The sequence below is a fragment of the Ruegeria sp. AK4 genome (assembly GCF_056541025.1).
Window position 1 is genome coordinate 54946 of sequence record NZ_JBQFXS010000005.1, and the last position, 54245, is coordinate 109190.

Annotated in this window: 57 protein-coding genes and 3 tRNA genes (2 of these 60 only partly in view); 35 read left to right on the forward strand and 25 right to left on the reverse strand. The window is 61.4% G+C overall.

Translation table 11 applies throughout. The features are described from left to right. From ACR0EZ_RS10800 to ACR0EZ_RS10825, 6 genes are all read left to right on the forward strand, one after another. On the forward strand, nucleotides 1–463 hold the 3' portion of the coding sequence (locus ACR0EZ_RS10800; RefSeq protein ID WP_480612880.1) for a DMT family transporter. 446 nt of this gene lie to the left of the window's left edge; the window shows 463 of its 909 coding nt (coding positions 447–909); its start codon lies off the left edge, out of view; it ends in the stop codon at nucleotides 461–463. An 88-nt stretch (nucleotides 464–551) separates the two neighbouring features. After that, entirely contained in the window at nucleotides 552–1124 is a 573-nt protein-coding gene (betI, locus tag ACR0EZ_RS10805; protein WP_480612882.1) for a choline-binding transcriptional repressor BetI, read from the forward strand. After that, nucleotides 1121–2629: a choline-sulfatase gene (gene betC, locus ACR0EZ_RS10810; protein WP_480612884.1), complete on the forward strand. Its 1509-nt coding sequence runs from the start codon at nucleotides 1121–1123 to the stop codon at nucleotides 2627–2629. Before betI ends, betC begins: the two co-directional genes overlap by 4 nt. An 89-nt stretch (nucleotides 2630–2718) precedes the next feature. Next, entirely contained in the window at nucleotides 2719–4377 is a 1659-nt protein-coding gene (gene betA / locus ACR0EZ_RS10815; RefSeq protein ID WP_480612886.1) for a choline dehydrogenase, read from the forward strand. A gap of 54 nt (nucleotides 4378–4431) precedes the next feature. Next, entirely contained in the window at nucleotides 4432–5076 is a 645-nt protein-coding gene (locus ACR0EZ_RS10820; RefSeq protein WP_480612888.1) for a thermonuclease family protein, read from the forward strand. A gap of 99 nt (nucleotides 5077–5175) precedes the next feature. Then, a complete protein-coding gene (locus tag ACR0EZ_RS10825; protein WP_480612890.1) occupies nucleotides 5176–5415 on the forward strand; it encodes an HP1242/YdcH family protein in 240 nt (79 codons plus the stop codon). Nucleotides 5416–5487: 72 nt separating this feature from the next. On the opposite strand, the gene ACR0EZ_RS10830 is transcribed toward ACR0EZ_RS10825, so the two are convergent. Both ACR0EZ_RS10830 and ACR0EZ_RS10835 read right to left on the reverse strand, forming a co-directional pair. Then, entirely contained in the window at nucleotides 5488–6888 is a 1401-nt protein-coding gene (locus ACR0EZ_RS10830; RefSeq protein ID WP_480612892.1) for a helix-turn-helix domain-containing protein, read from the reverse strand. A 65-nt stretch (nucleotides 6889–6953) separates the two neighbouring features. Further along, nucleotides 6954–8159 carry a multidrug effflux MFS transporter gene (locus ACR0EZ_RS10835; RefSeq protein ID WP_480612894.1) on the reverse strand — a complete coding sequence of 402 codons (1206 nt, stop codon included), beginning with the start codon at nucleotides 8157–8159 and terminating at the stop codon, nucleotides 6954–6956. Nucleotides 8160–8343: 184 nt separating this feature from the next. On the opposite strand from ACR0EZ_RS10835, the gene ACR0EZ_RS10840 reads away from it, so the two are divergent. The 3 genes from ACR0EZ_RS10840 (at nucleotide 8344) to ACR0EZ_RS10850 (ending at nucleotide 10958) form a co-directional block, all read left to right on the forward strand. Then, the gene (locus ACR0EZ_RS10840; protein ID WP_480612896.1) at nucleotides 8344–9876 is read left to right on the forward strand and encodes an acyl-CoA carboxylase subunit beta; all 1533 of its coding nucleotides are present in this window, start codon (nucleotides 8344–8346) and stop codon (nucleotides 9874–9876) included. Between the two features lie 112 nt (nucleotides 9877–9988). Then, nucleotides 9989–10468 carry a DUF6497 family protein gene (locus ACR0EZ_RS10845; RefSeq protein WP_480612898.1) on the forward strand — a complete coding sequence of 160 codons (480 nt, stop codon included), beginning with the start codon at nucleotides 9989–9991 and terminating at the stop codon, nucleotides 10466–10468. Nucleotides 10469–10604: 136 nt separating this feature from the next. Beyond that, nucleotides 10605–10958 carry a hypothetical protein gene (locus ACR0EZ_RS10850; RefSeq protein ID WP_480612899.1) on the forward strand — a complete coding sequence of 118 codons (354 nt, stop codon included), beginning with the start codon at nucleotides 10605–10607 and terminating at the stop codon, nucleotides 10956–10958. Between the two features lie 86 nt (nucleotides 10959–11044). On the opposite strand, the gene ACR0EZ_RS10855 is transcribed toward ACR0EZ_RS10850, so the two are convergent. After that, nucleotides 11045–12196, reverse strand: coding sequence for a DcaP family trimeric outer membrane transporter (locus ACR0EZ_RS10855; protein ID WP_480612901.1), 1152 nt, complete (start codon nucleotides 12194–12196; stop codon nucleotides 11045–11047). A 650-nt stretch (nucleotides 12197–12846) separates the two neighbouring features. Here ACR0EZ_RS10855 and ACR0EZ_RS10860 point away from each other — a divergent pair. Further along, nucleotides 12847–13050: a hypothetical protein gene (locus ACR0EZ_RS10860; protein WP_480612903.1), complete on the forward strand. Its 204-nt coding sequence runs from the start codon at nucleotides 12847–12849 to the stop codon at nucleotides 13048–13050. A 116-nt stretch (nucleotides 13051–13166) separates the two neighbouring features. Then, a complete protein-coding gene (locus tag ACR0EZ_RS10865; RefSeq protein WP_480612905.1) occupies nucleotides 13167–15212 on the forward strand; it encodes an acetyl-CoA carboxylase biotin carboxylase subunit in 2046 nt (681 codons plus the stop codon). A gap of 76 nt (nucleotides 15213–15288) precedes the next feature. On the opposite strand, the gene ACR0EZ_RS10870 is transcribed toward ACR0EZ_RS10865, so the two are convergent. Continuing rightward, nucleotides 15289–15735, reverse strand: a complete 447-nt coding sequence (locus ACR0EZ_RS10870) for a DUF4174 domain-containing protein (protein WP_480612907.1) — start codon at nucleotides 15733–15735, stop codon at nucleotides 15289–15291. A 165-nt stretch (nucleotides 15736–15900) separates the two neighbouring features. Here ACR0EZ_RS10870 and scpA point away from each other — a divergent pair, with 165 nt between their 5' ends. The 6 genes from scpA (at nucleotide 15901) to ACR0EZ_RS10900 (ending at nucleotide 21392) form a co-directional block, all read left to right on the forward strand. Continuing rightward, entirely contained in the window at nucleotides 15901–18027 is a 2127-nt protein-coding gene (gene scpA, locus ACR0EZ_RS10875) for a methylmalonyl-CoA mutase (protein ID WP_480612909.1), read from the forward strand. 139 nt (nucleotides 18028–18166) lie between these two features. Beyond that, on the forward strand, nucleotides 18167–18769 hold the full coding sequence (locus tag ACR0EZ_RS10880; RefSeq protein WP_480612911.1) for a VOC family protein: 603 nt from the start codon (nucleotides 18167–18169) through the stop codon (nucleotides 18767–18769). Further along, a complete protein-coding gene (locus tag ACR0EZ_RS10885; protein ID WP_480612913.1) occupies nucleotides 18766–19254 on the forward strand; it encodes an N-acetyltransferase family protein in 489 nt (162 codons plus the stop codon). The genes ACR0EZ_RS10880 and ACR0EZ_RS10885 overlap by 4 nt, the downstream gene beginning before the upstream one ends. 45 nt (nucleotides 19255–19299) lie before the next feature. Next, nucleotides 19300–19980, forward strand: a complete 681-nt coding sequence (locus ACR0EZ_RS10890; protein WP_480612915.1) for a TerB family tellurite resistance protein — start codon at nucleotides 19300–19302, stop codon at nucleotides 19978–19980. 4 nt (nucleotides 19981–19984) lie between these two features. After that, nucleotides 19985–20977, forward strand: a complete 993-nt coding sequence (locus tag ACR0EZ_RS10895; protein ID WP_480612917.1) for an endonuclease/exonuclease/phosphatase family protein — start codon at nucleotides 19985–19987, stop codon at nucleotides 20975–20977. A 37-nt stretch (nucleotides 20978–21014) separates the two neighbouring features. Next, complete coding sequence (locus ACR0EZ_RS10900) at nucleotides 21015–21392, forward strand: hypothetical protein (RefSeq protein ID WP_480612919.1); 378 nt, start codon at nucleotides 21015–21017, stop codon at nucleotides 21390–21392. Between the two features lie 6 nt (nucleotides 21393–21398). Here the strand turns inward: ACR0EZ_RS10900 and ACR0EZ_RS10905 are convergent, their stop codons facing one another. Genes ACR0EZ_RS10905 through ACR0EZ_RS10915 form a run of 3 tightly spaced genes read right to left on the reverse strand, consistent with a single transcriptional unit; the run spans nucleotide 21399 to nucleotide 24756 of the window. Continuing rightward, on the reverse strand, nucleotides 21399–22943 hold the full coding sequence (locus tag ACR0EZ_RS10905) for a Ppx/GppA family phosphatase (RefSeq protein ID WP_480613324.1): 1545 nt from the start codon (nucleotides 22941–22943) through the stop codon (nucleotides 21399–21401). Nucleotides 22944–22992: 49 nt separating this feature from the next. Next, complete coding sequence (locus ACR0EZ_RS10910; protein WP_480612921.1) at nucleotides 22993–23682, reverse strand: P-loop NTPase family protein; 690 nt, start codon at nucleotides 23680–23682, stop codon at nucleotides 22993–22995. Continuing rightward, nucleotides 23683–24756 (reverse strand): AI-2E family transporter, encoded by a 1074-nt coding sequence (locus tag ACR0EZ_RS10915; protein ID WP_480612923.1) that lies wholly within the window; start codon nucleotides 24754–24756, stop codon nucleotides 23683–23685. Nucleotides 24757–25014: 258 nt separating this feature from the next. On the opposite strand from ACR0EZ_RS10915, the gene proS reads away from it, so the two are divergent. Together proS and ACR0EZ_RS10925 are read left to right on the forward strand one after the other, a co-directional pair. Next, nucleotides 25015–26355, forward strand: a complete 1341-nt coding sequence (proS, locus tag ACR0EZ_RS10920) for a proline--tRNA ligase (RefSeq protein ID WP_480613326.1) — start codon at nucleotides 25015–25017, stop codon at nucleotides 26353–26355. After that, on the forward strand, nucleotides 26339–27232 hold the full coding sequence (locus ACR0EZ_RS10925) for a glycosyltransferase family 2 protein (RefSeq protein WP_480612925.1): 894 nt from the start codon (nucleotides 26339–26341) through the stop codon (nucleotides 27230–27232). Before proS ends, ACR0EZ_RS10925 begins: the two co-directional genes overlap by 17 nt. Here the strand turns inward: ACR0EZ_RS10925 and ACR0EZ_RS10930 are convergent. Beyond that, nucleotides 27229–27588, reverse strand: a complete 360-nt coding sequence (locus tag ACR0EZ_RS10930) for a hypothetical protein (protein WP_480612927.1) — start codon at nucleotides 27586–27588, stop codon at nucleotides 27229–27231. The genes ACR0EZ_RS10925 and ACR0EZ_RS10930 overlap by 4 nt on opposite strands. A 379-nt stretch (nucleotides 27589–27967) precedes the next feature. Here ACR0EZ_RS10930 and ACR0EZ_RS10935 point away from each other — a divergent pair, with 379 nt between their 5' ends. Both ACR0EZ_RS10935 and ACR0EZ_RS10940 read left to right on the forward strand, forming a co-directional pair. After that, nucleotides 27968–29263, forward strand: coding sequence for a lipoprotein-releasing ABC transporter permease subunit (locus ACR0EZ_RS10935; RefSeq protein WP_480612929.1), 1296 nt, complete (start codon nucleotides 27968–27970; stop codon nucleotides 29261–29263). Next, nucleotides 29256–29942 carry an ABC transporter ATP-binding protein gene (locus tag ACR0EZ_RS10940; RefSeq protein ID WP_480612931.1) on the forward strand — a complete coding sequence of 229 codons (687 nt, stop codon included), beginning with the start codon at nucleotides 29256–29258 and terminating at the stop codon, nucleotides 29940–29942. The genes ACR0EZ_RS10935 and ACR0EZ_RS10940 overlap by 8 nt, the downstream gene beginning before the upstream one ends. Here ACR0EZ_RS10940 and ACR0EZ_RS10945 read toward each other — a convergent pair. Beyond that, nucleotides 29926–30363 (reverse strand): DMT family transporter, encoded by a 438-nt coding sequence (locus ACR0EZ_RS10945; RefSeq protein WP_480612933.1) that lies wholly within the window; start codon nucleotides 30361–30363, stop codon nucleotides 29926–29928. The genes ACR0EZ_RS10940 and ACR0EZ_RS10945 overlap by 17 nt on opposite strands. Before the next feature lie 98 nt (nucleotides 30364–30461). Here ACR0EZ_RS10945 and ACR0EZ_RS10950 point away from each other — a divergent pair, with 98 nt between their 5' ends. After that, nucleotides 30462–30857: a c-type cytochrome gene (locus ACR0EZ_RS10950; RefSeq protein WP_480612935.1), complete on the forward strand. Its 396-nt coding sequence runs from the start codon at nucleotides 30462–30464 to the stop codon at nucleotides 30855–30857. Between the two features lie 4 nt (nucleotides 30858–30861). Here the strand turns inward: ACR0EZ_RS10950 and ACR0EZ_RS10955 are convergent, their stop codons facing one another. Both ACR0EZ_RS10955 and ACR0EZ_RS10960 read right to left on the reverse strand, forming a co-directional pair. Then, nucleotides 30862–31548 (reverse strand): hypothetical protein, encoded by a 687-nt coding sequence (locus ACR0EZ_RS10955; protein WP_480612937.1) that lies wholly within the window; start codon nucleotides 31546–31548, stop codon nucleotides 30862–30864. A 42-nt stretch (nucleotides 31549–31590) separates the two neighbouring features. After that, nucleotides 31591–32253 carry a DNA-3-methyladenine glycosylase I gene (locus ACR0EZ_RS10960; RefSeq protein ID WP_480612939.1) on the reverse strand — a complete coding sequence of 221 codons (663 nt, stop codon included), beginning with the start codon at nucleotides 32251–32253 and terminating at the stop codon, nucleotides 31591–31593. Between the two features lie 401 nt (nucleotides 32254–32654). Here ACR0EZ_RS10960 and ACR0EZ_RS10965 point away from each other — a divergent pair, with 401 nt between their 5' ends. The 5 genes from ACR0EZ_RS10965 (at nucleotide 32655) to ACR0EZ_RS10985 (ending at nucleotide 38086) form a co-directional block, all read left to right on the forward strand. Further along, the gene (locus tag ACR0EZ_RS10965; protein ID WP_480612941.1) at nucleotides 32655–33605 is read left to right on the forward strand and encodes an ABC transporter substrate-binding protein; all 951 of its coding nucleotides are present in this window, start codon (nucleotides 32655–32657) and stop codon (nucleotides 33603–33605) included. A 10-nt stretch (nucleotides 33606–33615) separates the two neighbouring features. Next, on the forward strand, nucleotides 33616–34665 hold the full coding sequence (locus ACR0EZ_RS10970) for a quaternary amine ABC transporter ATP-binding protein (RefSeq protein ID WP_480612943.1): 1050 nt from the start codon (nucleotides 33616–33618) through the stop codon (nucleotides 34663–34665). Further along, nucleotides 34662–36725: an ABC transporter permease gene (locus tag ACR0EZ_RS10975; RefSeq protein WP_480612944.1), complete on the forward strand. Its 2064-nt coding sequence runs from the start codon at nucleotides 34662–34664 to the stop codon at nucleotides 36723–36725. Before ACR0EZ_RS10970 ends, ACR0EZ_RS10975 begins: the two co-directional genes overlap by 4 nt. 105 nt (nucleotides 36726–36830) lie before the next feature. Then, nucleotides 36831–37496, forward strand: coding sequence for an NnrU family protein (locus ACR0EZ_RS10980; protein ID WP_480612945.1), 666 nt, complete (start codon nucleotides 36831–36833; stop codon nucleotides 37494–37496). 68 nt (nucleotides 37497–37564) lie between these two features. After that, complete coding sequence (locus ACR0EZ_RS10985; RefSeq protein ID WP_480612947.1) at nucleotides 37565–38086, forward strand: DUF2478 domain-containing protein; 522 nt, start codon at nucleotides 37565–37567, stop codon at nucleotides 38084–38086. A 127-nt stretch (nucleotides 38087–38213) separates the two neighbouring features. On the opposite strand, the gene ACR0EZ_RS10990 is transcribed toward ACR0EZ_RS10985, so the two are convergent. Continuing rightward, nucleotides 38214–38297, reverse strand: a tRNA-Tyr gene (locus tag ACR0EZ_RS10990). 115 nt (nucleotides 38298–38412) lie between these two features. On the opposite strand from ACR0EZ_RS10990, the gene rlmB reads away from it, so the two are divergent. The 4 genes from rlmB (at nucleotide 38413) to ACR0EZ_RS11010 (ending at nucleotide 40713) form a co-directional block, all read left to right on the forward strand. Beyond that, entirely contained in the window at nucleotides 38413–39186 is a 774-nt protein-coding gene (gene rlmB, locus ACR0EZ_RS10995) for a 23S rRNA (guanosine(2251)-2'-O)-methyltransferase RlmB (RefSeq protein WP_480612949.1), read from the forward strand. Continuing rightward, nucleotides 39167–39481, forward strand: coding sequence for a hypothetical protein (locus tag ACR0EZ_RS11000; RefSeq protein WP_480612951.1), 315 nt, complete (start codon nucleotides 39167–39169; stop codon nucleotides 39479–39481). The genes rlmB and ACR0EZ_RS11000 overlap by 20 nt, the downstream gene beginning before the upstream one ends. 106 nt (nucleotides 39482–39587) lie before the next feature. After that, on the forward strand, nucleotides 39588–40040 hold the full coding sequence (locus tag ACR0EZ_RS11005) for a YHS domain-containing (seleno)protein (protein WP_480612953.1): 453 nt from the start codon (nucleotides 39588–39590) through the stop codon (nucleotides 40038–40040). A 196-nt stretch (nucleotides 40041–40236) separates the two neighbouring features. Next, nucleotides 40237–40713 (forward strand): CoA-binding protein, encoded by a 477-nt coding sequence (locus tag ACR0EZ_RS11010; RefSeq protein WP_480612955.1) that lies wholly within the window; start codon nucleotides 40237–40239, stop codon nucleotides 40711–40713. On the opposite strand, the gene ACR0EZ_RS11015 is transcribed toward ACR0EZ_RS11010, so the two are convergent. The 3 genes from ACR0EZ_RS11015 to hisF all read right to left on the reverse strand — a co-directional run bounded on the left by ACR0EZ_RS11015 (nucleotide 40710) and on the right by hisF (nucleotide 42422). Then, entirely contained in the window at nucleotides 40710–41273 is a 564-nt protein-coding gene (locus tag ACR0EZ_RS11015) for a hypothetical protein (RefSeq protein ID WP_480612957.1), read from the reverse strand. The two genes, ACR0EZ_RS11010 and ACR0EZ_RS11015, sit on opposite strands and share 4 nt — an antisense overlap. Before the next feature lie 73 nt (nucleotides 41274–41346). After that, nucleotides 41347–41664 carry a phosphoribosyl-ATP diphosphatase gene (locus tag ACR0EZ_RS11020; protein WP_480612959.1) on the reverse strand — a complete coding sequence of 106 codons (318 nt, stop codon included), beginning with the start codon at nucleotides 41662–41664 and terminating at the stop codon, nucleotides 41347–41349. After that, the gene (gene hisF / locus ACR0EZ_RS11025) at nucleotides 41661–42422 is read right to left on the reverse strand and encodes an imidazole glycerol phosphate synthase subunit HisF (RefSeq protein WP_480530064.1); all 762 of its coding nucleotides are present in this window, start codon (nucleotides 42420–42422) and stop codon (nucleotides 41661–41663) included. The genes ACR0EZ_RS11020 and hisF overlap by 4 nt, the downstream gene beginning before the upstream one ends. Before the next feature lie 120 nt (nucleotides 42423–42542). On the opposite strand from hisF, the gene ACR0EZ_RS11030 reads away from it, so the two are divergent. Next, on the forward strand, nucleotides 42543–42989 hold the full coding sequence (locus ACR0EZ_RS11030; RefSeq protein WP_480612961.1) for a DUF302 domain-containing protein: 447 nt from the start codon (nucleotides 42543–42545) through the stop codon (nucleotides 42987–42989). Nucleotide 42990: 1 nt separating this feature from the next. Here the strand turns inward: ACR0EZ_RS11030 and hisA are convergent, their stop codons facing one another. Further along, nucleotides 42991–43710, reverse strand: coding sequence for a 1-(5-phosphoribosyl)-5-[(5-phosphoribosylamino)methylideneamino]imidazole-4-carboxamide isomerase (gene hisA, locus ACR0EZ_RS11035; RefSeq protein ID WP_480612963.1), 720 nt, complete (start codon nucleotides 43708–43710; stop codon nucleotides 42991–42993). A gap of 133 nt (nucleotides 43711–43843) precedes the next feature. On the opposite strand from hisA, the gene ACR0EZ_RS11040 reads away from it, so the two are divergent. Beyond that, nucleotides 43844–44242, forward strand: a complete 399-nt coding sequence (locus tag ACR0EZ_RS11040; protein ID WP_480612965.1) for a DUF2147 domain-containing protein — start codon at nucleotides 43844–43846, stop codon at nucleotides 44240–44242. 3 nt (nucleotides 44243–44245) lie between these two features. On the opposite strand, the gene hisH is transcribed toward ACR0EZ_RS11040, so the two are convergent. Together hisH and hisB are read right to left on the reverse strand one after the other, a co-directional pair. After that, nucleotides 44246–44884 carry an imidazole glycerol phosphate synthase subunit HisH gene (gene hisH, locus ACR0EZ_RS11045; RefSeq protein WP_480612967.1) on the reverse strand — a complete coding sequence of 213 codons (639 nt, stop codon included), beginning with the start codon at nucleotides 44882–44884 and terminating at the stop codon, nucleotides 44246–44248. Further along, nucleotides 44885–45472: an imidazoleglycerol-phosphate dehydratase HisB gene (gene hisB / locus ACR0EZ_RS11050; RefSeq protein WP_480612969.1), complete on the reverse strand. Its 588-nt coding sequence runs from the start codon at nucleotides 45470–45472 to the stop codon at nucleotides 44885–44887. 154 nt (nucleotides 45473–45626) lie between these two features. On the opposite strand from hisB, the gene ACR0EZ_RS11055 reads away from it, so the two are divergent. Then, entirely contained in the window at nucleotides 45627–45866 is a 240-nt protein-coding gene (locus tag ACR0EZ_RS11055) for an Lrp/AsnC family transcriptional regulator (RefSeq protein ID WP_155147317.1), read from the forward strand. A gap of 3 nt (nucleotides 45867–45869) precedes the next feature. Here the strand turns inward: ACR0EZ_RS11055 and ACR0EZ_RS11060 are convergent, their stop codons facing one another. From ACR0EZ_RS11060 to ACR0EZ_RS11070, 3 genes are all read right to left on the reverse strand, one after another. Then, a complete protein-coding gene (locus tag ACR0EZ_RS11060) occupies nucleotides 45870–46736 on the reverse strand; it encodes a GNAT family N-acetyltransferase (RefSeq protein ID WP_480612971.1) in 867 nt (288 codons plus the stop codon). An 85-nt stretch (nucleotides 46737–46821) separates the two neighbouring features. Next, nucleotides 46822–46896 (reverse strand) — tRNA-Gly (locus ACR0EZ_RS11065). Nucleotides 46897–46929: 33 nt separating this feature from the next. Then, nucleotides 46930–47004: transfer RNA gene (locus tag ACR0EZ_RS11070), tRNA-Gly, on the reverse strand. Between the two features lie 146 nt (nucleotides 47005–47150). Between ACR0EZ_RS11070 and ACR0EZ_RS11075 the strand changes: the two genes are divergently transcribed. After that, on the forward strand, nucleotides 47151–47300 hold the full coding sequence (locus ACR0EZ_RS11075; RefSeq protein WP_480612973.1) for a hypothetical protein: 150 nt from the start codon (nucleotides 47151–47153) through the stop codon (nucleotides 47298–47300). Nucleotides 47301–47327: 27 nt separating this feature from the next. Here ACR0EZ_RS11075 and ACR0EZ_RS11080 read toward each other — a convergent pair whose 3' ends face one another. From ACR0EZ_RS11080 to ACR0EZ_RS11095, 4 genes are all read right to left on the reverse strand, one after another. After that, the gene (locus tag ACR0EZ_RS11080) at nucleotides 47328–47711 is read right to left on the reverse strand and encodes an MAPEG family protein (RefSeq protein ID WP_480612975.1); all 384 of its coding nucleotides are present in this window, start codon (nucleotides 47709–47711) and stop codon (nucleotides 47328–47330) included. 75 nt (nucleotides 47712–47786) lie between these two features. Continuing rightward, nucleotides 47787–51224, reverse strand: coding sequence for a pyruvate carboxylase (locus ACR0EZ_RS11085; protein WP_480612977.1), 3438 nt, complete (start codon nucleotides 51222–51224; stop codon nucleotides 47787–47789). 121 nt (nucleotides 51225–51345) lie between these two features. Beyond that, on the reverse strand, nucleotides 51346–52506 hold the full coding sequence (locus tag ACR0EZ_RS11090) for an alpha-hydroxy acid oxidase (protein WP_480612979.1): 1161 nt from the start codon (nucleotides 52504–52506) through the stop codon (nucleotides 51346–51348). A 38-nt stretch (nucleotides 52507–52544) separates the two neighbouring features. After that, nucleotides 52545–54245: the 3' portion of a sensor domain-containing diguanylate cyclase gene (locus ACR0EZ_RS11095; RefSeq protein ID WP_480613328.1), read on the reverse strand. It continues 45 nt past the right edge of the window; only the last 1701 of its 1746 coding nucleotides appear in the window; the start codon falls outside the window, past its right edge; its stop codon occupies nucleotides 52545–52547.

Below are 54245 nucleotides of genomic sequence, written 5' to 3' on the forward strand. Positions count from 1 at the left end.
GGTTTCGGCAGGGCATATCGCCATGCTTGGAGCGGCCCTGATGCTGGGTGGGTCCTACTTGCTTGCGAAGCTTCTGGTGCGGGACATTCCGCCCTCGGTGGTGGTGGCGCATCTGTCGATCTGGGTCACGATCGCGCTGATCCCCTTTGCCGTGGCCGTGTGGGAAACACCCAGCCTGCATGATCTGGGGGTGCTGTTTCTGGTGGCCTGTTTCGCCACCGCTGGCCACTATTTCATGACACTTGCGCTTCAGGCGGCCCCAGTTGCGGTGACGCAGCCGGTCACGTTCCTGCAGTTGATCTGGGCGACCGTGATGGGCGCGGTGGTCTTCCACGAAAAGGTCGACATCTGGGTCGTCGCGGGCGGGACGTTGATTCTGGCCGCCGTCAGCTTCATCTCGTGGCGCGAGGCAGTGTTGAACCGCCGCGATCTGACGCCGCCCAGCATCGCGACCAAACTATAGGCGGCAGTCCCTGCGACACGTTATTGATTGACGAGTCAATAAAGATTCCCTAGCCTGTCTTTCCGTAAAGTCTGGTCAGGGGAGAGCGATGCCTAAAGTCGGAATGGAGCCGATCCGCCGCGAAGCAATCGTTCGGGCGACGATCGCAGAATTGGGCGTGCAGAAATCGCTGGATGTCACCGTCAGCCAGATTGCCAAACGCGCGGGCATGTCCAGCGCGCTGGCCCATCACTATTTCGGCGGCAAGGATCAGATTTTTCTGGCCGCGATGCGCCAGATCCTGTCCGATTTCGGCGATGAGGCCAGAAGCGAGCTAAAAGCCGCCGCGCCAAATGAACGGGCGCAGGCGATCATCCGCGCCTGTTTTGCGCCCTCGTGCTTTACCCCGGATGTGATCGCAGCATGGATGACCTTTTATGTGCTGGCGCAAACCAATGATGACGCGCTGCGCCTGTGGCAGATTTATCAGTCGCGCATTCGCTCGAACCTGATCTGCGCCCTGCGCCCCATGATCGCCGATCCGGTCGAGGCGGCGGAAAACATGATCGCGATGATCGACGGGCTCTATATCCGCGCCGCGCTCAGCGCCCCGGAAGAGCCGCAACTGGCCGTGAACCACGCGATGCGTGTCCTAAACACTCTGCTCGAGGCTGGAAAATGACAAAACCGAACATTCTGATCCTGATGGTGGATCAGCTTAACGGAACCCTCTTTCCCGACGGTCCCGCAGACTGGCTTCATGCGCCGAACCTGAAGAAACTGGCGGAAAGGTCGACCCGATTTGCCAACGCGTATACCGCCTCGCCGCTGTGCGCGCCGGGCCGGGCCAGCTTCATGTCGGGCCAGTTGCCCTCGCGCACCGGGGTCTACGACAACGCCGCCGAGTTCCGCAGTGACATTCCCACCTATGCCCACCACTTGCGCCGCGCAGGGTATTACACTTGTCTGTCCGGCAAGATGCATTTCGTCGGCCCCGATCAGTTGCACGGGTTCGAGGATCGCCTGACCACAGATATCTATCCCGCCGATTTCGGCTGGACGCCGGACTATCGCAAACCGGGTGAGCGGATCGACTGGTGGTATCACAACATGGGTTCGGTGACGGGCGCGGGCGTGGCCGAAATCTCGAACCAGATGGAATATGATGACGAGGTCGCCTACAACGCCAAGGCCAGGCTCTACGATCTGGCCCGCGGCAAGGACGATCGCCCATGGTGCGTGACCGTCAGCTTCACCCACCCGCACGACCCTTACGTGGCGCGCCGGAAATACTGGGACCTCTACGAGGATTGCGAACACCTGCTGCCCGAGGTCGGGGACCTCGGCTACGACAATCAGGACCCGCATTCGAAGCGGATTTTCGACGCCAATGACTGGCGCAGCTTTGACATCACCGAAGAGGACATCCGCAAATCCCGCCGCGCCTATTTCGCCAATATCTCGTATCTCGACGACAAGATCGGCGAGATTCTCGAGGTGCTGGAAACCACCCGGCAAGAGGCGATCATCCTCTTCGTCTCGGACCACGGCGATATGCTGGGCGAGCGCGGGCTGTGGTTCAAGATGACCTTCTTCGAAGGCTCCTCGCGCGTGCCGCTGATGATCTCGGCGCCGGAGATGCCCGCCGGTCGCATCGACACGCCGGTCTCGACAATCGACGTGACCCCGACACTGGGCGCGCTGGCGGGCGTAGACATGGCCGAGATCGCACCCTGGACCGACGGCGAAGACCTTGTGCCGCTGGCGCAGGGCATTGAACGCGCCGCGCCGGTCGCGATGGAATACGCGGCCGAGGCGTCATACGCGCCGCTGGTGTCGCTGCGCTATGGCAAGTGGAAATACAACCGCTGCGCGCTGGACCCAGATCAACTGTTCGACCTGCAGGCCGACCCGCACGAACTGACCAACCTTGCGGACAAGCCCGAACATGCCGGAACCCTGCAAACCCTGCGCACCAAGTCCGAGGCGCGCTGGGACCTCGACCGGTTCGATGCCGATATCCGCGCCAGTCAGGCCCGGCGCTGGGTCGTGTACGAGGCGTTGCGGCAGGGCGGTTACTACCCATGGGACTACCAGCCGCTGCAGAAAGCCTCGGAACGCTACATGCGCAATCACATGGATCTGAATGTCGTCGAGGAAAACGCCCGTTTCCCGCGCGGCGAATAACTTCTTCATCTTTTCAAAAAATACTCCCGCCGGAGGCGATGAGATTTTTTCACCTAAAATCTCGGCCCGCGGGTTAAGGAGACCCGAGAATGGAAGCAGATTTCGTCATTGTTGGTGCCGGATCCGCCGGTTGCGCGATGGCCTATCGCCTCAGCGAAGCCGGTGCGTCGGTGCTGGTGATCGAACATGGCGGCTCGGATGCCGGCCCGTTCATCCAGATGCCCGCAGCGCTAAGCTATCCGATGAACATGTCGATGTATGACTGGGGATACCGGTCCGAGCCCGAACCGCATCTGAACCACCGCGAACTGGCCTGCCCGCGCGGCAAGGTGATTGGCGGATCCTCTTCGATCAACGGGATGGTCTATGTTCGCGGCCATGCCCGTGATTTCGACACCTGGGCCGAGATGGGGGCCGATGGCTGGTCCTATGCGGATGTGCTGCCCTACTACAAGCGGATGGAGACCTGGCACCATGGCGGTCACGGGGGCGACGCGGCGTGGCGGGGCACGGATGGCCCCTTGCACGTCTCACGCGGCCCGCGCGAGAACCCGCTGTTTCAGGCCTTTGTCGATGCGGGCCAGCAGGCAGGTTATGAGATCACCGGCGACTATAACGGCGAAAAGCAGGAAGGCTTTGGCCCGATGGAGCAGACCGTCTGGAAAGGACGGCGCTGGTCGGCGGCGAATGCGTATCTGAAACCCGCGCTGAAGCGCGAGAACTGCGATATCGTCCGTGGTCTGGCCGCGCGCGTCGTGATCGAGAACGGGCGCGCGACCGGGGTGGAACTGATGCGGGGGGGCAAAAAAGAAGTCATCCGCGCCCGGCGCGAGGTGGTTCTGGCGGCCTCGTCGATCAACTCACCCAAGCTGCTGATGCTGTCGGGCATCGGCCCGGCGGCGCATCTGGCTGAGCATGGGATCGACGTGGTTGCCGACCGTCCCGGCGTTGGCGCGAACCTTCAAGACCATCTCGAGCTTTATATCCAGCAGGCCTCGCTGCAGCCGATCACGTTGTACAAGCACTGGAACCTGCTCAGTAAAGGTCTGATCGGGGCACAGTGGCTGTTCACCAAAACCGGTCTTGGCGCCTCGAACCAGTTCGAAAGCGCGGCTTTTGTGCGGTCGAAGCCGGGGGTGGAATACCCTGATGTTCAGTATCACTTCCTGCCCATGGCCGTGCGCTATGACGGACAGGCGGCGGCTGAAGGGCACGGGTTTCAAGCCCATGTCGGACCGATGCGATCGCCTTCACGCGGGGCGGTCACGTTGCGTTCGGCCAGGGCCGAGGACGCGCCGGTGATCCGGTTCAACTACATGAGCCACGAACAGGATTGGGAGGATTTCCGCACCTGCATCCGCCTGACGCGCGAAATCTTTGGTCAGGACGCTTTCAAGCCTTTTGCGGGCAAAGAGATTCAGCCGGGGGCAGAGGTTCAGACCGATGAGGAACTGAACAGCTTTATCGCCGAACATGCCGAAAGCGCGTATCACCCCTGCGGCACCTGCCGGATGGGCCGGGCCGATGACCGGAACGCGGTGGTCGATCCCGAAGGGCGGGTGATTGGCGTGGAAGGGCTGCGCGTCGCGGACAGTTCTGTCTTCCCGCAGATCACCAACGGCAACCTGAATGCGCCGTCGATCATGGTGGGCGAGAAAGTGTCGGATCATCTGTTGGGCCGGGACGCCCTGCCCAAAGCCAATGACCGCCCGTGGATTCACCCGGCCTGGGCCACCGCCCAGCGTTAACCTTTCTTAACAAGTCCCGTTGAATGCGCCCGCCTTCGGGCGCATATCGGGGGTATGTTAAGATTTTGTTTGGTTTTTGTTCTGGCTTTTCCCGCTGTTGGCTTTGCCGCTGACGTGCTGGACGGTCCAGTAGATGTCATCGACGCGGATACATGGGACGTCGGCGGCATCCGGGTCCGCTTGCATGGCATAGATGCGCCGGAACTGGATCAGACCTGCCGGGATGAAAATGGCGCTGTCTGGCCGTGTGGCGCTTGGGCGACCTCGGTCGTGCAAGAGCGGTTTCAGGGCAAAACGGCCCGTTGCACACCGCTGGATCGAGACCGCTACGGCCGTGTCGTCGCGCGGTGTCAGATTGGTGGCGTGGATGCGGGCAGGCATTTGGTTCTGGACGGTCTGGCCTTTGCGTATCGCAAATACTCGGATGATTACGTGGCCGCTGAAAACGCTGCCATGTCCCGATCAGCCGGATTGCATGCCTCGCAGGTTCGGTTGCCGTGGGTGCATCGGGCGTCCGGTCAGACGGTATCTCAGCCCTGCCGGATCAAGGGCAATATCTCGCCCAAGGGCGAGAAAATCTATCACGTGCGGGGGCAGCGCTATTATTCGAAAACCAAGATCGACGCTCGCAAGGGCGAGCGCTGGTTCTGTTCCGGGGCTCAGGCTCGCGCCGCCGGATGGCGGGCGGCCAAGCGCTGAATTCCCCTGATTTCGCAGGTCATTTGATGCGGGTCAAAGTGACATTCCGGAAATGCCATTACCATTGATTTGCAACGATAAATGAAGGAGCGAACAGGAATGTCCCACACCCCGCATGAACTGGCCGAAGAATTCCCCGACAAGGTCGAACTGATGAGCCAGCTCAAGCAGTCGGACGCGCATTTTGCCCGTCTGGCCGACGAATATCACGAAGTCAATCGGGTCGTGCACAAGGCCGAAACCAATATCGAGCCGATGGAAGAACTGGCCGAGGTTGAACTGCGCAAGAAGCGGGCGGTTCTCAAGGATCAGATCTGGGCGATCTTGTCCAAGGCCTGAACACAGGGCGGGGGCTCTGCCCCCGTCGCGGCAGGCCGCGACTCCCCCGGGATATTTTCAGACAGGTGAAGATCAGGTGACTTCGTAAGGCAGGGTGCCGCGCGTATGGGTGTCGATTGTCAGGCGTCGTTCCAGCGGCGGAACCGAGCGCTGGTGGCAGGTTTGCCGTTCGCAGATGCGGCACGAAATGCCGATGGGCTCGTAGGCGCTGGCGTTATTGATGTCGAGGTTATCCGCATAAACCAAAGCAGGCGCGTGGCGGACCTCGCACCCCAGCGCAATCGCGTAGCGCCGGACAGGTGCGCCGAACGACCCGCCCGATTTCGACACATCCCGCGCCAGTGAGATATAGCGCACCCCGTCCGGTGTCTCGGCAAGTTGCCGCAGGAAGTGACCCGGGGTTTCAAAGGCGCGGTGCACGTTCCACAGCGGGCAGGCCCCGCCGAAGCGGGCGAATTGCAGGCGTGTGGCCGAGTGGCGTTTGGTGATCGTGCCCGCTTGATCGACACGCACGAAGAAAAACGGAATGCCCTTTGCGCCGGGTCTTTGCAGCGTGGACAGCCGATGGGCGACCTGTTCGATCGAGGCACCGAACCGGTTGCTGAGCAGTTCCAGATCATGCCGGTCTTCCTGCGCGGCGGCCAGAAAGGTGGCATAGGGCATCAGCGATGCCCCCGCAAAATAGTTGGCCAGACCGATTTTGGCGATGGATCGCGCCTCGTCGCTTTGGAATTTTGCGAAGTCCAGTGTTGCCTCAAGCAGCTGGTCCTGACGGATCAGCGCCACCTGCAGCAGCAGTTGGAACACCTGTGTCTGTGGCGCGGCGCGCGAGGACAGGCGTAGGATTTTGCCCTCGGCATCATAGCTGCGCAGGGCGTCCATATCCGAGAACATGACCTGAATGCCGCGCTCGGACAGGCCGTTCAGCGCGGCCTCACGGATACCGCCCGAGCCGTCAGCACGTCTGGCGAACAGTTCGGCGGCGCGATCGACCGCATCGATGTAGTTGTCGCAATAGTGGAAGAAATCGCGCACCTCCTCCCACGGGCTGGCCTGAATGCGGGCGTCTTCGCGGCCCAAAGCCTCGTCCAGTGAGGCGAGGCGTTCATGGGTCTGGCGGTAGGTCCGGTGCAGTTCGATGAAGGCGCGCGCTAGGGCGGGGGCGTTCGAGGCGGTCAGGCGCAGGTCGGCAAGCGGCGGGATGGCATCGGCAAAGACCGGATCGGCCAGCGCCTCGCGCATGTCCGACACCAGACGTTCGCTGTCGCCGGTGCTGAGCTCGGTGACATCCATGCCGAACTCTTGCGCCAAAGCCAGGACCACCGTGGTCGAGATCGGACGGTTGTTGTTCTCCATCTGGTTCAGGTAGGGCAGCGAAACGCCCAGCTTGGCCGCGAATTCCTTTTGGGTCAGCGTCAGACGGGTGCGCATCTCGCGCAGCTTCGCCCCGGCATAGAGTTTTTGGGTGGCCATCGGGTGCCTTTGCAACTTTACCTTGGGCGCAGGCTAACTTTGCAAAGCCCCGAGGGCAAGCGCTGTCAAAGCCCCAGTTGACGCTCGCGCCAGACAACAACGGCAATCGCGCAAATGGCAAGGACGGCAGTTGCAAGCATGAGCCACAGCAGCGGCATGGCGCCGGTGTCTTTGGTCAGCAATGCGCCGGCCAATGCGCTCAGCCCTGCGCCGCCGCCCAGCATAATCGCCCCGCTCAGCCCGGATGCCGTTGCCGCCAGATGCGGGCGCACCGACAGCGCGCCCGAGGTGGCGTTTGGAATGGTCAAACCGTTGCCGATGCCCACAAAGGTCATGAGGCCGAAGAAGCTGAGCGCGCTGCCCATCCCGGCCAGAAACAAAACGGTCGAGATCGCTACGCCCGCAGCGTTCAGCCAACATCCCCAATACACCATCCGGTTTACGCCAAAGCGAACCGAATACCGTCCGCTGACGAAGTTGCCGAAAAAGTAACCGACGGCCGGTGCGCCGAAATAGATGCCGATTTCGACGGCGCTGAGGCCGAACATCTCGGTGCCGATAAACGGCGCGCCGCCGAGATAGGCAAAGAACGCGCCGGACGAAAACGCCGATGACAGCGAATAGCCCCAGAACCGCGGAGAGGTCAGCAACTCGGGGTATTCCCGAAACTGCTGCAAAAGGGTCTTGCCGCTTTTGGCCGAGGTTTCTCCGAAATCGGTGAAGGTCAGAAAAAGCGCCAGCGCGCCAACCGCGAAGGGCAGCCAGAAATTGGCTTTCCAGCCGAAGGCTTCCTCGAGCACGCCACCGATGGCCGGGCCGATCATCGGGACCACCGCCATGCCCATCGTCACATACCCGATCATCGAGGCGGCCTGGTCCTGATCATACAGGTCGCGCACTGCGGCGCGGCTGAGCACAATGCCGACCACGACAACGGCCTGACACATTCGGAAGGCCAGAAAAACCTCGGCATTCGGGGCGTAGATGCAGCCCAGGGTCGCCAGCAGAAACAGCGACAGCCCCCACAACAGAACGGGTCTACGCCCGGCCTTGTCCGCAATCGGGCCGATCAGGATCTGCAGGGCGGCGTTCACCAGCAGATAAAGGGCGATCGACAACTGCATGACCTTGTAGTCGGTGTTGAAATGCAGGGCCATGTTGGGCAGGCTTGGCAGGAACAGGTTCATGCTCAGGGCGGACAGCCCCGACAGTAATACAAGTGTGGTGATTGTGGGCGGTGTACGGTGAACCGAGGACAAGCTGAACTGCATGGTTCACATGTATAGCCAGCGCGTTTGTGAAAGCCAGTCACCTCGGTCGTATCAATTCGAAACTTAGCAAGTTTACACTTTTCCTTAGCCGTCTTGCTAAAGGTTTGCAAATTTGCGGAAAACTGCTTTGGGGTCCAGGGCGGAACGGGTAGGGTCCGCTCAAATTTCAAAGGGGATTATCGCCATGAAAGACATCCTTTCCGAGCTTGAAGACCGCCGCAACGACGCCCGGCTGGGTGGCGGGCAAAGGCGGATCGACGCGCAGCATTCGCGTGGAAAGCTGACTGCGCGCGAGCGGGTCGAACTGCTGCTGGATGAGGGCAGCTTTGAAGAGTTCGACATGTTCGTCAGCCACCGCTGCACCGAATTCGGAATGGAAAAACAACAGCATGCCGGGGATGGTGTCGTCACAGGCTGGGGCACGATCAATGGCCGTATGGTCTATGTGTTCAGTCAGGACTTCACCGTTTTTGGCGGTTCGCTGTCTGAAACCCACGCGCAGAAGATTTGCAAGATCATGGATATGGCGGTGCAGAACGGTGCGCCGATCATCGGCATCAACGACTCGGGCGGGGCGCGAATCCAGGAAGGTGTCGCCTCGCTGGCCGGATATGCCGAGGTGTTTCAGCGCAACATTACCGCCTCGGGCGTGGTGCCGCAGATCAGTGTGATCATGGGTCCCTGTGCGGGCGGCGCGGTGTACAGCCCGGCGATGACCGACTTCATCTTCATGGTCAAAGACTCTTCCTACATGTTCGTGACTGGCCCGGACGTGGTGAAAACCGTCACCAACGAGGTCGTGACGGCTGAGGAGTTGGGCGGGGCGTCGACCCACACCAAGAAATCCTCGGTCGCTGATGGCGCGTTTGAAAACGATGTCGAGGCGCTGGCCGAGGTGCGGCGTCTGGTGGATTTCCTGCCGCTCAACAATCGCGAGAAACCTCCGGTGCGTCCGTTCTTTGATGAACCGGACCGGGTGGAAACGTCGCTGGACACTCTGGTGCCGGACAACCCGAACACGCCTTACGATATGAAAGAACTCATCACCAAAGTGGCGGATGAGGGCGACTTTTATGAAATTCAGGAAGACTTCGCCAAGAACATCATCACCGGCTTCATCCGGCTGGAAGGCCAGACAGTCGGTGTTGTCGCCAACCAGCCGATGGTGCTGGCCGGGTGTCTGGATATCGACAGCTCGCGCAAGGCCGCGCGGTTCGTGCGCTTCTGCGACTGTTTCGAGATTCCGATCCTGACATTCGTGGATGTTCCGGGCTTTCTGCCGGGGACGCAGCAGGAATATAGCGGCGTGATCAAGCACGGTGCCAAGCTGCTTTATGCCTATGGCGAGGCGACGGTGCCAAAAGTCACCGTGATCACCCGCAAGGCGTATGGCGGTGCCTATGTGGTTATGGCGTCCAAGCATCTGCGCGGCGATTTCAATTATGCCTGGCCGACCGCCGAGATTGCGGTGATGGGTGCCAAGGGCGCGACCGAGATCATTCACCGCGCGGATCTGGCGGATGCAGAGAAAACGGCGCAGCACGTCGCGGATTACGAGGATCGTTTTGCGAATCCCTTCGTTGCCGCCGAACGCGGCTTTGTTGACGAGGTGATCATGCCGCAGTCGACCCGCCGCCGCGTATCCCGAGCGTTTGCGAGCCTGAGGGGCAAGCAGTTGAAGAACCCGTGGAAAAAGCACGACAATATTCCGCTGTAATCCCGTTTGGGGTGGCGCGTGCCGCCCCGATTCAATCCCGGAAAGGTCAAGTGGGCTGTTAAGAAAAAACCTCGGACTGAGGCATATTTGACAACGGCCGCCAAATAGTTGAATGATCCGTCCCGACAGACATAGAACTGCGCAGGCCAACAGCACTGCGCGCGCGACCCCGGAAGGAGGAGCCCGCCATTGGTGGGTCCGGGGTTGCGCCACATGTCTGGTGCTTTCGGTTCTCGGTTCCACTGCGTCGGCTCAGGCTCTGCTGCCTGTCCCTTCGGGGCAGCCGGTCGAACTGACCGACGTTCTGCTGGACAACAACCCCGGAGAGCTTTGGCTGCGGTTCCGCTTTGTCGCGCCGAAGATCGGCGCATCGGTCGGGCGGATCGGCTATGACGTGGCCTCGAACGACATGGAGCATTTGTGCCAGACGCTGGCGGTTGCCTATGTCGCCGAGCACAAGCTCGAGCCTGCGCTTGTCGTGATCTCGCTGTCCGACCGTCCGGTGGAATTTGGCGATGCCGCGCCGGATGCGACACAGTTTTTCGAAGCCTACCGGTTGGATCAATCCGGATGTATCTGGGAGGGGCTCTGACCGTGAACAACAGTTTTCATGCTGTCAGGGCATCTCGGACCAGCGATGCGGCTTTGGAGGTACGCGCTATGCCCTCATCCCCAAACGGATGCGACTTTATTGTTCCCATGAATGTGTCGGCGACAGGGGGGGCGGTATGCTGAAGCATCGCGGATTCCCCGGACGTTTGCCCGGCACGGATTATCAGTTCACCATTCGCCGCGCCAATCCCAAGGGCGTCACGCCACTGACCCGCCGCGAACGGTTTCGCGACCGCAAACCGGCGGACCGGCGCGCGGATGTGGCGTTCTTTGAGGCGCTGTGGGAGCATTTCGGCGACCAGCCGTTCGAGCGGGGCAATCTGGATGCCGGCCGGCTGAGCTGGCTGTTCGGGCGCGAGGTTGTACCGGCCGAAGACCCCTTTGATCCGGCCAGTTACGACGCGCTGCTGGTGATTGACCCCGATGCGGCGCGGCAATCCTTCCCCGATATCTTCGACAGGATGGGCTGAGCGTGAACGCGGCTGCCGCATATCATCGCGCGGGGACTGCCCTGGCGAAGACCCCGCCCCACAGGGGGCAGGGTCGCGTTATGCGTTCAGAAGTTCAGCTGCGCCGCAACCTGAACCCGGCTGCCGTCGAAATTCTGACCCGAGATCGTGTCGTTCCTTTCGCCATAGATGTACTCGGCGCTCAGCGTCAGAGTCTCGGTGGCCTGATAGAAGGCGTTGACGTGGATCGTCTCAAGCTCGGTGAAGGACAGCGTACCAGTCGAGGTCGGAAGATCGTAATCTTCGTAGCCGTAAGAGATGCCGACGTTCCATTTCTCGCTCACCTGCTGACGGAACTCGACGGTGAAACCATCGACATCATTGGCCTGACCGCCGACAACCGCGTCGCCGAGGCCGATCAGGTAGGGGCCCAGCGCCTCACCGGTCACGTAGTTGACCTGAAACAGGCCACCTTCCCACGGGCGGATCGAGCCCGACAGGGTCAGACCGGTCTGATCAACCTCGACACCGCCGCCTTCGGCTTTGCCATACAGGATGGCGCCGCGGGCGATATAGGTTCCGTCATTGTATTCAGCCGAGGCCGTGAGCACCGGGTCGTCCGAGTTCGAGCCGCCGACATTTTCCTCGATCGAGAGCGCGAACTCGGCATTGCTGCCGATTGTGTTGGTGTAACGTACCTGCGGAACACGGGCGAAGGCGATACCCACCGGACCGTTGAATTCTACCGAGGTCGGATAGGTGTCCAGCGGCTGGAAGTTGGTCCAGAACTGGCCGATCAGCCATTCGTCGCCGATGCGGATATTGGCGTGGCGCAGGCGCAACTCGGCAGCACCGCCGCCTGCAAACAGGTCAAGCTCCAACTGGCCGCCAATGTCACCGATGGCGCTGGGCGTGGTGGTCAGCAAACCGATCCGCGACTGGCGGACGGTGGCACCAAAGGTACCGCTTGTGGCAGCCGAGGGCTCTCCGATCACGTTCACGAACGCAGTGTCGCCCTGGTCGAAGTCGAAATCATAGAAGAAGTCGGCTTTGACGTAGCCATACACTTCAAGCGAGGTGTTTCCGATCCTGAAATCACCGGGGGTCGAGCCCGGTCCGACGGATTCCAGCGCCTCGATGCGAAGGCGCAACTCCTCCAGTTCGGCCTGAGTTCCCGCGTCTTGGGCAAAAGCGAGCGTGCTGGTCACACTAAACGCCGAGGCGGCAAGCAGAGTTGCCTTTTTTCTCTTTATAATCATGTGGATGTTTCCTTGTGTGCGAGTGTGCACAGGCAAAATTTCACGCAAATGTCAGCAGGGGAAATCACGAGAACGGGACAAAAACGGGCTGTTTTTTCAAGGAAAATTGCATTGGAATCGCCGGTCCATCACCGCTGGGTGAACAGATCGGTTAACCTTATGCATGGCAATGGAACTTTCACGGCAGGGCAGACCGGGTATCGTGATGCTGCATGTGCGAAAGATGGTGCCGCGGGCGACGTTTGTAACAGGAAAGTGACAGATCAGACTGTCTGCATGCGCTTCGACCCCAAAACCGTTGTCGGCGCGAAGTTGCGCGGAATTCAGCCGAATGGGCGGTTTCCAGCCGGAAAATCCCGTGGAAACAATACAGTGTTTGCGGCTTCGATTGTGCTGTGCATTCTGTCTAAGCCGTGCGGCTCTACTTTGCCTGCGTCGCACATGCACCTACTATTCCGTACCCCTTCCTTCCGCGGGCAGGCTTGTGTTCCCCACAATGTCCTGTCCGCGTTTTTCTTTGCGTGCACCTTGCGCCCGGACTGGCGTAATCCTGCGCAAATCCCGTTCTTTCGGCCCGTGTTATTGAATAACAAGGGCCTGTTCCTGCAAGTGCCTGTCAGTGAATCAAGAAACCTGAAGGGGCAGACAACATGCAATTCTCACGACTCATCCTTGCCGTTGCGACCTGCGCGGGCCTTGCCGCCTGTGGCGACACCACGGGCGAGCAGGCGATTCTGGGCGGCGGCGCAGGCGCGGTTGGGGCAGCGGTCCTCAACGCCGACCCGCTGTTCGGCGCGGTCGTCGGGGCTGCGGGCAACGTGCTCTACTGCAAGACGCAGAACAGCTGTAACTAATCCGAAGTTTTCCGGGGCGCGCGCCGTCCCGTCCGTCATCGCGAACAACGCCGTCGTGGGGTCATGCCCTGCGGCGGCGTTTCGCGTTTCCAGAACACCAAGCCAAAGGACGTTTCATGTTCAATAAGATCCTGATCGCCAACCGGGGCGAGATCGCCTGCCGGGTCATCAAGACCGCCCGCAAGATGGGAATCGGCACCGTTGCCATTTACTCGGACGCGGACAAGAACGCTCTGCACGTGTCGATGGCGGATGAGTCCGTGCATATCGGGCCGCCGCCCGCGAACCAGTCCTACATCGTGATCGACAAGGTGATGGATGCGATCCGCCAAAGCGGCGCGCAGGCGGTGCATCCGGGCTATGGCTTTCTGTCCGAAAACGCGAAATTCGCCGAGGCGCTAGAGGCCGAGGGCGTCGCCTTTGTCGGCCCCCCGAAAGGCGCGATTGAGGCGATGGGTGACAAGATCACCTCGAAGAAAATCGCGCAGGAGGCGGGCGTTTCGACGGTTCCCGGCTATATGGGGCTGATCGAGGACGCCGATGAGGCGGTCAAGATTTCGAACGAAATCGGTTATCCGGTGATGATCAAGGCCAGCGCCGGTGGCGGCGGCAAAGGCATGCGCATCGCATGGACCGATGAAGAGGCGCGCGAGGGCTTCCAGTCGTCCAAGAACGAGGCTGCGAATTCATTCGGCGACGACCGGATTTTCATCGAGAAATTCGTCACTCAGCCGCGCCATATCGAGATTCAGGTGCTCTGCGACAGCCACGGCAATGGCATCTATCTGGGCGAGCGCGAATGCTCGATCCAGCGCCGGAACCAGAAAGTGGTGGAAGAGGCGCCGTCGCCCTTCCTCGACCCCGAAACCCGCAAGGCGATGGGCGAGCAGGCCGTGGCACTGGCCAAGGCGGTTGGCTATGCCAGCGCCGGGACGGTGGAATTCATCGTGGACGGGGAAAAGAATTTCTACTTCCTTGAGATGAACACCCGCCTGCAAGTGGAACACCCGGTCACCGAGTTGATTACCGGCGTCGATCTGGTCGAACAGATGATCCGCGTGGCCGCAGGTGAGCCGCTGTCGATCACGCAGGATGACGTGACCCTGACCGGCTGGGCCATCGAAAACCGTCTGTATGCCGAAGATCCCTATCGCGGCTTTCTGCCCTCGATCGGTCGTCTGACCCGCTATCGCCCGCCGCAGGAAACCGCGGCCGGTCCGATGCTGGTCAACGGCAAATGGCAGGGGGACGCGCCCGAAGGCGAGGCCGCCGTGCGCAACGATACCGGCGTCTATGAGGGCGGCGAGATCAGCATGTATTACGACCCGATGATCGCCAAGCTCTGCACCTGGGCCCCAACCCGAGAACAGGCGATTGAGGCGATGCGCGTGGCGCTCGACAGTTTCGAGGTTGAGGGGATCGGCCACAACCTGCCGTTCCTGTCGGCGGTGATGGATCATCCGAAATTCATCAGCGGCGACATGACCACCGCCTTCATTGCCGAGGAATACCCGGAAGGCTTCGAAGGTGTTGAACTGCCCGAGCCTGACCTGCGCCGTATCGCGGCGTCCTGTGCCGCGATGCACCGCGTGGCCGAGATTCGCCGCACCCGTGTTTCGGGCCGGATGGATAACCACGAGCGTAAGGTGGGTAAGCGCTGGGTCGTGTCACTGGAAGGTCATGAATTCGCTGTTCAGGTCAACGCCGACAAAGAAGGCGCAACCGTCAAGTTTGAGGATGGTGTGACCCTCCGCGTGGCGTCGGACTGGACACCGGGCGATCAACTGGCCGTTTTGGACGTTGATGGCAGCCCGCTGGTTCTGAAGGTTGGCAAGGTTGCAGGCGGCTTCCGCATCCGCAACCGGGGAGCCGACCTCAAGGTGCTGGTACGCCGCCCGCGTCAGGCAGAACTGGCCAAGCTGATGCCCGAGAAGCTGCCGCCCGATACCTCGAAAATGCTGCTTTGCCCGATGCCCGGCCTGATCGTGAAAGTCGATGTCGAAGTGGGGCAGGAGGTGCAGGAAGGTCAGGCGCTCTGCACCATCGAGGCGATGAAGATGGAAAACATCCTGCGCGCCGAGAAGAAGGGCAAGGTTGCCAAGATCAATGCGGGCCCCGGCGATAGCCTCGCCGTGGACGATGTGATCATCGAGTTCGAATGATCATGACTGCGCTTTTGTCATATCGCTTTGCGGCTCCGGCGTTCTGCGCCGGGGGTCTGCGGCGTGGCGAAAGCGTTCAACCGCCCTCGCGCCGGTCGCGAATTTCGCGTTCGCGCAGGGGGGTTTTGTCGATGGACCTGCCGATTTCGCGCACGCTCCACGGGCTGGGCTTGCGCAGTTTGACCACGCCGTCCTTGTCGACGAACACCATCTGGAACCCGCGCGGGCGCAGCTGGGACCGGATCGCAGACCGGGCCGACGGATCGGTATCGGTCAGCACCACCACATCCCGGTCCCGCATTGCGGCTTCGCCCTCGAGCAGCATATCGATCTGCTGCTGGAATCTGGGATCAGCCGGGGTATCCGCAAAGACCACAATGGGGCGATGGGTCCACAGAAACTCGCTGAGCTCACTGTCGCCGACCGGACGGACAAAGGTGTCCTCGGCAGGCGCAGCCCCGTCGGCGGCCAGAGCGGCCAGCGGAATTAGTGCCGAGAAAACAAAGGCAAGCATTCGGGTCATGGGGCCTCCTGTCCCGTTGAATATAGCCCCTGCGCGCGCGAATGCGACCGGCGAATTGCGCAATGCGCTCAAAAATTCGCGCGGTGGCCTGCGAGGCGGGACCCGGATCACATCCACGCGCAGGCCTTGCCCTGCCGCGAACCGAATTGACAAGAGGAAGACTCTATGACCGACACAAGTGACTGGCGCGCGCTGGCTGAGAAAGAACTGCGCGGACGGCCATTGGATGATCTGACTAAAGAAACGCTCGAAGGGATCGACGTTAAGCCGCTTTATACGCAAGCGGACACGGCTGATCTGCCCCATATGGGCTCGCTGCCCGGGTTCGGGCCGTTTACGCGGGGCGTGAAGGCCACGATGTATGCGGGGCGACCGTGGACGATCCGCCAATATGCGGGCTTTTCGACGGCCGAGGAATCGAACGCCTTTTATCGCCGCAATCTGGCGGCTGGTCAGCAGGGCGTCTCGGTCGCCTTCGATCTGGCAACGCACCGCGGCTACGACAGTGACCACCCGCGCGTGGTCGGCGATGTGGGTAAGGCCGGTGTGGCGATTGACAGCGTCGAGGACATGAAGATCCTGTTCGACGGCATCCCGCTGGACAAGGTTTCGGTCTCGATGACCATGAACGGCGCGGTAATTCCGATTTTGGCAAGTTTCATCGTGGCGGGTGAGGAGCAGGGGCACGACAAGTCGGTCCTGTCGGGCACCATTCAGAATGACATTCTGAAAGAGTTCATGGTGCGCAACACCTATATCTACCCGCCGGACCCGTCGATGAAGATCATCTCGGACATCATCGAATACACCTCGAACGAGATGCCCAAGTTCAACTCGATCTCGATTTCCGGCTATCACATGCAAGAGGCTGGCGCGAACCTGGTGCAGGAACTGGCCTATACGCTGGCCGACGGGCGCGAATATGTGCGGGCCGCGACGCAGGCGGGGATGGACGTGGACAAATTCGCCGGGCGGCTGTCCTTCTTCTTTGCCATCGGCATGAATTTCTTCATGGAGATCGCCAAGCTGCGTGCCGCACGTACGCTCTGGCATCGGGTGATGACAGATTTCGGAGCAAAGTCCGAGCGGTCGAAAATGCTGCGGACCCATTGCCAGACTTCGGGCGTGTCTCTGCAGGAACAGGACCCCTATAACAACGTGATCCGCACCGCTTATGAGGCGATGAGCGCCGTTCTGGGCGGCACGCAAAGTTTGCACACCAACGCGCTGGACGAGGCGATTGCCCTGCCCACCGATTTCTCGGCCCGCATCGCGCGGAACACCCAACTGGTGCTGCAGGAGGAAACCGGCGTGACCGATGTGGTCGATCCGCTGGCCGGGTCCTATTACATCGAAAGCCTGACCAATGAGCTGGTCGAAAAGGCCTGGGCCCTGATGAAAGAGGTCGAAGAGATGGGCGGCATGACCAAGGCCGTCGCCAGCGGCATGCCCAAGCTGCGGATCGAGGAAAGCGCGGCGCGGCGTCAGGCGATGATCGACCGGGGCGACGAGGTGATCGTCGGAGTCAACAAGTATCGCAAGGAACAGGAAGACCTGATCGACATTCTGGACGTCGACAATGTCGCCGTGCGCGAGGCGCAGGTCGCGCGTTTGGAACGTATCCGCGCCACGCGGGACGAGGGCGCATGCCAACAGGCACTGGACGCCCTGACCACCACCGCCCGCGAGGGTGGCAACCTGCTGGCCGCCGCCGTCGAGGCCGCCCGTGCCCGCGCATCCGTAGGAGAGATCAGCATGGCAATGGAAAAGGAATTCGGCCGCCACCGCGCCGAAGTGAAAACGCTGGCCGGTGTCTATGGCGCGGCCTACGAAGGCGACGAAGGCTTTGCCGCGATCCAGAAATCCATCGAAGATTTCGCCGAGGCCGAAGGCCGCCGCCCCCGTCTGCTGGTCGTGAAAATGGGGCAGGACGGGCATGACCGGGGGGCCAAGGTCATCGCAACGGCCTTTGCCGATATCGGCTTCGACGTGGATGTGGGCCCCCTGTTCCAGACCCCTGCCGAAGCGGCGCAGGATGCGGTGGACAACGATGTGCATGTGGTCGGGATTTCCTCGCAGGCGGCAGGGCACAAGACCCTTGCACCGCAACTGGTCGAGGAACTCAAGAAGGCCGGGGCCGAGGATATCATCGTGATCTGCGGCGGGGTCATTCCGCAGCAGGATTACCAGTTCCTGTATGATCACGGCGTCAAGGCGATCTTTGGGCCGGGCACGAATATTCCCGAGGCGGCACAGGATATTCTGCGTCTGATCGGCGAGGCGCAGGCGTAAAGCGGGGCGGGGGCCTTTTCGCCCCTTTCTTCGCCTTGCGGTACATTCTCTCCCGAAGGCATTTCCAAACAGAAGAAGGGCGCGGCTGAGGCTTGCGCCCTTTTGCCTTGCGGGTAGGGTTGCTGGGATGGAGGGCCGAATGGAACTGGATCATATCGCGGTGGCTGGGACTACTCTGGAAGAGGCAGCGGCGCATGTGGAAGCGGCGCTTGGGGTCAGGTTGCAGGCGGGTGGAAAGCACGAGAAATTCGGAACCCATAACCAGTTACTCGGCCTGAAGGACGGGCTGTATCTTGAGGCTATCGCCATTGACCCCGATGCCCCCAACCCCAAGCGGACAAGATGGTTCGATCTGGACCGGTTTCAGGGCCTGCCCCGCCTGACCAACTGGATTTGCCGGGTCAGCGACATTGAGGCCTCGCTATCGATGTTTCCCGATGGCACCGGGCAGCCCATTGATCTGAGCCGGGGTGCGTTGCGGTGGCGGATGGCCGTGCCTCCGAATGGCCGGTTGCCGTTCGACAACCTGTTTCCTGCTTTGATTCAGTGGCAGGGCGACCTGCATCCCGCGCAAATGCTGCCGGACAGCCTGTGCCGGTTGCGCCGCTTGGTGGTGTATCACCCCGATGCCCTGACACTGGCGCGGCAATTGGGTGAACTGGACTATGTGGTGTTCGACACCGGCCCCGCCGCCTTGCGGGCGGAATTCGAGACACCGCATGGCTTACGCGTGTTGGAATGAGCATTCGTCAGGCGCAGGTTGGGGATGCGACCGCCATCGCGCAGATCACGAACGCGATCATTCGCGATACGCTGGTGACATTCACGACGCAGGAACGCAGCGAAGACAGCATCGCAGATGATATCCGGTCGCGTGGCCCCGGCTATCTCGTTGCTGAGTTGGAAGGGCAGGTGGCGGGCTTCGCCACATACGGCCCGTTCCGCGCCGGTCCGGGCTATGCCCAGTGCCGCGAACATACGATCCAACTGGCCCCCGACGCGCGTGGTCGTGGTTTGGGACGGGCTTTGATGGCGGCGCTGGAGGCTTCGGCCCGTGCAGAGGACGTACATGTTTTTATCGCCGGGATTTCGTCAGCCAACCCCGATGCCATAAGGTTTCACGCGGCGCTTGGCTTTGCCGAGGTGGGCCGGATGCCCGAGGTCGGGTGCAAATGGGGTCAGCGCCTGGATCTTGTGCTGATGCAGAAAATTATTGTGCCCAGGTGATCTGTCGCACCTGACAGTCCCGGATTGGAACGCTAGGGTACGCCCATGTCGATCTGGACCCGCATATCCGATGCGCTGAGCGCGCTGGCCCAAGGCGAAAGCCTTACCGCCGTTTTCGAAAAGCTGCGCTCGCCGCCCGAACGGTCGGTGGCGTTTACCATCGCGGTGATCGCGCTGGGTGCGAAAATGGCCAAGGCCGACGGGCAGGTGACGCGGGATGAGGTCACGGCTTTTCGCGACGTTTTCCAGATCGCCCGCGAGGACGAAGAGGGCGCAGCGCGCGTTTTCAACATGGCCCGGACCGACGTTGCCGGGTATCAGGACTATGCCCGCAAGATCGCCCGGATGTTCAACGAGGACAGCACCACGCTCTGCGATCTGATGGAAGGTCTGTTCCACATTGCGATGGCCGACGGCTTTTACCACCCCAACGAAAACCAGTTTCTGGAGGATGTCAGCCGGATTTTCGGTCAAACAGACGCTCAGTTTCAGGCGTTGCGGGCCCGGTTTGTACCGGACGCGCCAAAGGACCCCTATACCGTTCTCGGTGTGCCGCATGACATGCCGCTGCCCGACATCCGCAAGGTCTGGCGGCAACTGGTTCGTGACACCCATCCCGACGCCATGATGGCGCGGGGCGTGCCCGAGGAAGCCATTCGGTTGGCCGAGAAAAAGATGATCGATATCAACCGCGCCTGGGACGAGATCAACGGCGCGCGGGCCTGATCGGATGCGGCTGGCGACCTACAATATCGAATGGTTCGCCAACCTGTTCGACCGGGATGACAGGCTGATCGTGGATGACAGCTGGTCCGGTCGGCACGATGTGACAAAGGCACAGCAGGTCGAAGCGATTGCCAAGGTTCTGACCGCGATTGACGCGGATGCGGTTCTGATCGTCGAGGCCCCGAACACCGGAAAACGTCAGAATACCGTCAGGGCGTTGCAGGCGTTTGCCGAGGCGTTTGGTCTGCGCACCTCGAACGCGATCATGGGTTTTCCCAATGACACGCATCAGGAACTGGCGCTGCTATATGATCCAAACGTTCTGACCGCGCGCCATGACCCGCAGCAGGATCAGAATGCGCCCCGGTTCGACGGCGAATTCCGGATCGATCTGGATGTGGACGCGACCGAGGATGTGGTGCGGTTCTCTAAACCTCCGATGGAACTGGCGGTGGAAACGCGGGCGGGGTTCGCGTTCCGCCTGATCGGTGCGCATCTGAAGTCCAAAGCGCCGCACGGGGCTGAAAGCCGCGACGAAGCGATCCGTATCTCGATCGCCAACCGGCGCAAGCAACTGGCGCAGGCGATCTGGCTGGCCCGCCGGGTCGCGGCGCATGTGGCGGCGGATGAGCCCGTGGTCCTGTTGGGCGATCTGAACGACGGGCCCGGTCTGGATGAGTTCGAACATCTGTTCGGGCGCTCCTCGGTCGAGATTGTGCTGCAGGCCGGGCTGTTTGACCCCCACGCGGTCACGGCGCACGGCCCGCGTCCGGGGTCTGTGCCGTCGACGGCGCGGTTTGCGAGGCCGAAAGAGGGCAAATATCTCGAGGCGCTTCTGGATTACATAATGGTCACCCAAAACCTGCGCGCGCGCCGCCCGGCCTGGCGCATCTGGCATCCGTTTCGTGACACGGACTGCTGGTCCCGGCCCGAATTGCGGGATGCGTTGCTGACCGCCTCGGACCATTTTCCCGTGACGCTGGATATCGATCTGTGATCTTTCAAGCGCGCCCCGGCTGGCCTATATTTTCAGCATGAGACATGTCCTGATGATCGGCGCGGTTTCCGCCGCCCTTGCCACGCCCGCCTTCGCCGAGGAAGACAGCGGCAAATCCCTGATGGAGCAGGGGGCCGAACTGTTCTTCGAAGGCCTGCGGGAAGAGATGTCGCCCACTCTGGAGGAACTGCTTGGGCTGGCGCAGAAATTCGGTCCGGCCATGCAGTCATTCTTTGAAGAAATGGGGCCCGCACTGGCAGAGCTTGCCGGTGAGATCGAAGACTGGAGCGTCTACGAGGCACCCGAAATTCTGCCCAACGGTGATATCATCATTCGCAAAAAGCCACCCCAGGAACCATTGGACGAACCAAATCAGGCCGAAGAGGCCCCCGATGACGGTCTGACCGACATTTAAGCCGGTTCAGCCTTTGATGATCACCCGGGTTTCGGATTTCAGGGTGCTGGCAAGGGAATTCAACCGCGCTTCGGCAACCTCGTTGAACAAGGGGCCAGCGGCTTTGGGCAGGAACAGATCAAGCTGTCGTCTTTTTGGATAGAACCGCATCCGCCCCATATTGGCGTCGTTGTGCATCCACAGCATCGCCCCGAACCGCATCGCCTTGCCCAGAACCTCGGCCTGTTTCTGCCCGTGCTCATCCAGCAGATCATACAGTTCGGTGAACCGGTTGCTCTCGCGTTTGTTGCGGTAGCGGTGTTGCAGGGCCAGACCGATAAAAATCCGCTCAGCGTGTTTCAGCCCGCCCAGATTGGCGCGCGTCACGTTGTCAAAGCAGACCTCGGCCCGGTAATCGGGATGGGCGCGCCAACTGACGTCGTGCAACAGGCAGGCCGCCTTGATCAGTCGAACCCGCGCCGGAGGGGCGGATTTGAACAGGGGCATCACAAACTCGAACAGGTGGCGGCCAAACCCCGGCAGACGGGCGTCTTTGGATTCGGAGAACCGGCTTGCCTCAATCAGCGGGTCGCGGTCGCGCAGCTCGGGCGACATCTGTTCGTATAACAGACCCTCGCGGATACCGTAGCTTGAGATTGCGATATCCTTGGGTTTGAACGTCCGGATCAGACGGGCCAGAACATCCATCGCATAGGGGATCAGCGCCATGCGCGAGCTCGAGACACCGGCGTTGCTGCGCAGCTTGTCGTGGTCGTTGGCTTCGATGAATTTGATGGTTTGGTGCACCTGCTTGGTGGTCATGCGGTATTCGTGCAGCACGTTCAGCGGATATCCCCGGCGCAGCATGTCCAACCGCGCAAAGGCGCGCCAACTGCCGCCGACAAGGAACAGACGGTCCCGCTGCTTTCCCATATTGTCGCGCAGCTCTTCCATCGTGGATTTGATATGCGCCTTGCGGGCCCGCCGCCCGCCCTTGATGTCGCGCAGCTTGAGCGGACCAAGGGGCGAGGTCATGCGCCGGCCCACCTCTCCATCTGCGATTTCGGCCAGTTCCATTGACGACCCGCCGATATCGCAGATCAGGCCATAGGCTCCGGGCCAGCCCAGCAGAACGCCCTGAGCGGACAGCCGGGCCTCTTCCTGACCATCGATGACTTGTACCTGAAGGCCGGTTTCGGCCTCGACCTGCTTGCAGAATTCGGGGCCGTCCTTTGCTTCGCGCACAGCCGCAGTGGCCACCACATGCAGACCGGGCAGGTCCAGATCGCTGGCAAGTCGCTGGAACCGCCGCAAGGCCGCCAATGCGCGGTCCCGCCCCGTAGGGTTCAGGCGCCCGGTTTCCGACAGGCCCGCGCCCAGTTCGCACATGACTTTTTCGTTGTAGAAATAGGCGGGCGAGCGGGCTGCGCCGTCAAAGATCACCATCCGGACCGAGTTCGACCCCACATCGACAACCCCAACGCGCGACAGCGCCCTGACCCCCGGGTCATCAAACAGAGGTTTTCCGAAAGGCCCCCAATCGGGAATGTCGGCTTTGACGGTCTGTTCCATGTCGTTCCCAGATGATCCGGCCACAGGATGCGAAATCGCAGGTTGCGGGTCAATCATTCGTATTATCCTTATTGGGATCGGCATTCAGAACCCGGACCGCCAGCGCACGGGTGATGTCGCGTTTTTCCGACAGCGCCAGATGATCCAGCTGCGCGACCACATTGGCAGCGGTTTCGAAGCGGCGATCCATATGTTTGACCAGATAGGCGATAACCTCGGGGCCGGGATTGAGCTGCCGGTCCAGAAACAGCTTCGCCAGCACCGCCCCCAACAGCGCGTCGTCGGGCGGATCAAGCGCAACATGATGCGCGCCTTCGACCCGGCTTTGCAGATCGGCCAGCGGCAGTTGCCAGAATTTCGGAACCAAGCGCCCGGTCATCAGCAGGGCATGCCCCTCGGCCAGAATCAGATTGTGCAGGTGGAACAGGGTTTTCTGCTGTTCCATGTCATCGGCAATTGCAGGCACGTCCTCGACCGCGATTGGCGTGCGGCACAGGTCGGGCACATCCTCGTGGCGCAGGTCGGCGGCATTGATGATCCGGCCGCCGGTTTCAGCCGCCCAGACATGGGCCAGATGGGTTTTGCCTGCGCCCGCCGGGCCGGTCAGCACCAGCTTGTTGCCGGGCCACGAGGTCGCCGAAATCATCGCCACCGCCAGCGCGTTGGCGGGCGAGACGAAAAAATCCTCTCGGCCCAGCGCGGTCTTGGCTGGCAGATCAAAGCTAAGCTGTCGGGCCATTTACGCGTCTTCCTGATCCTGGTCTTCCAGACCGGTATAGAGACGGCTGTCCAGATACAGCGAGGTCGCGAACCGCGCCAGAACGCCTAGTGCGGCGGCCACCGGTACGGCGACCAGCATGCCGACAAAGCCAAACAGCGCGCCAAACACCGACAGCGCCAGCAGCAGCCAGACCGGGTGCAGACCGACGGAACTGCCGACCAGCTTGGGTGTCAGGAAGTTGCCCTCGGTCACCTGACCCAAGGCGAAGATACCGGCCACCAGCCCCACATGGGCCCAATCGCCCCAGAACTGGAACAGCGCCAGCCCGATGGCCAGCGTGCCGCCGATCAATGCGCCGAGATAGGGGATGAAGGTCACCAGCCCGGCGATGAACCCGACGATCAGGCCAAATTGCAGGCCCACCAGCATCAGCGCCACGGCATAGTAGGTCCCGAGGATCAGGCAGACCGTCCCCATGCCGCGCACGAACGAGGCCAGAACACCGTCAATCTCACCCGCCAGCCGTTTGATGGTGGGGGCGTGATCGCGCGGCAGAAGCTCTCCGATCCGGGCGATCATGCGGTCCCAGTCCAGCAGTAGGTAGACTGCAACGACCGGAACGATGACCAGCAGGACAACTACGTTGATGGCCGACCCCAGCGAGGTGACAACCGATTGCAGCACATCGCCGGTTTTGGATTTCAGCGTGTTGCCCAGCGACACCAGAAATTGGTGAGAGCTGGATTCGCGGTCCAGAATGGAGGGGAACTGTTTTTCTATAAAGGCGCGCAGCTCTTTGAACAGGCTGGGCATCACATCGATCAGGTCGATCAGCTGCGTGATCAAAGCGGGCACGACCGCCAGGATGCCAACCACAAAGCCCAGCACGCCGACAACGGTGATGATGCCGGTCGCCGCCATGCGCGACAGGCCCAGATTTTCCAGCCGATCCGCGACCGGGTCCAGGAAATAGGCAATTGCGCCACCGATCACAAAGGGCAGCAGGACATCGCCAAGTGCCCACAGGATCAGCACAAAGATCGCCGTAGCGATGCCCCAATATCTGAGCTGATCCTTTACAGGCAAAGCCATGTCCGTCCCCTTGTTCAGGCGCTTTCAGATGTTCTTGGCCCAAGGGGCGGACCGATGCAAGCGGTTCATGAGGTTGATTTCCGTAGTGGTGGATTTGCGGCGCGGCGGCTCCGAATGGCCGCATCTGAAATCCGTCTTGGGCAGGTCAATTGCCAAACCAATCGGTCGGAGACCGCAAAAACGCCAATGCCCGATTGCCCCCGGCGGGGGTTTGGCATAATCACCTGAATGTTGAAGTTCCACCTAAAAGGTTACGAAATGCGCCTCAGCCGTTACTTTCTGCCCGTTCTCAAGGAAAACCCGTCCGAGGCCCAGATCGTCAGCCACCGGCTGATGCTGCGCGCCGGGATGATCAAGCAGGCCGCTGCTGGGATATACTCGTGGCTGCCGCTTGGCTTCAAAGTGCTGCGCAAGCTGGAAAACATCGTGCACGAGGAACAGGCGCGGGCAGGGCATATCGCCATCCAGATGCCGATCCTGCAATCGGCGGACCTGTGGCGCGAATCCGGGCGCTATGACGGCTACGGTCAGGAAATGCTGCGGATGAAGGACAGGCATGACCGGGATATGCTTTTCACACCGACCGCCGAAGAACTGGTGACCGACATCTTCCGCGGCCACGTGAACAGCTACAAAGACCTGCCGCTGACGCTCTATCAGATTCAGTGGAAATTCCGCGACGAAATCCGTCCGCGTTTCGGCGTGATGCGGGGCCGCGAGTTCTACATGAAGGACGGTTACAATTTCGACCTGACCAAGGAAGACGCGCTGCACGCGTATAACCGCCATCTGGTCAGCTACCTGCGCACCTACGAACGCATGGGCCTGCAGGCGATCCCGATGCGCGCCGATTCCGGCCCCATCGGCGGCGACTATACGCATGAATTCCTTGTTCTGGCCGACACCGGTGAATCCGAGGTGTTCTATGACAGCGCCGTTACCGATCTGACCTTTGGCGACCGCGAGATCGACTATGACAGCCGCGCGCAATGTCAGGCGATCATGGATGAGTTCACCTCGAAATACGCCCGCACCGATGAGACGCATGACGAAGCCCTGTTCAATCAGATCCCCGAAGACCGCCGCCGCGTGGCGCGCGGGATCGAGGTTGGTCAGATTTTCTATTTCGGCACAAATTACTCCGAGGCGATGGGCGCAACCGTACAAGTCCCCGACGGCAAGCCGGTTCCGGTCCATATGGGCAGCCACGGCATCGGCGTCAGCCGCCTGATCGGTGCGATCATCGAGGCCAGCCATGACGACAAAGGCATCATCTGGCCTGAAGGGGTGACGCCGTTCCACTGCGGGATCGTGAACCTGAAACAGGGTGATGAAGAGGCGGATGCGGCCTGCGAAAACCTCTACAAGGCGTTGACCGCGCTGGGCCTTGAGCCGTTGTACGACGACCGCAACGAACGCGCGGGCGGCAAATTCGCGACGATGGACCTGATCGGCCTGCCCTGGCGCATCACGGTCGGGCCGCGCGGGTTGAAGAACGGCGTTGTCGAACTGACCAGCCGCCGCACCGGCGAGAGCGAGGAACTGAGCCCCGAGGCCGCCGTCACCAGAATCGCCGAGATTTATGAGCAGATCGCCTGATCCAGGCGACGCGCCGCTGATCTCGGTCGTCACCGCGACCTACAAACTGCTGTCGCAAGGGCGACAGGACAGTTTTCGCCGCGTCATCGATTGCATGGCGCGGCAGAATTGTGCGCAGGCGGAACATGTAATTCAGGATGGCGCCTCGTCGGACGGAACCGTCGCGTTCATTCAGGACCTGACCGCCGCCGCGCCGCGCACCCGGTTCATTACCGAACCCGATGCCGGGCTGTATGACGCGATGAACAAGGGCGCGCAGGCGGCGCGTGGTGCGTATCTGCTGTTTCTCAATTCCGATGACTCTCTGGTGTCGGATGGCATTCTGAACATTGCGGCAGACAGGCTGCGGGCGACCCGGCCCGATTTTCTGTACGGCTCGACCGTGCAGCGGTTCGAAGATGGTTCGGAAAAACCCTTTCACCGGATGTCGCTGAAAGCGATCCTGCAGCGCATGCCGTTTTGCCACAACTCGGTGTTCATCAAACGGAATGTATTCATGGCCCTGGGCGGGCATGACACGCAATATCGCATTGCGGCGGATTACGACCTGATGCTGCGGATGATCGGGGCTGGTTATCGGGGTGAGCGGATGGAGGATGCGATTTCCCTGTTCTGGGACAGGGGGGCGACCAGCGACGATACCACAACCGGTCAGGATTACGCGCGGGTCTGGGTAAATTACTACGCGGGGTTCCAAACCGCGCGGGGCTTGACTGAGCAGGATTTTCAAAGGTTCTACCAGCGCGGCCACATGCCCGCAAAACTGATGGCTGAACTGTTGCGCCGATCCGATACTCCTGACGCCATCCGGGCGGCGGCCCGTCACAGTCTGTCAAAATCCCTGCGCCGGTCGGTTCAGGTCTGGCGCAGGTTTTAGCCGTGGCCGTTTGTCGGCCGGGTGATCAGCACCTCGCCATCCGCGCCGTTGCCACGCGCTACGACGATGGGGCGTCCCATGCGTCTGACCAGATCCCGAAGTTCGAAGCCCAGAAAACGTATCCCGCAAACCCGTGCGCCGGTGGCGCGGTCGGTGATACACAGCCGCCCTTCGCGGAAGGCCAGACGGTATCCCTTGTCCCTCAGGACATCCGCCAAATTCGCCCAGCTTGCCGCCGTGGCAAATACCGGGCGGATGGCTGCGCGCAGCAGGGCCGCGCTTTCACAATCCAGTTCTGATGATGCTTTTTGGGCCAAAATCGGGCCCGACCCTTGTGTACTCGTATCCATAAACATGAGCGACCCCCGCTCGTTAAATGTGTTCCCCCACAATAAGGGTGACAAAGTTTCGCTAAATAAGCAAAAGACGAAATAAAATTGCTTACAAATATGTTGCAGTTTGAATTCAGTCGCTCACGCGACAGCTACATTGACTTCATAGCTGAAACAATACCGCCCTGTCTGTGAACGGCATCACAACCAGCGGTATAATCGCCGCTCTCAAATCTCTTTTTACCAGAACTGCCATCCAGCGCTCGAAAACTGATTCGCACCGGGTTTTTGCGCTGAATGCCGCGTCCTGCGCGGTGCCTGACGCGCCTTGAACCCACTACCGGCTTGACCATCCGGCGAAATGCCGAAAGGGTCCCCGCACACAACAACCGCCGGAGCAGGCATGGCCAAGACCCCCCCGCCTTTTGCCCCTTTCGAATGGAAGATCGCATGGCGCTATCTGCGCGCCCGCCGCGCCGAGGGTGGCGTCAGCGTGATGACATGGATTTCGCTGATCGGGATCACGCTGGCTGTCTTCGCCCTGATCGCGACGCTGGCGGTCCGGTCCGGGTTCCGGTCCGAGTTCGTGGGCACCATTCTGGGGGCGAACGCCCATGTCACCGTCTATTCCTCGGGTCAGATCGACGCGCAGGGGCGCGTGGACCGCACCATGCCCGACTATGAGCAGCAGGCCGAGCGCATTGCGCAGGTTCCGGGCGTTCAGCGCACCGCGCCGCTGGTCAAGGGGCAGGTCCTGATCACCAACCGCGACCGTAGCAGCGGGGTCGAGGTGTTTGGCATCCGCCCCGACGATCTGCGCGATTTGCCCGGCGTGGCCCAAAGCGAGCAGGCCGTGGGCGACCTGTCACAGTTTCAGAGCGGCGAGGATGTGATCGCCATCGGATCAGGCGTGGCGCGCAGCGTCGGGGCAACGGTGGGGGATACGGTCAAGCTGACCTCGCCCAACGGGGTCAAAACCGCCTTTGGCACCTCGCCGCGCGTGAATGCCTATCGCGTGGTTTATGTCTTTTCGGCAGGCCGCTACGACATCGACCGCACCCGCGTTTACATGCCGTTTTCTCAGGCGCAGGGCTTTTTCAACCGCGAAGGCGTGGCGGACGAGATCGAGGTGATGGTCGAACGCCCCGAGGACCTGACTCCGATCCTGATCCCGATCATCGAGGCCGCAGGCGAGCGCAGCCAGATCTGGACCTGGCAGGACGCCTCGGGCGGGTTCCTGCGCGCGTTGGAGGTCGAGGACAACGTGATGTTCATCATCCTGTCGATCCTCGTGTTGATTGCGGCGATGAACATTGTCTCGGGCCTGATCATGCTGGTGAAAAACAAGGGCCGCGATATCGGCATTCTGCGCACAATCGGCCTGAGCGAAGGCTCGGTCCTGCGGGTCTTTTTCATCTGCGGCGCGTTTACCGGCATCATCGGTACGGCGATGGGAGTGATCCTTGGCTGCCTGTTTGCGATCCATATCGACCCGATATTCTCGTTCGTGAATTACGTGATGGGCGGCGGCGTCTGGGACCCGTCCATTCGCGGCATCTACGCGTTGCCCGCCGAGTTGCATCTGAGCGATGTGCTCAAGGCCATCGGACTGTCGCTGGGCCTGTCCTTCTTTGTTACCTATTTCCCCGCCCGCCGCGCGGCGCGGCTGAACCCGGTCGAGGCGCTGCGCTATGAGTGAGGTGACACTGCGGCTGAGCGGCCTGACCAAGACTTATCTGAAAGGCACACCGGGCGAGGTTCAGGTGTTACGCGGCGTCGATCTGGACCTGCGCGCGGGCGAGGCGGTTGCGCTGGTCGCCCCTTCGGGGGCGGGCAAATCCACGCTTTTGCACATCGCCGGGTTGCTGGACACGCCGGATGACGGCGCGGTCCAGATCGTGGGCCAAAGCGCGACCGGCAAGGGCGACCGGACCCGCACCGCGCTGCGGCGGCAGGATGTGGGCTTTGTCTATCAGTTTCACCATTTGCTGCCGGAATTCACCGCGCTGGAAAATATCACGCTGCCGCAACTGGCCAACGGTGTGTCCGAAAAGGCGGCGCAGCAGCGGGCGATGGCCTTGCTGGATCGTGTAGGCGTCGCGCGACGCGCGGGGCATCGGCCCGCCGCCCTGTCCGGTGGCGAACAGCAGCGCGTTGCCTTTTGCCGTGCGCTGGCGAATGCGCCGCGTGTCCTGCTGGCGGATGAACCCACCGGCAATCTGGACCCCGAGACCTCGGATCAGGTGTTCGACGCGCTGATGTCGCTGGTCCGGGACGAAGGGCTGTCGGCCCTGATTGCCACCCACAACATGGATCTCGCGGCGCGGATGGACCGGATGGTTCGGCTGGAAGGCGGCGTGCTCAGGCCAATTGAGTGATCGCCACGCCAACCGCCATCACCGCAATCCCGCCCGCGCGCATCCATGTCAGCGGCGTGACCTGCGCGCCGAAGAGGCCAAAGTGATCAATCGCCGCGGTGCTGATCAACTGCCCCAGCAGGACGAAGAACACCGCGTTTCCAACCCCGAAATGCGGCGCGACATGGGTGATCGACAGAACGTAGAAGGCGATCAGAACCCCGGCCAGCAGCAGGTGTTTGGGGGCCTGCGCCACTTTGGAAATCGCCTCGACCCCGGGAAACAGCAGCATCACGATCGCGGATGAGCCAAAGGCGATGGCGAACAAGACCACGGCGGCCGCGGTGGGTGAGCCGATCAGTTTCCCCAGCGCGGCGTTCAGCGCGGCAAGGATCGGAACACCGATTCCGGCGGCCAGCATGATGGCTGCGTATTGTGTCATGGCCCGAACCCTCGCTTGCTGCTTTCGTTGATCTGGATCATTGCGCCAAGCCGCGCGCCGGGCAAGCCTGCAAATGTCAATCGGAGCAGGAGGATGCGATGATCAGAGCGGTACTTTGGGCAGGCCTAATCAGTTGTGCGGCAATGGCTTCAGCGCAAGAGGCGGACAAAGGCGCCGAGCTTTATCAGCACTATTGCGCCACCTGCCACGGGATCGAGGCGACGGGGCATGGCCCGATGGCGGGTGTTCTGGTGATCCAGCCGACCGATCTGACCAAGCTGGCCGGTGAGGATGGCGTATTCCCCATCGCCCGCGTGGTTGCGCGGATCGACGGGCGCGAGCCGCTGGTCAGTCATGGCAGCCCGATGCCGGTTTACGGGCCGTATTTCGACGGGCAGGAAACGTCGATCAAAACGCCCGAAGGTCAGCCGGTCCTGACCAGCCAGCCCATCGTCGATCTGGTGGCCTATCTGAAAACCATTCAGGTGAATTGAGGCCTTAGCTGCAGATGCCCTTAACTTCTGCATCGCTCCACGGGATGACCACATCGCGTTCGCGGCCTTTGTCGGGCAGGGGCGACAGATCGAAATGCGCGCCAAGCATGGTGTGCAGCCGTTGTGTGCGCTTCGCCTGCGGGTCCAGCGCACGGCAGCACACATATTCCTCGACAATCGCGCCCTGCTGCTCGAACCCGTAGGACAGGAAATCGGGCGAGTTATCCAGATCGAAAAGATAGGGGTCCTTGCGCCCGCCATGTTCGAACGCCGCGCGCAGCGGGTGGTAGCCGGTGGTCTTGCGGTTCTGCCACTGCCAGACATGGGTCAGTTCATGGGCCAGCAGCATGGCGGCGACCAGATTCATTTCGTCCGGGAAGTCGGACATGTAGTCTTCCACATACCAGCCGTTCGAAAAATAGACCTTGTTGAACAGCGCGACCGCTGCGGGTTTTCCTCTGAATTCGCCCTCTCCCATCGGTGGCAGGATGCGTTCGCGGCAGGCCAGCCTTGGCCGCGCCTCGCGGAAATAGGTGACCTCGGTCACGGGCGCGCCATCGACCAGCCGGACACGATCCAGGTTCAGGGTGTCGCCCTGCACGGCGGTGGCAAATGCGCGCTCTTGCTCGGTCAGGGGGCGACCGCAGGACGACAATAGCAACAGGGCCAAAAACAGCACACGCAAAACCATAGGATCAACCCTAGCGCGAGGCTGCCAATCCGCAAGCCGATTTCATAAACTCATCGCGAGGACCCGGCTTATTTCCGTCAGGCCCCGCCCGGACTGATCCATCCAAGTATTGAACGCGTCCTGAACGGCGCTCATTGCCTTTTTCGAGGTCGCAGGCTTGTCGATCACGCCCTCGGCAATCAGCCGGGCGGTGACGTCCTGTGACAGGATGAAACTGTCCCGCCCAGCGAACCGCATCGCATATTGGGCCGAAGCCCCGCCAAGGCGCGACCCACGTTTGGCCAGCATGTCCAGCAGGCCGATATAGTCGGTCGAGGGCCACCCGCCCAGAACCTGTCCCGCGCCGCCATCCTCGCGCAGTTCCAGCAGAAAGGCCGCGTTGTCGCGGACGGTGGCGATCTTGGTGCCATTGCGGACAATGCGCGTGTCCTGCAGCAGGGAATCGAACTTTTCGTCATCCATGAAGGCACAACGCCCGACATCAAAGCCGTCAAACGCGGCCTCGAACCCGTCCCACTTGTTTTCGATGACCTTCCAGTTGAACCCTGCCTGAAAGATGCATTTGGTGAGTATCGACAGCCAGCGATCCTCGGGCATTGCTGCAAGTTCCGCTGTGCTTTTGGGTTTACTCAGCTTTTCGGCCAAGGCCTTTGGGCCGCCGTGGCGGTTTGCCGCCATTTCGAAAATTTCGTCAAATGAATGCATGTTCGCCACCCTCCGCGTTAAATGTTTTCTTTTTGTTCTTGTTTGGCAAGCGTTATTTTCAGCCAACTGTGGGTGCATAATGGTCGGCGGGGCCCGAGCGTTGCGAAGATTTGTCAAAGAAATCCTAGACAAACGAACGCAAAAAGGTTTCTGATTGACTCGTCAGTCAACGATTTTTGCCGAATGGTGGAAAACCGCGACGGGTCGGGGCGGTGTGCAAAGCCGTGTTGGGGAAATCGGTAATCTGGCCTGACGGGTTTTTCACGGCCACACTCAAACTGATGACTTTCCTTTTCCGGCGAAATTTGTGCATGTTGCGACATGGTATTGTCACAAGACAGTTCTGCCGGCGGGCTGTGCCTGCCGGGGTGGGCAAAAGTAAGAAGACAGGGAGAAAATCCATGAAAAAACTGAGTGTGAGCCTTCTGGCTCTGGCGGTCGCGGGATCGGCGCAGGCGGCGGATATGGGTGCCGTGGACGAGCCGATCAAGCTGGCGATCAACGAATGGACCGGTCAGCACGTCACCACGCATGTCGCCGGTGAGATGCTGAAGGCTGCGGGTTACAACGTGGAATATGTCACCGCTGGCATGATGAACCAGTTCCAGGCGCTGGCCGATGGCGACATCGATGCGACGCTGGAAATCTGGTCGTCGAACGTGTCGGACGAATACGCCAAGAAGATCGATGAAGGCACTGTCGTCGAGATTGGCGATCTGGGTCTGGATGCCAAGGAAGGCATTGCCTACCCGGCGCACGTGGCCGAACTGTGCCCGGGTCTGCCCGCGTGGGAAGCCCTCAAGGACTGTGCGCAGGTCTTTGCCACGGCGGAAACGCTGCCCGGCGGCCGTCTGGTTGACTATCCGGCGGATTGGGGCACGCCCGGCGCGGATCGCATGACCGGGCTTGAGCTGCCGTTCAAAGCGGTCCCTGCCGGGTCCGAGGGGGCCTTGATCGCCGAACTGCGCGCCTCGACCGAGCGCAAGTCGCCGCTGCTGATCACCTTCTGGCAGCCGCATTGGGCGATGTCGGCCTATGATGTGCAGTTTGTCGACCTGCCCGCCGGGGAAGAGGCGTGCTTCAACGATCCGGCATGGGGCCCGAACCCCAATGCAGTGAACGATTGCGATTTCTCGCCTTCGCGCATCTTCAAGGCCGGTTGGAGCGGTATGGCGGATAAATGGCCCGCTGCCTATGAAATCCTGACCAATTATCAGCTGGCGGTCGAAGACCAGCAGCCGATGATGGGTGCGATCGACGTCGATGGCGGCAAGGTCGAAGAAGTGGTCGCCGCATGGATGGCCGAGAACGAAGGCAAGTGGCGTCCGGTCGTTGACGCGGCAACGCAGTGAGCTTGCCTAAGTGACCGACGTTAATACGCCAGCCATCGCCTGCCAGAACCTCTGGCAGGTGTTTGGCCAAGGCGCTGACAAGGCCCTGACCGACGCGCTGTCTCGGTCAGGGAATGACGCCGACAAAGCCGCCGCCGAACTGCGCGAAGGTGGGTTCATTCCGGCCGTTCAGGACGCCAATTTCGAAGTTCGCGAGGGCGAGTTGTTCGTCATCATGGGCCTGTCGGGTTCGGGCAAGTCGACGCTGATCCGCTGCATCTCGCAACTGTTGCCCGGAACGGGCGGGGAGATTCGCGTGGATGGCGAGAATGTCATCGGCGCGTCCAAGAAAGTGCTGACCGATCTGCGCCGCAAGAAGCTGGGCATGGTGTTCCAGCATTTCGGCCTGTTCCCGCACATGACCGTCGCCGAAAACGTGTCCTATCCGCTGCGTGTTCAGGGCGTGCGCAAAAAGGAACGCCTGGCGCGCGCGCAAGAGGTGATCTCGCTGGTTGGTCTGGAGGGGCGTGAAGACAGCTTCCCACGCCAGCTTTCCGGCGGACAGCGGCAGCGTGTGGGGATTGCGCGCAGCCTTGCCGTGAACCCCGATATCTGGTTCCTGGACGAGCCATTCTCGGCCCTCGATCCCCTGATCCGCCGACAGTTGCAGGACGAATTCCTGCGCATTCAGGCGACGTTGAAGAAATCCATCGTCTTCATCACCCATGATATCCAGGAGGCGCTGAAACTGGCCGACCGCATCGCCATCATGCGCGATGGCAAGATCGTTCAGATCGGCACGCCGACGGATATCGTGCTGCGTCCGGTGGACGACTATGTGCGCGAGTTCTCGAAAGACGTGGCAAAAGGCCAGCACGCCAAGGTCGCCTCGGTGATGCGGGATGAGGCCACATGCGGCCCGGATGACCCCGGCCTGACCACCTCGATGACGTTGGACGCTGCTTTGGCGCATTGCATGGAGCTATATGATCCCGTGCCCGTCCGCGATGCTGCGGGAAATGTCGTCGGCACGGTGCATCCGTCGGATCTGGCCGCGGCCTTACAGGTGGATGAGACATGACCGCCGTGACGGACATCCCCGCGCAGCAGGCACGCCTGACCGCGGGGGCGCAGGCCGCCCTGATCACCGTGATCGTTGGTGCGGTGTGTCTTGCACTGGAAGCGCACGCCCCGTGGCTGGTCAAATGGCCCGCCGCGTGGGAACTGCCCGCGACACAGTGGGTCGGGGCGTTTCTGGATTGGTTTCTGAACGGCATCAAACCGGCCATGCGGCTGTTTTCGGACCTGATGACCTATCCGATGGATGCCGCCAATTATGTGCTGGGCAACACGCCCTGGCCGATCCTGATCGGTATCGTCACTGCATTGGGCTGGTATCTGGGTGGCCTGCCAATGGCGGCGCTGGGGTTCATTGGCCTCAGCTTCGTTCTTGCCTCGGGCTATTGGGCCGAAAGCATGAATACGCTGGCTCTGGTCGCCGTGTCTGTTCCGGTTGCGCTGATCATGGGCGGCGCGATCGGCATCCTCGCGAACGAGGTGCCTCGGGTGAAGTCATTCGTGCAGGCGGTGCTGGACATCATGCAAACCGTGCCGACCTTCGCCTATCTGACGCCGCTGCTGCTGCTCTTTGGCTTTGGCCCGGTTGTCGGTCTGATCGCCTCGGCCATCTACGCGGCCCCGCCCATGGCGCGCAACGTGATGCTGGGGCTTGAACGGGTCGAATCCGAGATCAAGGAAGCCGCCATCATGTCCGGCGGCACCCGCTTCCAGCAATTGTTTCAGGTCGAGATCCCGGCAGCGACCACGCAGATCATGGTCGGTGTGAACCAATGCCTGATGGCGGCCTTGTCGATGGTGATCATCGCCGCTGTCATCGGCGGCTTCAACGACATCGGCTGGGAGGTCCTGCTGACCATGCGCAAGGCGCAGTTCGGCGAATCCCTGATGGCCGGTCTGGTCATCGTTGTTTTTGCCGTCGTCATTGACCGGATGAGCGGCACTCTGGCCACCGAACGCAAACGCTATGACAGCCGCGTTGTCTGGGCGATGCTGGGCTTTGCGGTACTGTTTACCGCCGCTTTCTGGGCCTGGCTGCCGAACCCGTCCGAACTGACCGTTCTGGACCCGATGGCCGAGGCGATCGACAGCGGCCTGACCGCGTTCACGCAGGCCAACGGGCCGTGGCTGGATGCGCTCAAGAACAATTCGCTGTTCTACGTGCTGCTGCCGCTGCGGATCGGGCTGGATCAGGCGGTGCTGCCTTTCACTTGGGGCTTCGCATGGACACCCGCGATGAGCTACGGCCTCTTTGCCGTGGGTGCCGCCATCGCCTTGATGATGGCGTGGCGCGGGCATCTGACCGGAGGGCTGGTGGTTCTGATCCTGATCGGCATGTTGGAGACCGGCATCGCCAACCTGCCTTGGCCCTTTGTCCTGACCGGCGCTGCCGCGCTGGGCTGGGTCGCTGGCGGCTGGCGTTTGGCCGCGCTGTCGGTGGGGCTGCTCTGCACCATCCTCGTCTCGGGCCTTTGGGAACGCGCGTTGCTGTCGCTCTACCTAAGCGGTGCTGCGGTATTCTTCTGCGCCGTGCTGGGCGGGCTGATCGGCCTGGCCAGCGCGGTCTGGTCGCCGGTCTGGACCATCGTGCGCCCGATCTGCGACATGTTGCAGACGATCCCTCTGTTCGTGTTCCTGATCCCGGTGCTGATGGTCTTTCAGATCGGAGAGTTCTCGGCCTTCCTCGCCATTTGTGCCTATGCCATCGTTCCGATGATCCGCTACACGCGGCACGGGCTGGTCAACACGCCCGAGGAAATGATGGAGGCCGCCATTTCCAGCGGTGCGACCGAGTGGCAGATCATGCGCGACGTGCGCGCGCCTTATGCCGCGCCGACCATCCTGCTGGGGCTGAACCAGACCATCCTTTATGCCTTTGCGATGCTGGTGATCGCGGCGCTGATCGGCACCACCGGTCTGGGTCAGTCGATCTATCTGGCGCTGGGGCAGGCGGATGTGGGGCTTGGTATCTCAGCCGGGGCGGCGATGGCCATCCTCGCGCTGATCGCCGACCGCATGGTGCAGGGCTTTGCCGAGGAACGGCGCAAGGCGCTGGGCCTATAAGACAGGGCAGGGGCGGGCAACCGCCCCGCCGCCCGACTTGACTTCGGACAAAGACCGCCCTCGCGCGGGCAGCTAAACCGGGCAAAAACGGGTTCGGAGAATATCATGACCGGTTGGGGCTTTTTCACAGCGGCGCTGATCACCTTCCTGCTCAGCCACATGATTCCCGTGCGCCCAATGGTGCGCGGCTGGCTGATTGAAACGCTGGGTCGCCGGACGTATTTCGCGGCTTATTCCACCTTGTCCCTGCTTGTTCTGGGGTGGTTGGTCATCGCCGCCGCGCAAGCGCCATATGTCGAGATCATCCCGCCGCTTCCCATACTGCGCTGGGTGCCGGTGCTGATCATGCCCGTCGTCTGCTGGCTGGCAATGGCCGGGCTGGCGATCCGGAACCCGTTTTCGTTCGGCGGATTGGGTACTCGCCCTTTCGATCCGGAACAGCCCGGCATCCTGCGCACAACGCGCCATCCCATCCTTGCGGCGCTTATGCTGTGGTCGGTGGCGCATCTGCTGGTCAATGGCAGCCTGTCCCACGTCATCCTTTTCGGCCTGTTTGCGGGCTTCGCCGCTATGGGAATGGTCCTGATTGACCGCCGCAAGGCGCGGGACATGGGGGCCGACTGGCCGCGGATGTCCCACAACACCGCGCGCCTGTCGTTCCGCGTACCAAGGCCCCTGCCGCCGCTCTGGGTCTGGCTTGCTTCACTCGCCGCTTTTGCGGTGCTGTTACACCTGCACGCACCTGTGATCGGCCTGTCGCCCCTGCCGTAAACGGGGGAGTGGTCGGGCGGGCGTTGGCGTGCTATCTGGAATATCGAACTTTGCGAAGGGGTCCCTGAATGTATCTGGCCTATGTCACAACAACCGATCGCGGCGCGACGGACCGTCTGCTCAGCGCGGTTGCCGATCACCTGCAGAACTTGGGCGCCAAACTGGCCGGAGTGGTGCAGACCAACACCGAATGCGCAGACAGCAGCAAATGCGACATGGATGTCCGCGTTCTGCCCGAGGGCGAGACCATCCGGATTTCGCAATCGCTGGGCACACAGTCGCGCGGATGCCGTCTGGACCCGGCGGCTCTGGAACAGGCTGTGGGGTATGTCACCGCGTCGCTTGACGATGCGCCGCAGCTTCTCATCATCAACAAGTTCGGCAAGCACGAGGCCGACGGCCGCGGTTTCCGCCCCGTCATCGCCGAGGCGCTGGCGCGGGACATTCCGGTGCTGGTTGGCGTGAACGGTTTGAACAGCGAAAAGTTTCAGGACTTCACTGGTGGTGAGGCCGAACAACTTGCGGCGGACCTGCAGGCGATCACGGACTGGTTCAACCGCATCACGGCGGACCGCACGCAGGCGGCCTGAACCCCCGACGGTCAGGCTGGTCGGGCGCAGATCGAGGAATCTGTGCCAACTTGCAGACCGTTCTGTTTGACAGCACCCTCGACGGGCTCGGGGCTTGGCCGCTCGTGTATAGAAGCTTTGTAGGAAGTGGTGGGCGACCCTGGAATCGAACCAGGCGTGCGTCTCCGCGAGGGAGTTACAGTCCCCTGCCACACCTTGCGGCCTGTCGCCCACTGTCAGGCGTTGCACCTGACGTGGAGGCGTGATTACTAGCGCACCAAAGGAGCGTCAACAGGAAAATACCGCTTTGACGCAGGAAACCGAATTCCCGGCCCGGAGGCCCTGAAATGAAGAAACCCAAGTGGGTCGTCGAGAAGGAACAGGCGCGCAAAGCCGCCGCGAGTGAGACCGTCTGGCTGTTCGGTCTCCACGCCGTGCGCGATGCGCTGATGAACCCGAAACGGCAAAAATTGCGGCTGATCGTGACCCGAAATGCCCGTGATAAACTGGCAGATGCCATTGATTTTGCGGGGATTGAGGCGGAAGTGGTCGATCCGCGCAAATTCACCGCTCCGATTGATCCGGGCTCGGTCCATCAGGGCGCGGCGCTTGAGGTCAAGCCGCTGGACTGGGCCGGGTTGGCCGAGAATTGCATCGGGCGCGAACACCCTCGGGTCATTCTGCTGGACCGGGTGACGGACCCGCATAACGTCGGGGCGATTCTGCGCTCGGCCGAGGTGCTGGGGGCCAGCGCCGTGATTGGCACCCGTCACCACTCGGCCCCCGAAACCGGGGCGTTGGCCAAAACCGCCAGCGGCGCGCTGGAGCGTCAGCCCTATCTGCGGGTGCGCAATCTGGCGGATACGATCGTGGAACTGCAGGGCATGGGGTATCTGGTTCTCGGGTTGGATGGCGAGGCCGACGCGACCATCGAAACCACGCTGGACGGCCAGCGGGACCGCCCGGTGGCGCTGGTGCTGGGGGCCGAAGGGCCCGGTCTGCGGCAGAAAACCAAGGAAACCGTCGATCACCTGGTGAAAATTGACGCAGCCGGCGGGTTCGGGTCGCTTAACGTATCAAATGCGGCGGCAATCGCCCTATATGCATCCCGTTACAGGTAAGCAGGAGGCCGCCATTCCCAGCCCGTCAAAAATCGCCACCTGCTGCTATTGCGGGACCCGCGCCGCGCTGGTCCTGAAGGGCAAGGATCGGCACGAGCTCAGCTGTTCCAGCTGTGGCGCGCCCTTGCATGACCTGAAAATGCTGCCTCGGAAAAAGGTGGCTGAACGTCCGGCCCGGTATGGGGAAGGCGTTGGGCTGAAAAAGCCAAAGCCCAAAAAGAAAAAGAAGAAGAAAAGCCTTTGGTCACGCGCGATGGAAGAAGCTTGGGATGTGGTCGAGGATATCTTTGACTGACCCGCACGGTGCGGGTCAAAAAACGTTCACAACCCTGTCAACGGGGGTTTAATGCGGCCTGAAAAGTTGCAGTTTGGTACCCTGATATCATGATTCTGAACTTGCCATGCTGACCCGACGTTTTCTTTCCGGCGCGCTGTTCGCCGCTGCTTTTGGTTCTGCCGTCTCTGCGCAGGATGTCCCTGTCTACTTTGCGTCCGAAGGGGCCGCGATGTCGGGATACGATCCCGTGTCCTATTTCGAAGGCGATACGCCGGTCAGGGGGCAGCCCGAGATTGCGGTGGTGTGGAAAGGCGCCGAATGGCATTTCGCGTCTCAGGAAAACCGTGAACTTTTCGAAGCCAACCCGCGCGCCTTTGCGCCTCAGTTTGGGGGGTATTGCTCGTACGCGATGGCCTACGGGCAGCTCAAAAGCACCGACCCGCAGGCATGGCAGGTGGTCGATGGGCGCCTGTACCTGACGCATTCGCCGGAGATCGAGGAAATGTGGCGGGATGATCGCGCCGCATACATCCACATGGCCGAAGAAAACTGGCCGTCAGCCCTGTACCGCGAATAGGCGAATCTCCGCTTTTTGTGAGATGTCATCACAAAAATGCGCGCCCCCTCTTTTTTTCGCCAGATTTATGCCTAAATGTCACAGTGACCGCGGAACGGAACTGCCGCGGGTCATTTCACTGTCCCTCGTTCCAAAACTTGCGCCCAAGTCATCTTGGGCGCTTTTTTCTTCTCGGGACCCTGCGTAGGATGCGCCCATGCCCGAATATTCCGACGAATTCCTGAAAAATGTCCTGACACGCACCAAAACCGTGGCGGTGGTCGGCGTGTCGATGAACCCCGTGCGGCCCAGCTATTATGTGGCGCGGTACCTGTCGCTGAAAGGGTTCACGGTCATCCCCGTCAATCCCGGCCATGCGGGCAAGGAACTGTTCGGGCAAACGGTCCGGCAAAGCCTGTACGATATCAGTGAGCCTGTTGATATGGTGGATATTTTCCGCCGCTCCGAAGCTGTCCCGCCCATTGTCGATGAGGCGCTGCAGGCCTTTCCCGACCTGCAGACGATCTGGATGCAAATCGGCGTCGAACACGAAGGGGCGGCAGCCACAGCGCAGGCGCGGGGCGTGGATGTGGTCATGAACCGGTGTCCCAAGATCGAGTATCAGCGCCTGTTCGGAGAGCTGCGCATGGGCGGGTTCAGCACCGGGATCATATCTTCGAAGCTGCAGACTTAACCTTTGTATGGCTTCAGCCGCGCCACCTGTTCCTGACGGCGCTTTTCCAGAACAACATCGCGCGGCACCCAGTCATACCGCGTGTCTTCCATCAGCGGAGACCAGAACAAAACCCCGCCATAGCGCCAAGGGTCCAGCACCACGCCGTCATGCATCGAGTCACCCTTGCGGCTGATGATCGCCGTGCTGTGGTCGATGCGGAACGGGTTGTCCGCGTTGGCGATGGCCCGGTGCAGGGTCAGCGTGTCGAAGTTTTCCTGGCGCAGGCGCCGCTCGATATCCTCGGCCCAATGCCAGCACAGACCGCGCGGGCGCAGGCCCTTGTTGACCTTGGCGTTGTGGATCAACGGCGGGTCGGTGATCTGGTATTCCTGCGCCAGTTGCGCGGTATAGGCATAGGCGATGCGGGCGGCGCGGTCGGCCTCGGCGGGATCGATATCGGGGCCGAGGCTTTGGATTTCGGCGGCCAGCCGTTGCACCTCATCCCCGGTTGAAGGCGGCGCTGCGGCGCAGGCGCCAAGCAGGGCAAAGGTCACCACTAGCGCCAAAGCTCTGATCATTCCGATGCCCTTTGCCTTGTGAACCGGGAGCCCCGATCATAAAGGGCAGGGCGCGTTGTTGAAAGCCCGCGCCTTACCCTTTAGGCCGCGCGGCTTTTTCAGCGATCCCGCTGACACCCTGACGCCGCGCCAGTTCCGCCAGGACATCATCCAGCGCCACATCCCGTGCGGCCAGCATGACAAGCAGGTGGTAGAGCACATCCGCCGCCTCGGTGGTCAACTTGTCCCGGTCACCTTTGACGGCTTCGATTATGGCCTCAATGGCCTCTTCCCCGAACTTCTCGGCGCATTTTTCGGGCCCTTTGGCCAGCAGCTTTGCGGTCCAGCTGCTGTCGGGGTCAGCGCCTTTGCGGGCTTCAATCGTGGCGGCCAGATCGTGCAGGATGCTCATGTCAGCCTCATCGGAATGCCAGCGGCGGCCATGTGTTCCTTGGCCTCGCGGATAGTATATTCGCCGAAATGAAAGATCGAAGCCGCCAGAACGGCGCTGGCCCCGCCTTTGGTCACGCCTTCGACCAGATGGTCCAGAGTGCCGACACCGCCCGAAGCAATCACCGGCACGTCCACCGCATCAGAAATCGCGCGGGTCAGGGGCAGGTTGAACCCGGCCTTGGTGCCGTCACGGTCCATCGAGGTCAGCAGAATTTCCCCCGCGCCCTTGGCAACAACCGTTTTGGCGAACTCTACCGCGTCGATTCCTGTCGGTTTGCGCCCGCCATGGGTGAAAATCTCCCACTTGCCGGGGCTGACGGTCTTGGCGTCGATGGCGCAGACGATGCATTGGCTGCCGAACTGGTCGGCTGCCTCGGCGATCACGTCCGGGTTGGCCACAGCCGCCGAGTTAAAGCTGACCTTGTCCGCCCCCGCCAGCAACAGGGCGCGCACATCATCCTTGGTGCGGACACCGCCCCCCACAGTCAGCGGCACGAAGCATTGCTCTGCCGTGCGCTGAACAACATCGAACATGGTGCCACGATTTTCGTGGGTCGCGTGAATATCGAGAAAACAGATCTCATCCGCCCCGGCGGCGTCATAGGCCTTGGCGGATTCCACCGGATCGCCCGCATCGCGCAGGCCCACGAAATTCACGCCCTTGACCACACGGCCATCGGCGACATCGAGACAGGGAATGATACGGGTTTTCAGCATGGGGCGTCCTTTGTTGAGGGCACCTCTACCGGCAAAGCCCCGCCGATGCCAGACTTGTGATTGTGATCCGGCGCGAAGCCATGGAAATTAGGGGTGAAATTCACGAAAAGGAATTCTGTTATGCGACATCTTCTGCTGGCTTCACTTCTCACTTTCGGAGGCACCCTGTCCGCCATGGCTGACGACATTATCAAGGTAGAAACCAATAAATCCGTGGCCGAGGTGCTGGACGCGCTGGAAGCTGCCGTGGGCAATGCGGGCGCCACCGTCTTTGCCCGCATCGACCACGCGGCGGGGGCCGAAAAGGTCAGCACGCCGATCCCGCCCAATCAGGTGCTGATCTTCGGTAACCCGGCCTTGGGCACGCCCGCCATGCAGATCGACCCGCGTGCGGGGCTGTTCCTGCCGCTAAAAGTGCAGGCTTATCAGGATGCAGATGGGCAGGTCTGGCTGGCCTATGAAGACCCGAAAGAGACAATGGATGAGCTTGACGAGGTCGAGAAATCGCCGGTCATCGAAAAGATGCGCGGTGCTTTGGCGAAACTGACCGCAGCTGCCGCGCAGTAACTCAGTTCAGGGCGCGGATGGCCTGGGCCAGGTCAATCGCGCCATCATAGAGCGCCCGGCCCGAGATCGCGCCGTTCAGCGCGACGCCGCAATCGCGCAGGGCGATCAGGTCGTCCAGAGAGCTGACACCGCCCGAGGCAATTACCGGGATCGAAACCGCCTGCGCCAACGCTGCCGTGGCTTCGATGTTGGGGCCCTGCATCGCGCCGTCGCGGTTGATATCGGTGTAGATGATCGCCGCGACGCCTGCGTCCTCGAAACTGCGGGCCAGATCGGTGACCTGCACGTCGGTTTCCTCGGCCCAGCCCTTGGTAGCGACCATGCCGTTGCGGGCGTCGATGCCCACGGCGACCTTGCCGGGAAAGGCTTTGGCCGCTTCGCGCACTAGATCGGGGTTCTCGACCGCGACCGTGCCCAGAATCACCCGCGCCAGACCTTTGTCGATCCAGGTCTCGATGGTGGCCATGTCGCGGATACCACCGCCCAGTTGCGCCGGCACGTCACAGGCCTTCAGGATCGCCTCGACCGGGGCCGCGTTCACCGGTTCCCCTGCGAAGGCCCCGTTCAGATCGACCAGATGCAGCCACTCGCACCCGGCCTCGACAAAAGCGCGGGCTTGCGCAGCCGGGTCTTCGTTAAAAACCGTGGCCTTGTCCATCTCACCACGCAGCAGGCGCACGGCATGGCCGTCTTTCAGATCGATAGCGGGGTAGAGGATCATGTCGGGCGGCCCTATATCACTGTTACACGCGCGGGATATCGCACAGGCGGGGCAGGGGTGCAACGCGACGCTAAGTCAATCTTGCCCGGTGCCGAATGGCAGGTCAGACTGGCCACAATACAGGGAGGAACTTATGAAGACATTTACTCTTGCAGCCGGTTTTGCCGCGATGGCCACCGCCGCTCTGGCGGATGATCCGGCGGATGGTCTGTGGAAGACCGCACCGGGTGACACCGGCTCGTACCTTCACGTGTCGATTGCCGAATGCGGCAGCGCGATTTGTGGAACTATCGACAACGTATTTGATGCGCAAGGTAATGAGGATCTGAATTCCGATATTCTGGGTAAGCAGATCATCTGGGATATGGTGCCCGAAGGCGATGGCAATTACGCCGACGGTAAGATATGGGCCCCGGATCGCGACAAGACCTATAACTCGAAAATGACTCTCGACGGCAATGCCTTGACTGTCAAAGGCTGCGTTGCCGGAGGGCTGGTCTGCCGGGGGCAAACCTGGACCCGCATTCGCTGAATTTCAGGGCCTCCAGGTCAGGAAGTTCCCGATCATGCGCAAGCCCACGTCCTGACTTTTCTCGGGGTGGAACTGCATCCCAACCATCGTGTCGCGGCCGATCACGGCCGTGACCTCTTGCCCATACTCCACATAGGCCAGCCGCTGCGCAGGATCGGTGACGCGGAAATGGTAGGAGTGGACGAAATAGGCGTGATCGCCCGACGCCACGCCCTCGAACACCGGGTGAGCGCTTTCCAGAACCAGATCGTTCCAGCCCATATGTGGCACCTTCAGCGCGCTGTCTGACGGTTCGATCTTCACAACATCCCCGGCAATCCAGCCCAGCCCATCGGTCTCGGAATACTCATGACCCTTCGAGGCCATCAGTTGCATGCCAATGCAGATGCCCAGAAACGGGCGGCCCCTCTGCTCGACCGCCTCGACCATCGCATCATAGATACCCTTGTGGCCCCGCAACTCTGCCGCGCAGGCCGGGAAGGCCCCGTCACCCGGCAGCACGAGACGATCCGCCCGCGCGACAATTTCGGCGTCCGAGGTCACGACAACCTCACCTGCATCCACCTCGCGCGCCATGCGTTGGAACGCCTTTTCGGCGGAATGCAGGTTGCCGCTTTCGTAGTCGATAATGGCCGTCAGCATTTACAGCGCGCCCTTGGTGGACGGAATCGCATCTGCCTTGCGCGGATCGGTCTCAACCGCGTCCCGCAACGCGCGCGCGACAGCCTTAAAGGCAGCCTCGGCGATGTGGTGGCTGTTGAAGCCGTGCAACTGGTCGATATGCAGCGTGATGCCGCCATGAGTGCTGAGCGCCTGAAAGAACTCGCGCACCAGTTCTGTGTCGAAAGTGCCGATTTTGGGCGTGGGCAAGTCCACATTCCAGATCAGGAATGGGCGGCCCGACAGGTCCAGCGCACAGCGCACCTGCGCATCGTCCATGGGCAGATGGCATTCGCCATAGCGCCGGATGCCTTTCTTGTCGCCCAAAGCCTGTGTCAGCGCCTGACCCAGCGCGATGCCGGTATCCTCGACCGTGTGGTGGTCGTCGATGTGATAATCGCCCTTGGCGCGGATCGTCATGTCGATCAGCGAATGGCGCGCAAGCTGGTCCAGCATGTGATCGAAGAAGCCGACGCCGGTCTGGTTGTCATACTGGCCGGTGCCGTCCAGATTGACCTCGACCACAATCTCGGTCTCGGCGGTCTGACGGCTGAACTTAGCGCTGCGCATGGGCGAATTCCTTTTGCTACAGGGGCGCTTATAGACGTGGACGGGCGGCCTATCCAGACTGCTTTATGCCTTCGTGGCGAACTGTTGCAGGGGATTGCACCCACGCGCCGCCCATGCCAGCCTGCGGGCAACACGAACCAACAAGGCCCGGCCCATGTCCACCTGCGTTTTCATACAGATCCGCTGCAAACCCGGCACCACCTACAAGGTGGCCGAGGATATCGCCCTGCGCGAGATTCATTCCGAACTCTATTCCACCAGCGGCGAATATGACCTGCTGTTGAAGCTCTACATCCCCGAAACCGACGATGTCGGCCATTTCATCAACGAAAACCTGCTGGTGATTCCGAATATCGAGCGGTCGCTGACAACGATGACCTTCAAGGCGTTCTGAGGGTCAGCCCAGCTCAAACGTGGTGATGCCGTAAATCCGATCCAGATCGACATCCGGCGCGTGGCTGGAATACATCCGGCCGGTCTCGAACACCTTGTTCAGCCCAAGATGGTCAGCCAGAGCCATTGCCTGCGCGTTCGGGTTGGGCATGTCGATGAACACCTCGCTGCCCATCTGGCCTTCCGGCAGGGTGGTCAAAAGCGATACCAGCAGCGCGCGGGCGATGTCTTCGTTATCCGCAAACAGCGGCCCGACCTTGTATCCGTTCAGGCACCGCCGCAGCGTCGCATAGCCCCTGATCCGCCCGTTGTCCTCGAACACGCGCGAAACGTGGTTCGGCGCGTCCAGCCAGCCATGCAGGAAGGTATCACGCTCGGCAGGGAACAGGCCGCGGTCATAGGTCTTCAATTCGTTCGTTAGGGCGTTCAGGGGTGCAACATGATCCTGCGTATCCCGGCCCAGCGTGCGCAAGACGTCCCGCGCCGTGCCGCCGAAGCGGTAGTTGTCATAGGCCAGCGTGAAGCCGAACTTGTGGTAATTCTCCTGCTGTTCGACCACGCCGTCCATGCCCATGTTCCGGTCTTCGCAATGGGCCTTGACCGCGTTGGCGACCTGCAGGCCGTATCCCGATCCGCGATAGGCGGGTTGCACGATGTAAAAGCCCAGAAACGCATAGTGATCGTCGTAATTCACAGCCGAGGCCGACGCGATCATCTGACCGTCCAGAAAGCCGCCCTTGAACCCATGCGGATCCGAGCTGTGGAAACAGGTCGCGTCGTGAAGTCCGGGGTTCCACCCTTCCTGACCCGCCCAATCGACGGCCATCTGAACCTCGTCCGGTGTCAGCGCGCGAATTTCATATTCGGGCATGGGCGTATCTCCGTCAGGCATGTGATTGCGGCCAGAATGACGCAAGCCCGGCAAAAGAACCAGCATGTAAGGAAGGTTTGGTATCTGGAGCGGGCGAGGCGATTCGAACGCCCGACCCTAACCTTGGCAAGGTTATGCTCTACCCCTGAGCTACGCCCGCATCAGATACTTATGTGGTCCAAAGACCTCTCAATGGAGCGGGCGAGGCGATTCGAACGCCCGACCCTAACCTTGGCAAGGTTATGCTCTACCCCTGAGCTACGCCCGCGCCGTTGAGTGAGGAGGGATGTATTAATTCCAACGGGTGCCTGCAAGCGGAAAAACGCATCTGCAGGAAAATTTCTTTTGCCGCGACGGAAATCTGCCGGACCTGCGTTGAACCTTTAGACAGGACTAAAAAGTTCGAGGTGACAGGTGAAAAACAAAGAGAGTTTCAAAATCGCAGCACTGGCCATTCTGATGGCCGTCGCCGCGATTGTGACCCATGTTGTGCCAGAGCCAGAGGCCGACGTTCAGATGTGGCAATCGGCGCATACGGTCGTAGCGGGGCGTCTGGCGGGGTGATATCCGGCCCGCCCGGACGCCAAGAGTTCAGAGCGCCAGTCCCAGATTGACGAAAGCGGCAACCAGTATGGCAGCAAAGGTCAGCACCATGCCGATCTGGCGCAGAATCACGATTTGCGGGGTCTTGCCAAAGCCATAGACATGGCAAAGCCGCCCGGCCAGCAGGCACAACCCCAGCAGGTTCACCAGCAGGCCGCTGGCCCCCTGCAACTCGACCATTGCGATCAGCAGCAGCCCGAACGGGGCGTATTCGGCAAAGTTGGAATGCGTCCGCATCGCCTTGAGCATCGCGGTATCACCCGAATCGCCGTACGAAATCTTGTGGCTCCGCCGGGTGTTGATGACCCAGCCGCTAAGGCCGACATAGATGATCGCCAGCAACGCGGCGTAGATCGGCGTGATGGACAGCATTGTTCCCTCCCTGGTCGTGAAACGGGCCGCCCGGATATCCGGACGGCCCGCAGATCAGTCAATAAACTAGATCGGTCACTCCAACTCGACCAGTAGGTCCTTTGCGTCAATCTGGCCGCTGGGCTGAACGTGGACAGCCTTGACCACCGCGTCACGCTCGGCATGGATGCCGGTTTCCATCTTCATCGCCTCGATGGTCAGCAGCAGGTCGCCTTCTTTGACCTCCTGACCGGCGGTTACGGCAACGGTGGCCACAACGCCCGGCATCGGCGCGCCGATATGGTTGGGATTGCCGGCCTCGGCCTTGGGTCTTTGTGATGTCGAGGCTTTGACAAGGCGGTTCGGCACCCGGATCACGCGGGGTTGACCGTTGAGTTCGAAGAACACTTTGACTTCGCCCTTCTCATCGGTCTCGCCGATGGCCTGACAGCGGATTTCCAGCGTCTTGCCCGGATCGATCTCGGCGGTGATCTCTTCGCCCGGCTCCATCCCGTAGAAGAAGGTGCGTGTGGGCAGGGTGCGGACCGGGCCATAGGTCCGGTGGCGGCCCATGTAATCAAGGAACACCTTGGGATACATCAGATAGCCGTTCAGGTCTTCGTCATCGACCTCTTTGCCTTCCAACTGCTTCGACAGATCGGCGCGGGTGGCCTCAAGATCGACGGCGGGCACATCCTTGCCGGGGCGGTCGGTGTTGGGGGCTTCGTCCTTCAGCACCTTTTTGATGATCGTGTCGGGGAACCCGCCCGGAGGCTGACCCAGATTGCCGCGCATCATGTCGATGACGGAATCCGGAAAAGCCACGTCGGTCGCCGGGTTTTCCACGTCACTGCGGGTCAGGCCCTGACTGACCATCATAAGCGCCATGTCGCCCACCACTTTCGACGAAGGCGTTACCTTGACGATGTCGCCGAACATCTGGTTCACGTCGGCATACATCTGGGCGACCTCGTGCCAGCGCTCTTCCAGTCCCAAGGACCGCGCCTGCGCCTTGAGGTTAGTGAACTGGCCGCCGGGCATCTCGTGCAGATAAACCTCGGACGCCGGGGCCTGCAGGCTGGATTCGAACGCCGCGTACTGGCCGCGCACGGCCTCGAAATAATCGCTGATCTCGCGGATGGCCTTGATGTCCAGCCCGGTGTCGCGCTCGGTATGGCGCAGCGCCTCGACCACGGTGCCCAGCGTCGCCTGAGACGTGTTGCCCGAGAAACTGTCCATCGCGCAATCCACCGCGTCCACGCCCGCCTCGGAGGCAGCCAGAATGGTAGCGCTGGCGATGCCTGCGGTGTCGTGGGTGTGGAAGTGGATCGGCAGCCCGACCTCTTCCTTAAGTGCCCGGATCAGGATGCGGGCCGAGGCCGGTTTCAGCAGGCCAGCCATATCTTTAAGACCCAGCACATGCGCGCCTGCATCGCGCAGTTCCTTGGCCATGCCGACATAATATTTCAGGTCATACTTGGCGCGATCCGGGTCCAGAATATCGCCGGTGTAACACACGGTGCCTTCGCAGATCTTGCCGTTCTCGACCACGGCATCCATCGCCACGCGCATATTCTCGACCCAGTTGAGCGAGTCGAACACGCGGAACACATCGATGTTTTGCGCCGCCTGACGGACGAATTCCTGCACCACGTTGTCGGGATAGTTGGTGTAGCCGACGCCATTGGCCCCGCGCAGCAGCATCTGGGTCATCAGGTTCGGCATCCCTTCGCGCAGGTCGCGCAGACGCTGCCACGGGCATTCCTGCAGGAAGCGATAGGCCACATCAAAGGTCGCACCGCCCCAGCATTCGACACTGAACAGTTGCGGCAGGTTCGCCGCATAGGTCGGCGCCACCTTGATCATGTCGATCGAGCGCATCCGGGTCGCCAGCAGCGACTGGTGGCCGTCGCGCATGGTGGTGTCGGTGATCAGCAATTGCCGCTGCGCCTTCATCCAGTCGGCCACCGCCTGCGGACCCTTTTGTTCCAGCAGGTTGCGGGTGCCCATCTGCGGTTCGGCTTTCAAAGCGGGGGGCCTGGCCTCTTTCAGATCGGCGCGCGGTTCGGGGCGGTCCTTGGTTTCGGGATGCCCGTTTACCGTGATATCCGCGATGTAGGTCAGAACCTTGGTGCCCCGGTCGCGGCGTTTCTTGAAGGTAAACAGGTCCGGCGTCGTGTCGATGAATTTGGTGGTGTACTCATTCGACAGGAAGATCGGATGCTTCAGCAGGTTGATGACGAAGTCGATATTGGTGCTGACCCCACGAATGCGGAACTCGCGCAGGGCGCGGTCCATCCGGGCGATTGCCATGTCCGGCGTTGGTGCCCAGGCAGTGACCTTGGTCAGCAACGAGTCGTAATACCGCGTGATCACCCCGCCCGAATAGGCGGTGCCGCCATCCAGGCGGATGCCCATGCCGGTTGCTTCCCGATATGCGGTGATGCGGCCATAGTCCGGGATGAAGTTGTTCTGCGGATCCTCGGTGGTGATCCGCGTCTGCAACGCGTGCCCGTTCAGTTGCACATCCGCCTGACTTGCCGCGCCGGTTGCTTCAGCCAGCGTTTTGCCCTCGGCAATCAGAATCTGGGCTTGCACGATGTCGATGCCGGTGACTTCTTCGGTAACGGTGTGTTCGACCTGCACGCGGGGGTTCACCTCGATGAAGTAGAACTTGCCGGTTTCCATATCCATCAGGAATTCGACAGTCCCCGCGCATTCATAGTTCACATGGGCACAGATGCGGCGGCCCAGCTCGCAAATCTCGGCGCGTTGCGCGTCGCTCAGGTACGGGGCGGGGGCGCGTTCCACGACCTTCTGGTTCCGGCGCTGGACCGAGCAGTCGCGTTCATAAAGGTGATAAATCTCGCCATGCTTGTCGCCCAGAATCTGCACCTCGACATGGCGGGCGCGGGTGATCATCTTTTCCAGATAGCCCTCGCCATTGCCAAAGGCGGCCTCGGCCTCGCGGCGGCCTTCCAGCACTTTTTCTTCCAGTTCGTCTTCCGACAGGATCGGCCGCATGCCGCGCCCGCCGCCGCCCCAGGACGCCTTGAGCATCAGCGGATAGCCGATCTCGGCGGCCTCCTTGCGAATGGCATCCATGTCATCTCCCAGAACCTCGGTCGCCGGGATGACCGGAACATCAGCGGCAATTGCCACCTTCCGCGCGCTGGCCTTGTCGCCGAGTGCGCGCATGGTTTCGGCCTTGGGACCGATGAAAGTGATGCCGTTCTGCACACAGGCATCCACAAAATCGGGGTTTTCCGACAGCAGGCCGTAGCCCGGGTGGATCGCGTCAGCGCCGCATTCCTTGGCGACGCGAATGATTTCATCGATGCTCAGATAGGCGGCAACCGGCCCCATCCCCTCGCCAATGCGATAGGCCTCATCCGCTTTGAAACGGTGCAAGCCCAGCTTGTCCTCTTCGGCAAAGACCGCGACGGTGCGTTTGCCCATCTCGTTTGCGGCGCGCATTACGCGAATGGCAATTTCGCCGCGATTGGCGATCAGGATCTTTTTGAAGTCGGTCATGTCAGGTCCCGGTCCTACTTGTTTGGCCGTTTTTCTAGGCGGACAATACGCGCAGGTACATAGGTAGTTCTGGGTAGAACCGGCATGTTATCGCTCGCAAACGCCGCTTATATGTGCAGGCTTAATACACGCGCTGCATTGCAGCATCAATCCTGATGCCCTGACCGCGCAATTTTTCCGGGGTCTCGACCCCCAACTGCCCCATATTGGCAAGCATGTCCTGCCGAAGAATATCTATGACATGTGCGGGCCCATCTGCCCCCAGCGCGGCCAGGCCGTACAGGAAACCGCGGCCCAGCATGACAAAATCCGCCCCCAGCGCGAACGCCCGTAGTATATCCAGCCCCCCCTCGACGCCGCTGTCAAAGATCAGGGGCAGGTCCGTTGCCAAACGAATTGCGGGCAGCGCGTCGATGCCAGCGGGGGCGCCGTCAAACTGCCGTCCGCCGTGATTCGACACCCACAGGGCGTCAATTCCAGCCTGTTTCAGCCGGTCAGCATCTTCGGCGCGCAACACACCTTTGACGATGAAAGGCCCGTCCCAGTTGTCCCGCAGCCATTTGACATAGTCCATATCCGGAGAGGTGCGCAGCAAATATCCGATATGCGCTGTCGGAGGCAGATCAACCGAGTTGTCGATGTACTTATCCAGCGTGCGCATATGCGGCACCCCGCTTTGCGCCATCCCCATGGCCCAGGCTGGGCGCAGGGCGATCTGAGCCAGCAGGCGGGGTGTCAGTTTCGGGGGCTGCCGCAGGCCCGAACGGGTTTGCCGTTCGCGTCTGGAGGCCACAGGAACGTCCGCTGTCAGAACCAATGTGCGAAACCCGGCCTCCCTGGCCCGGCGCAGCATGTCTGTACGTATCTCAGGGTCCCGGGGCGGATAAAGCTGAAACCACGCGTTTTCGCCGATATGCGGGGCCAGGTCCTCGGGCATCTGGCTGGCGACCGTGGACAGGGTATAGGGGATACTCGCTGCTTTGGCGGCGCGCGCCAGATGTCCCTCCGCATCCGGCCAGACCAGCCCGGACATACCGATCGGTGCAATGCCGAATGGCAGAGGGTAATCCTGCCCCAGAAACTGAACGCCGGTGGAATAGTCCAACTCGCCATGCAGGATCGACGGCATGAGCCCGACCCGGTCCAATGCGTCGCGATTTCGCTGCCGGGCCTTTTCCGTCCCGGTTCCGCTGTCCATGTAGTCCCAGACAAACCGAGGCAACCTGCGCCGCGCGTGGCGCTTCAAATCTGCAATGCCGGGATACTTGCTGTGAAGGTCCATGAGGATTGATCCGACCTGCACCGCGATTCGGCAAGGTCTCAGGCGGCGGATGCCTCGGGCGGGGGCTTTTTTGTCACCTTTTCCCGGGTCTTGGCACAACCCTCGGGCTTCGCGCCTTTGGCCAACTGCACCTGATTGCGCCCCCTGTCCTTGGCCAGATACAGCGCATCGTCCGCTGCGCGCATCAAATCCTGCGGCATGGTCCCATGCGCCGGGTAATGCGCCACACCGACCGAGATGGTGATGCGGGGCAGCGACTTTTCACCATACCGGACCGAGACCGCCTCGACCGCTTGCCTGACCTGTTCCGCCCGCGTCATTGCATCGTCCGGAGTGTTTTCGGGCAGGATCAGCATGAACTCTTCACCTCCGATCCGGCAGGCGATTTCATCCCGGTCGCAGCCTTGCTCCAACGCGGCACCGACGGCGCGCAGCACCATGTCGCCTGCGTCATGGCCATGGGTGTCGTTGAATTTCTTGAAATGATCCACGTCCACCGCAATCAGGCTGAGTGGCGCGCCGATCTGCTGGCTGCGGCTGATCGACTTGCGCAGCGTGTCGGTCATGTGGCGGCGATTGAACAGCCCGGTCAGCGGGTCGCGCACCGACTGATCATGCAGCTGATCGCGCATCTGCACATTGGCAATCGCCATGCTGATCTGTTCGGCGCAGAGTTGCGCCAGCTTCTTGCTGGCGTGAAACTCCGCGCCGCTGCCGTCATGGGCACACAGATGCAGCAGGCCCACCGTCTCGCCATGGGCCAGAATCGGGAAGCAAAAATAGGGCCGCCCGTCATGGGGTTCGGCATGTTCGCATACGAAATCAATCTCGGACGCGCCAAATTCATAGGTTCGCCCGCGCCGCAGGCCCCAGCAGCCCTCGGGGTGGATATGCGCTTTGTGGTTCCCGCCGTTCCAGCTGGCGCAGCCATCCAGCACATCGCGCGAGTTGGAATAGACATACACGCTGCCCTCAGCCTCGGGCAGGATATGGGTCATGAAACGCGAGACCATGTCGAACAACTCGTCCAGCGAGCGGCTGGATTGCAGCCATTCATTCAACTCGCCCAGCAGGCGCACTTCGCGCGCCAGCCGCAACTGATCATCCATCAGTTCGCGTTCTTTCACCGCGCGGTTTTTCAGGCTGCGCAACTGTTGCCGGTTGCTGCGAAACACCACTGCGGCAACGGTCAGAATCGTTCCGATCATCAGGCAACCGATCAGCGCCAGAAGCGGCCGGATCTGCCCCAGAAAGGCGACCCGCAGGTCGCTGACATCAGTGAAGAACTGCACCGCCCCCAGATAGGCCCCGCCATTGGTAACCGGAGCCACCGTTTCTGCCACATCGCGGGTTTGGTCGGACTGGCCGAGCGTTGCGGTCTCGGCGTGTAGAACCTCCAGCGCGGATTTCTGTGACAGTTCGTAGAAAATGCGCCCCTTGAACGTTTCGTCCCGGCGTTCTTCCGACAGGGCTGGCGCGTGGCTGTGCGGCCCGGCCGAGGACCAGATCGCCCGCCCGGTCGCATCATAGACCTGCATCCGGAACACATCTGTCGCGCCCAGAAACCGTTTCAGAACGGCGGCTTCATCCGCGTTGATCTGACCGGTTGTAAACTCGAGCTGGAAATCGGGCATCAGGACCGAAATATGGCTTTCCCAAACCTCGGCCCGGTGGCGCACTTCGGCCTCGATCATGCGATCGACCAGCGGGTCGGCCCCCTTGACCGATATCCATCCGGC

Excerpts from the sequence above, each read along its gene's own strand:
- ACR0EZ_RS11020 (WP_480612959.1), bottom strand. The coding sequence starts at position 41,664 with ATGAGCATCCTGCACGATCTGGCCGCCACGATTGAAGCCCGCAAAGGC.
- hisA (WP_480612963.1), bottom strand. The coding sequence starts at position 43,710 with ATGATCCTCTACCCCGCTATCGATCTGAAAGACGGCCATGCCGTGCGC.
- ACR0EZ_RS10870 (WP_480612907.1), bottom strand. The coding sequence starts at position 15,735 with ATGACCCGAATGCTTGCCTTTGTTTTCTCGGCACTAATTCCGCTGGCC.
- ACR0EZ_RS10860 (WP_480612903.1), top strand. The coding sequence starts at position 12,847 with ATGCAATTCTCACGACTCATCCTTGCCGTTGCGACCTGCGCGGGCCTT.
- betC (WP_480612884.1), top strand. The coding sequence starts at position 1,121 with ATGACAAAACCGAACATTCTGATCCTGATGGTGGATCAGCTTAACGGA.
- rlmB (WP_480612949.1), top strand. The coding sequence starts at position 38,413 with ATGAAGAAACCCAAGTGGGTCGTCGAGAAGGAACAGGCGCGCAAAGCC.
- ACR0EZ_RS10960 (WP_480612939.1), bottom strand. The coding sequence starts at position 32,253 with ATGCATTCATTTGACGAAATTTTCGAAATGGCGGCAAACCGCCACGGC.
- hisH (WP_480612967.1), bottom strand. The coding sequence starts at position 44,884 with ATGCTGACGGCCATTATCGACTACGAAAGCGGCAACCTGCATTCCGCC.
- ACR0EZ_RS10985 (WP_480612947.1), top strand. The coding sequence starts at position 37,565 with ATGTATCTGGCCTATGTCACAACAACCGATCGCGGCGCGACGGACCGT.
- ACR0EZ_RS10820 (WP_480612888.1), top strand. The coding sequence starts at position 4,432 with ATGTTAAGATTTTGTTTGGTTTTTGTTCTGGCTTTTCCCGCTGTTGGC.
- betA (WP_480612886.1), top strand. The coding sequence starts at position 2,719 with ATGGAAGCAGATTTCGTCATTGTTGGTGCCGGATCCGCCGGTTGCGCG.
- ACR0EZ_RS11090 (WP_480612979.1), bottom strand. The coding sequence starts at position 52,506 with ATGGACCTTCACAGCAAGTATCCCGGCATTGCAGATTTGAAGCGCCAC.
- ACR0EZ_RS11055 (WP_155147317.1), top strand. The coding sequence starts at position 45,627 with ATGTCCACCTGCGTTTTCATACAGATCCGCTGCAAACCCGGCACCACC.
- ACR0EZ_RS10935 (WP_480612929.1), top strand. The coding sequence starts at position 27,968 with ATGGCCAAGACCCCCCCGCCTTTTGCCCCTTTCGAATGGAAGATCGCA.
- ACR0EZ_RS11030 (WP_480612961.1), top strand. The coding sequence starts at position 42,543 with ATGCGACATCTTCTGCTGGCTTCACTTCTCACTTTCGGAGGCACCCTG.
- ACR0EZ_RS10825 (WP_480612890.1), top strand. The coding sequence starts at position 5,176 with ATGTCCCACACCCCGCATGAACTGGCCGAAGAATTCCCCGACAAGGTC.
- ACR0EZ_RS11015 (WP_480612957.1), bottom strand. The coding sequence starts at position 41,273 with ATGATCAGAGCTTTGGCGCTAGTGGTGACCTTTGCCCTGCTTGGCGCC.
- ACR0EZ_RS10975 (WP_480612944.1), top strand. The coding sequence starts at position 34,662 with ATGACCGCCGTGACGGACATCCCCGCGCAGCAGGCACGCCTGACCGCG.
- ACR0EZ_RS10905 (WP_480613324.1), bottom strand. The coding sequence starts at position 22,943 with ATGGAACAGACCGTCAAAGCCGACATTCCCGATTGGGGGCCTTTCGGA.
- ACR0EZ_RS10880 (WP_480612911.1), top strand. The coding sequence starts at position 18,167 with ATGGAACTGGATCATATCGCGGTGGCTGGGACTACTCTGGAAGAGGCA.
- ACR0EZ_RS10855 (WP_480612901.1), bottom strand. The coding sequence starts at position 12,196 with ATGATTATAAAGAGAAAAAAGGCAACTCTGCTTGCCGCCTCGGCGTTT.
- ACR0EZ_RS11060 (WP_480612971.1), bottom strand. The coding sequence starts at position 46,736 with ATGCCCGAATATGAAATTCGCGCGCTGACACCGGACGAGGTTCAGATG.
- ACR0EZ_RS10950 (WP_480612935.1), top strand. The coding sequence starts at position 30,462 with ATGATCAGAGCGGTACTTTGGGCAGGCCTAATCAGTTGTGCGGCAATG.
- ACR0EZ_RS10965 (WP_480612941.1), top strand. The coding sequence starts at position 32,655 with ATGAAAAAACTGAGTGTGAGCCTTCTGGCTCTGGCGGTCGCGGGATCG.
- ACR0EZ_RS10945 (WP_480612933.1), bottom strand. The coding sequence starts at position 30,363 with ATGACACAATACGCAGCCATCATGCTGGCCGCCGGAATCGGTGTTCCG.
- hisF (WP_480530064.1), bottom strand. The coding sequence starts at position 42,422 with ATGCTGAAAACCCGTATCATTCCCTGTCTCGATGTCGCCGATGGCCGT.
- ACR0EZ_RS10830 (WP_480612892.1), bottom strand. The coding sequence starts at position 6,888 with ATGGCCACCCAAAAACTCTATGCCGGGGCGAAGCTGCGCGAGATGCGC.
- ACR0EZ_RS10955 (WP_480612937.1), bottom strand. The coding sequence starts at position 31,548 with ATGGTTTTGCGTGTGCTGTTTTTGGCCCTGTTGCTATTGTCGTCCTGC.
- ACR0EZ_RS10915 (WP_480612923.1), bottom strand. The coding sequence starts at position 24,756 with ATGGCTTTGCCTGTAAAGGATCAGCTCAGATATTGGGGCATCGCTACG.
- ACR0EZ_RS11005 (WP_480612953.1), top strand. The coding sequence starts at position 39,588 with ATGCTGACCCGACGTTTTCTTTCCGGCGCGCTGTTCGCCGCTGCTTTT.
- ACR0EZ_RS10835 (WP_480612894.1), bottom strand. The coding sequence starts at position 8,159 with ATGCAGTTCAGCTTGTCCTCGGTTCACCGTACACCGCCCACAATCACC.
- ACR0EZ_RS10885 (WP_480612913.1), top strand. The coding sequence starts at position 18,766 with ATGAGCATTCGTCAGGCGCAGGTTGGGGATGCGACCGCCATCGCGCAG.
- ACR0EZ_RS10850 (WP_480612899.1), top strand. The coding sequence starts at position 10,605 with ATGCTGAAGCATCGCGGATTCCCCGGACGTTTGCCCGGCACGGATTAT.
- hisB (WP_480612969.1), bottom strand. The coding sequence starts at position 45,472 with ATGCGCAGCGCTAAGTTCAGCCGTCAGACCGCCGAGACCGAGATTGTG.
- ACR0EZ_RS10980 (WP_480612945.1), top strand. The coding sequence starts at position 36,831 with ATGACCGGTTGGGGCTTTTTCACAGCGGCGCTGATCACCTTCCTGCTC.
- ACR0EZ_RS11000 (WP_480612951.1), top strand. The coding sequence starts at position 39,167 with ATGCATCCCGTTACAGGTAAGCAGGAGGCCGCCATTCCCAGCCCGTCA.
- ACR0EZ_RS11040 (WP_480612965.1), top strand. The coding sequence starts at position 43,844 with ATGAAGACATTTACTCTTGCAGCCGGTTTTGCCGCGATGGCCACCGCC.
- ACR0EZ_RS10940 (WP_480612931.1), top strand. The coding sequence starts at position 29,256 with ATGAGTGAGGTGACACTGCGGCTGAGCGGCCTGACCAAGACTTATCTG.
- proS (WP_480613326.1), top strand. The coding sequence starts at position 25,015 with ATGCGCCTCAGCCGTTACTTTCTGCCCGTTCTCAAGGAAAACCCGTCC.
- ACR0EZ_RS11080 (WP_480612975.1), bottom strand. The coding sequence starts at position 47,711 with ATGCTGTCCATCACGCCGATCTACGCCGCGTTGCTGGCGATCATCTAT.
- ACR0EZ_RS10890 (WP_480612915.1), top strand. The coding sequence starts at position 19,300 with ATGTCGATCTGGACCCGCATATCCGATGCGCTGAGCGCGCTGGCCCAA.
- ACR0EZ_RS10845 (WP_480612898.1), top strand. The coding sequence starts at position 9,989 with ATGATCCGTCCCGACAGACATAGAACTGCGCAGGCCAACAGCACTGCG.
- ACR0EZ_RS10865 (WP_480612905.1), top strand. The coding sequence starts at position 13,167 with ATGTTCAATAAGATCCTGATCGCCAACCGGGGCGAGATCGCCTGCCGG.
- ACR0EZ_RS10900 (WP_480612919.1), top strand. The coding sequence starts at position 21,015 with ATGAGACATGTCCTGATGATCGGCGCGGTTTCCGCCGCCCTTGCCACG.
- ACR0EZ_RS11010 (WP_480612955.1), top strand. The coding sequence starts at position 40,237 with ATGCCCGAATATTCCGACGAATTCCTGAAAAATGTCCTGACACGCACC.
- betI (WP_480612882.1), top strand. The coding sequence starts at position 552 with ATGCCTAAAGTCGGAATGGAGCCGATCCGCCGCGAAGCAATCGTTCGG.
- ACR0EZ_RS10895 (WP_480612917.1), top strand. The coding sequence starts at position 19,985 with ATGCGGCTGGCGACCTACAATATCGAATGGTTCGCCAACCTGTTCGAC.
- ACR0EZ_RS10910 (WP_480612921.1), bottom strand. The coding sequence starts at position 23,682 with ATGGCCCGACAGCTTAGCTTTGATCTGCCAGCCAAGACCGCGCTGGGC.
- ACR0EZ_RS10930 (WP_480612927.1), bottom strand. The coding sequence starts at position 27,588 with ATGTTTATGGATACGAGTACACAAGGGTCGGGCCCGATTTTGGCCCAA.
- ACR0EZ_RS10925 (WP_480612925.1), top strand. The coding sequence starts at position 26,339 with ATGAGCAGATCGCCTGATCCAGGCGACGCGCCGCTGATCTCGGTCGTC.
- ACR0EZ_RS11085 (WP_480612977.1), bottom strand. The coding sequence starts at position 51,224 with ATGACCGACTTCAAAAAGATCCTGATCGCCAATCGCGGCGAAATTGCC.
- scpA (WP_480612909.1), top strand. The coding sequence starts at position 15,901 with ATGACCGACACAAGTGACTGGCGCGCGCTGGCTGAGAAAGAACTGCGC.
- ACR0EZ_RS10840 (WP_480612896.1), top strand. The coding sequence starts at position 8,344 with ATGAAAGACATCCTTTCCGAGCTTGAAGACCGCCGCAACGACGCCCGG.